The following is a 54,198-nucleotide window of genomic DNA, read 5'->3' as shown; positions in this document are numbered from 1 at the left end:
TGTGTTTCGTCACCACCCGCGGTGCATTCCACACAGCACTCCACCAAGGTCCGCACGACGGTGTTCCGGCCGTCGGCCGGGTGCCGGGCCACTCCGACCGCAGGGTTTCCGCGGAAGGAAGGGCATCCGCCCGCGTTCCAGCCGACGGATCTGTTGGGTCAGCGCGGGCTGTGACACGAACAGGACCTCTGCGGCACGGGTGAGCGTTTCCGCCTCCGCCACGGCGGCGAAGTACCGCGGCAGCGTGGTGTCGACGTCCGTCTCCGCGCCCGGGTCCCGCGGACCGTCGTGTTCCCTGGCGCTTTCCTCGGCGCGGCCGTCGCATCGCCGGCTCTCGGTATCGCTGAGGGCACGTGAGGGGGAGTGGCGTCAGAGTCGGCCGGTGGCCTTCAGCGTCAGGTAGGCGTCCGCCAGGGCCGGTGCCAGGTCGGCGGGTGGAGCGTCCACGACGGTGGCGCCGTGGCGTCGTAGCCGGTCGGCGCTCCGGCGGCGTTCGGCCCGGGCCCGCGCTGCGGCGGCCGCCTGGTAGACGCCGTCCACCGTGCCGCGAGCCCCGGCCATCTCCTCGATTCGAGGGTCGGTCACCGAGGCCACCAGGACGGTGTGGCGCTGCGTCAGTGCGGGGAGGGCGGGCAGGAGGCCCTCCTCGACGGGGGCGGGGTCGAGGCCGGTGAGCAGGACGACGAGGGAACGGTGCCGGGCTTCGTGCAGGACGGTGGAGACCATACGCCGGGCGTCGGACTCCACGAGCGTCGCCTCCAGCGGTGCCATGGCGTCCACCAGGGCCGGGAGCGTGTCCCTGGGCCCGCGCCCCCGGACGCGTGCGCGCACACGGCGGTCGTGGGCCAGGAACGCGATGCGGTCGCCGGCGCGGGAGGCGAGGGTGGCGAGGAGCAACGCCGCGTCCATGGCGGCGTCGAGTCGGGGGACGTCGCCGACACGGCCCGCGGACGTGCGGCCCGTGTCCAACACGATGAGGATGTGCCGGTCCCGCTCGGGCCGCCACGTGCGCACGGCGACGGAGGACTGCCTTGCGGTCGCGCGCCAGTCGATGGACCGGGTGTCGTCTCCGGGGACGTACTCCCGGAGGCTGTCGAACTCGGTTCCCTCGCCGCGCGTCAGGACGCTGGTACGACCGTCCAGCTCCCGCAGCCGGGCCAGCTTGGCCGGCAGGTGCTTGCGGCTGTCGAAGGCGGGCAGGACCCGGACCGTCCACGGCACGAGGTGACTTCCCTGCCGGGCTGCCAGGCCCAGGGGCCCGTGGGAGCGGACGGTGACGCGGTCCGCGTCCCGGTCGCCCCGGCGGGTGGGTGTGAGAACGCTGAGGACGTGCCTGCCCTCGCCGGGCGGAACGGTCAAGGAGTGGCGTGAGGCGTTGACGTCTGTGCCCGGGGGCCGGCTGCTGGGGGGCCAGGCGTCCCGGAGCCGTGCGCGCAGCGGGCGACGTGAGGTGTTGACGACGGTGAGTCGGACCGTCGCGGTCCCACCGAGTCGAACTGATGTGTCACCGGAACGTGTGAACTGGAGCGTGCGCACTGGCGCGGCCCGGATGAGGTCGTAGACGATGGCGAGTACGAGCAGGAGCTGGACGGTGAGCACGCCGGTCCAGTTCGGCAGCAACAGGCCCACGACAAGCGTGCCGAGGGCGGCGAGGAGGGCTGAGCGTCCGGTGAGCGCCATGGTCAGTGCACCGGGTCAGCGCGGTACGGGGACGTGGGCGAGGATCGAATGGATCACGCTGTCGGAGGTCACGCCCTCCATCTCGGCCTCCGGCCGGAGCTGGAGGCGGTGACGCAGCGTCGGTAGTGCGAGAGCCTTGACATCGTCGGGGATGACGTAGTCCCGGCCGGTGAGCCAGGCCCACGCGCGTGCCGTGGACAACAGGGCGGTGGCTCCCCGGGGGGAGGCGCCGAGGCCGAGGGAAGGGGAATCACGCGTGGCGCGGCAGATATCGACGATGTAGCCCGCGATCTCGGGGGAGATCGACGTCCGGGCCACGGCGTCGCGTGCGGCCCGGAGTTCGTCCGGCCCGGCGACGGGCCGGACGCCTGCGGCATCGAGGTCCTGCGGGCTGAAGCCGTCCGCGTGGCGGGTGAGCACGCTGACCTCGTCCTCGCGGGAGGGCAGGGGCACGGTGAGCTTGAGGAGGAAGCGGTCCAACTGGGCTTCGGGAAGGGGGTAGGTGCCTTCGTACTCGACCGGGTTCTGCGTGGCGGCCACCAGGAACGGCTCGGGGAGCGTGCGGGGGACGCCGTCGACGGAGACCTGTCGCTCCTCCATCGCCTCCAGGAGGGACGCCTGGGTCTTGGGCGGTGTGCGGTTGATCTCGTCGGCCAGCAGCAGGTTCGTGAACACCGGGCCCGGCTGGAAGGAGAACTCAGCCGTGCGGGCGTCGTACACGAGCGAGCCCGTGACGTCGCTCGGCATGAGGTCGGGGGTGAACTGCACACGTTTGGTGTCCAGTTCCAGCGTCGCGGCCAGCGTGCGCACGAGGAGCGTCTTGGCCACGCCGGGGACCCCTTCCAGCAGTACGTGACCACGGCAGAGGAGGGCCAAGACGAGCCCGGTCACGGCGGCGTCCTGGCCGACGACGGCCTTGGCGATCTCTCCGCGGACGGCTTCGAGGGCCGCGCGGGCGTTGGCAGCGGAGGGGGCGCTCACGAGGTGCGGTCCTTGTCTGTCGGGGCGGGGGTCGGAGAGGGGGTGATGCGGCGTTCCAGTTCGTCGAGGTCGTCGGCCAGCCGCACGAGTGCGGCGTCGTCCGGCGGAACCGGTCCGAAGAAGAGGGAGTGCGTGGTCGAGAGGTCCCCGGTGTGCCGGGCGACTGCGGGTACCAGCGCTTCCGGTGCGTGGGCGTCGGCTGCGGGGACACCGAGCAACGGAGCGACGCGCTCCCGGGCGGCGGCCCGCAGGGCCGCGGCGGCGCTGTCCCGCGCGTCGGCCAGCCGGTAGAGCCGGGCCCGGCCCTCCGTCGTCTCGGCGGCCGGTACGGAGACCGGAAGGCGTTCCGGGACGAGCGGCCCCAGCCGGCGGGCTCGCCACAGGGCCGCGAACACGGCGGCCAGGAAGAGCTGGACCGCTCCCCACAGCCAGCCGGGCGGGAGCAGGTCGGCCATGCTCTCGTCGCCGGACGCCTCGGCGGCGGGATCGGTCGGAGAAGGGAGGTACCAGACGAGATGCTCGCGTGTCCCCAGGAGTTGGAGGGCCAACGACGCGTTGCCCTGTTCGTCGAGGGTCGCGTTGTGCAGGAAGTCGGCGCTGCCGGTGATGACGGTGTCGCCGTCGCCGTTTGGCAGGCGCAGCAGGGTGGGCGCTCCGTCCACCGGGTAGCAGGAGTCGATGCCTGCCGCCCCCTCCGTCGGGCGGTAGCGCAGGCCGCCCAGGTCGGCCTCGCCCGCGCGTCGCGCGTAGGCCGCCGAGCACTGCGGGGCGATCGTGCGGGGGGCGGTGCGGGCCTGCGTCTCCACCGACGGCGCGAGCGCGCTGACGGAGGTCGCGCCCGGGGCCAGCAGGACGGTCCGGCCTCCGCCCGAGGCCGTGGCCGCGCGCAGCACCTCCAGCTGACGACCGTTCAGCAGGTCGGGTCGGGCGACGAGCAGCGTGGTGTCGGGTGCGGTGGACCGCGCCGCCTCGGCCGTCGTGGTGACGACGGTGGTGTCCACACCGCGCTGGGCCAGAAGTTCCGCCACGGCCCGGGTGCCCTGCCGGTCGGCCGAGCGTGGGTCGAGAGCGCCGTGCTGCTCCCCGGAGCGGAGCACGGCGATGGCGAGGGCGCCCACGAGGAGGATCACGGTGGCGATCAGCAGGCCGCGCGACCGGTTCCAGACCTGGCGTGCGGTGGGGGAGAGCGACGTCGTCGCCGTTCGCGGTGCCGTGGTGGTGGACGTCATCGCGACCCGCCGTCCTGCCCGGCCGCGGCCGGGCGGGGGCGTGCCGTCGCGAGGGCCAGGTCGAGGGCGCGCAGTTCCTCGTACGCGGTCCGCGTCCCGGGCCGGTGGGCGTAGGTGACCTCGTCGAAGGCCCGGGCGGCGTCGAGCAGGGGCCCGGCGTGGCCCGGCAGGGCCCGGTCGGCCTCGGCGGCGGCCTCGTCCGCCGTGCGACCCGGCCGGGGGTCGAGGAGGGCGCGCTCCTCCAAGGCACGGACGACGGCACGCATACGTTCCTGAATGGCCGGGCCCCAGGCCCCGGTGGCCGCGTGGCGCTCGGCCGCTTCGCGGTGGTCGGCGGCGCTGCGCGGCGCCGCGTCGAAGAGCGAGCCGGGGCGGCCCTGCTCCGGGCGCCGCAGGGCTCCCAGCCGCAGCCGCAGGGCGATGAGCAGGGCCACCACCACGAGCGCGATGACCAGCAGGCCGGCCCAGCCACCGGGGGTGAGCGCGAGGGCGGAGCCCAGGATGTCGTCCAGTCGTTCGAGGACCCACTCCAGGGCGCGTTGCGCGGGCCCCGGTTCGTCGGCGCGGTACCCGGGCTCGGACAGTTCCCGTTCGGCGGCCTCCCGGGCGGCCTCGCGTCCGATGGTGACCGGAACGTCGTCGTCCCCCCGAGGGACGGGGGCGGCGGACGCCACCGCGGGCCCGCCCGCCGACACCGCCGTCACCGCGTCAGCCCGCGACGGTGCCGGGGCCGGGCTGCTGCGGCCCGTGGCCGGGTACGCCGGCGGCGCGGGCCAGCTCCAGGTCGAGAGCCTCCCGCCGGATGCGGGCGTCGATGTAGAGGAGGGCGGTGACCCCGGCGCTGAAGGGAAGCGTCAGCGTGGACGTCACGACCGCACCGATGGCCGTGACGATCAGGTACGGCCAGGTGAGCGTGGCCGGGACGTCGCCGAGCAGGCTGCCGCCGGGCGAGCCGTCCACGAGGGAGGCGAGCCCGCCGACCGGGACGGAGACGATCAGGCTCAGCACGAACACGAGCAGTGCCGCCAGGAGCTGGATGCCGAAGATCCGCCACCAGGAGCCGCGCACCAGCTTGCCCGAACGCCGCAGCGCGGCGATGACCGTACCGCGCTCCAGCATCAGCGCCGGTGCGGAGAGGCTGAACCGGACCCACAGCCACACCATGAGGACGAGGCCGCCCAGCGAACCGATCAGGAGGAAGAAGCTGCCGGCCAGGGTCGAACCGGCGGCCGCCAGCACCGCGCCGGGCAGGAGGCACAGGGCCAGCACGCCGAGGACGATCAGGGTCACGAGCAGGGTGAGCCCGAGCAGCTTCCCCAGCAGCGGACGGGCGTCGCGCCAGGCCTCTCCGATGGAGACCGGACGTCCCAGGACCGCCCGGCTGACGATCATGGTCAGCATGGCCGTGGCGATGACGGTGCCCACGACGGTCATCAGCCCGTGGACGGCCTCGCTGCCCAGCAGCGGGCCGAGGGCGTCGGACAACTCCTCCGCCGTCGGACTCGTGTCGTCCTCCAGCGCCAGGAACGCGCCCATGTCGCTGAACCAGAGCCCGGTCGCCACCGTCGTGACCAGTTGGACGAGGACGGCGATCCCCAGGGCGATGCCGAGCACCGGGCGCCAGTGGGCGCGCATGGTGGACACGGCGCCGTCGAGGACCTCCCCGACGCCGAGCGGACGCAGGGGGATGACGCCGGGCTTGGCGACGTGGGCGTACGGGGCGCCGTACTGCTGCGGGCCGCCCCAGCCGGGCCCCTGACCCCAGCCGGCCGGCGCGTCCGGCCGTCCGGGCGGGCTGCCGGGGGCGTCCCAGCCGGTGGGGCCGGCGGAGGGCGGCTGCTGCGCCGACCAGCCGGTGGGCGCGGGGCGGTCGGCCTGCGCGGGCCGCTCGCCGTGTTGCGGGCCGTCTCCCGCAGCGGGGGTGCCCTGGGCCTTGTCGCCGTGCGGCTCTGGCTCGGAAGACCCGGGCGAGGCCCAGCCCGGAGCGTCGTTCACTGGGGATCACCTCGGTCGCGGGGGCACTGGTAGGGGCCATCGTGCCATGGGCCCCCTGAGGTCGTGCCAGGCCCTGCCCCTGTGCGGGGTGAGCGGGCAGACTGTGCCAATGGCTGATCACGAAGTGAACGCAGTGCCCGTGCTGCGCTGGGAGGAGCCGCCCGAAGGCCCGGTGCTGGTCCTGCTGGACCAGACACGGCTGCCGGGGGAGGAGGTCGAGTGCTTCTGCACCGACGTCCCCGCCCTCGTCGCGGCGATACGCGCGCTCGTGGTGCGGGGGGCTCCGCTGCTGGGCGTCGTCGGCGGCTACGGGGTGGCCCTGGCGGCCGCCCGGGGCTTCGACGTCGAGGAGGCGTCGGAACAGTTGGCACAGGCCCGGCCGACGGCCGTGAACCTCGGCTACGGCGTGCGCCGGGTGCGCGGCGTCCATGAGCGGGCGCTGGCCGCCGGAGCGGGGCCGGAGGAGGCCGCCGCCGCCGCGCTCGCGGAGGCGCGGGCCGTGCACCGGGAGGAGGTCGAGGCCGGGGCGGCGATGGGGCGGCACGGCTGGGCGCTGCTGCGCGAGCTGCTGCCGGGCGGGGGTCTGCGCGTCCTCACCCACTGCAACACGGGCACCCTGGTCAGCGGGGGCGAGGGCACGGCCCTGGCCGTCGTCCGGGCCGCGCACCGGGCGGGTGCGCTGCGTCGGCTGTGGGTGGACGAGACGCGTCCGCTGTTCCAGGGGTCCCGGCTGACGGGCTGGGAGGCGGCCCGGTCCGGTATGGCGTACAGCGTGCTTCCGGACAACGCCGCCGGTTCCCTGTTCGCGGCCGGGGAGGTGGACGCGGTGGTCGTGGGAGCCGACCGGGTCGCGGCCGACGGTTCGGTCGCCAACAAGGTCGGCAGTTACCCGCTGGCGGTGCTGGCTCGTTACCATCACGTACCGTTCGTCGTGGTCGCTCCCCTCAGCACGGTGGACCCGGGGACCGAGGACGGCGCCGGGATCGAGGTCGAGCAGCGGGCGGGTCACGAGGTGACGGAGCTCGCGCCCGGCGTCTCGGTGGCCCCGCCGGGGGCGCGGGTCTACAACCCGGCCTTCGACGTCACCCCCGCTGAGCTGGTCACGGCACTCGTCACGGAGTCCGGAGTGGTGTCCCCGGTCACGCCCGAGGGGCTGGCGGAGTTGTGTTCCCGATCACGCACCCGAGCATCACAAACAGGTAATGGGATGATGAACGCATGAAAGGACGCGTCCTCGTCGTTGACGACGACACCGCGCTGGCGGAGATGCTCGGCATCGTGCTCCGTGGTGAAGGCTTCGAACCGTCGTTCGTCTCGGACGGCGACAAGGCACTCGCGGCGTTCCGGGAGACCAAGCCGGACCTCGTACTGCTGGACCTGATGCTGCCCGGCCGGGACGGCATCGAGGTGTGCCGACTGATCCGGGCCGAGTCCGGCGTCCCGGTGGTGATGCTGACGGCCAAGAGCGACACGGTGGACGTCGTCGTCGGGCTGGAGTCCGGCGCCGACGACTACATCGTCAAGCCCTTCAAGCCCAAGGAACTGGTGGCCCGTATCCGGGCGCGGCTGCGCCGTTCGGAGGAGCCGACGCCCGAGCAGCTCACCATCGGTGACCTGGTGATCGATGTCGCCGGGCACTCGGTGAAGCGCGACGGGCAGTCGATCGCCCTGACGCCGCTGGAGTTCGACCTCTTGGTCGCCCTGGCCCGCAAGCCCTGGCAGGTCTTCACCCGCGAGGTGCTGCTGGAGCAGGTCTGGGGCTACCGGCACGCGGCCGACACGCGGCTGGTGAACGTGCACGTCCAGCGGCTGCGCTCGAAGGTCGAGAAGGACCCGGAGCGGCCGGACATCGTGGTGACCGTCCGTGGTGTGGGGTACAAGGCGGGACCGGGCTGACATGGCCGGGGACGGTACCGCTCCGCCCGGTCCGAAGGCGGAGCGGACCGGCGGCACGACCGGCGGCGGGGTGTTCGCGCCGGTGCGCCGGGCCGGCCAGCTCCTCCCCGAGGGGCTGCTGGCCGAAGGCAGCACCGGAAGCCGTGCGCATCCCCTCTTCCGGATGTTCGTGCGCTGGGTGCGCCGCCCGCTGCTGCCCGCGCTGCGGCTGTGGCGGCGCAACCTCCAGTTGCGGGTGGTCGCGGCGACCCTGCTGCTGTCCCTGACGGTGGTGCTCGTGCTGGGCGTCGTGGTGTTCGGCCAGGTGCGCAACGGTCTGCTGGAGGCCAAGCAGCAAGCGGCCCAGAGCCAGGCCGCCGGGGGTTTCGCGGTGGCCCGGGAGCTGGCCGACAACGCGGCGGCCGCCGGCGGGACCGACGCCGAGAGTGGCCGCAACGTGCTGAACGCCGGCGCCTGGCTGACGCAGCTGGTCCAGCAGCTCGCCAGCGGCGGCCAGGGGGTCTACTCGGTCGTGGCACTCAGCTCCGACGACCAGACGCTGCCCTTCAGCGCCGACGAGAACTCCAACACCCGCGGGCCCCGGGCCTCGGGCGACGTGAAGCCCGAGGAATCCGTCACGCCCGAGCTGCGCCGCGAACTCGACGCCAGTCCGGACACCCACCAGCAGTACGGCGAGATCGTGCGTGCGCAGGGTGACCGGGAACCCGCGCTGATCATCGGCAAGCGGCTCAACGACGTCAACGGGAACCCGTACCAGCTGTACTACCTCTTCCCGTTCACGCCGGAGGAGAAGTCCCTGACCCTGGTCAAGGGCACGCTGGCGACGGCGGGGATCTTCCTCGTGGCCCTTCTGGGCGCCATCGCGTGGCTGGTCGTGCGGCAGGTGGTGACACCCGTCCGGATGGCCGCGGGCATCTCCGAGCGGCTCGCCGCGGGACGGCTCCAGGAACGGATGAAGGTCACGGGTGAGGACGACATCGCCCGGCTCGGCGAGTCCTTCAACAAGATGGCGCAGAGCCTGCAACTGAAGATCCAGCAGTTGGAGGAGCTGTCGCGGATGCAGCGGCGGTTCGTCTCGGACGTCTCGCACGAGCTGCGTACGCCCCTCACCACGGTCCGGATGGCCGCGGACGTCATCCATGAGGCGCGTGACTCCTTCGACCCGGTGACGGCGCGCTCCGCGGAACTGCTGCTCGGGCAGCTCGACCGGTTCGAGTCCCTCCTGGCGGAGCTTCTGGAGATCAGCCGTTTCGACGCCGGGGCCGCGGCCCTGGAAGCGGTGCCGACCGACCTGCGGGAGGTCGTGCACCGGGTGGTCGAGGGCGCCGAGCCGCTGGCCGACGCCAAGGGCACCCGCGTGACGGTGCTCGGCGCCGAGGAGCCGGTCGTCGCCGAGGCGGACGCCCGGCGGGTGGAGCGGGTGCTGCGGAACCTCGTGGTCAACGCGATAGAGCACGGTGAGGGCCGCGACGTGGTCGTCCGCCTCGCGGAGGGGGACCACGCGGTGGCCATCGCCGTGCGCGACTACGGGGTGGGGCTCAAACCTGGGGAGGCACAGCGGGTGTTCAACCGATTCTGGCGGGCCGACCCGGCCCGGGCCCGCACGACGGGCGGTACCGGGCTCGGCCTGTCCATAGCCGTCGAGGACGCGCGGCTGCACGGCGGCTGGCTGCAGGCGTGGGGGGAGCCGGGCGGCGGCTCGCAGTTCCGGCTCACGCTGCCGCGTGCGGCCGGAGAGGTGCTGCGCGGTTCGCCCATCCCGCTCGAACCGGCCGACTCGCGGCGCCGTTCGGCGGGAACGCGGGCCCCGGGCAGCGGCGGTCCGCCGTCGGCCCGGCCCGCGCTGCCTGCGGGCGCCCGGCCCCAGGGCACGGGGGGACGTCGCGATGAGGGCTGAACGCAGAGCGGCCGGCGCGGCGCTCACGGCCGGGCTCATGCTGCTCACCGGCTGTGCGTCCATGCCGTCCAGCGGGGAGGTGAAGCCCATCGAGGGAAACCAGCGCTCGGACGGTGACGCGACGGTCCGCGTCTTCGGCGTGCCTCCGCAGTCGGGGGAACGGCCTGCCCAGATCGTCCGCGGCTTCCTGGAGGCCACCACCAGCGACGAGGCCGAGTACGAGACCGCCCGCCAGTATCTGACCGAGGAGACGGCCGGGGAGTGGGACCCGTTCGCGGGGACGACCGTCGTCTCCGGAGGGCCCGACGTCCCGCCCGCAGGGGTGCTGCCGGACGCCGAGGAGAGCGGTTACACCGTCGAAGTCACCGGCACCCGTCTCGCCGAGGTGGACGGCAAGCACGCCTACGCCCCGGCGTCCGGGCCCTACCTGGGCGCCTTCCACCTCGTGGAGGAGGAGGGGGAGTGGCGCATCGACCAGCTGCCGGACGGCCTGGTCCTCGGCGAGGCGGACTTCGAGCGCATCTACCGCTCGGTGAACACCTACTACTACGCGGGGCTCGGCCCGCAGGCCGGAGACGTCCCGCGAGGGAAGAACCTGCTGGTCGCCGACCCCGTCTACGTGCGTCGCCGCATCGACCCGGTCACCGAGACCGTGCGGGCGCTGCTCGGCGGGCCGACGGACTGGATGCGCCCCATCGTCACCTCCGCGTACCCGACCGGTGTGCGGCTCGCCTCGGAGCAGACCCTCGCGCTGGACGACGCGGGAGCACTCCAGGTGAAGCTCACCAGCGGCGTCCAGGACCGGCCGCTGAGGGTGCAGCGCACGCAGTGCGAACGGATGGCGGCCCAACTGCTGCACACCGTGGATCACCAGTCCTCGGCGCGGGTCCACCGCGTGACCCTGCAGAACGAGCGTGGGGCGCGTCTGTGCGGCCTCGGGAACGAGGAGGCGCACCGGTACGCTCCCGGCGCGCTGAACGGGCGCGCGGCGATGCAGTACTACCTGGACGGTGACCGGCGCCTGGTCGCGCTCGGCGAGGCCCAGGAGAGCGGCATCCCGGTCGACGGTCCCTTCGGCACCGGCAGCCTGCCCATGCGGCACGTCGCGGTGAGCCGGAGCGAGACGCTGGCCGCCGGCGTCTCGCTCGACGGCGCCCGCCTGCACGTCGCACCGCTGCACTCGGACGTGCCGTTCCAGGCTCCGGTCCTGGTCAGCCGGGGGGAGAGCGAGTCGGCGCGGCTCACCGCGCCCAGCTGGGACGGGCTGGGCGACCTGTGGGTCGCCGACCAGGACCCGGAGGACCCCCGGCTGCTGCGGTTGCGGGACGGCGAGGGCACGCCGCAGCGGGTGGACGTCGACGGGCTCGGTGCGGGCCGCGTCGAGGCGCTGCGCGTGGCGGCGGACGGAGTCCGCATCGCCCTGCTGGTCCGCGAGGGCGACGCCGTCACGCTGATGCTGGGGCGGGTCGAGCGCGAGTACGACGACGACGGCCGGCCCCGGGTGAAGGTCACGGGGCTGCGCGACGTGGCGCCGCAGCTGGAGAACGTGGTCGCGGTCTCCTGGGCGGGAGGCAGCCGCATGGTGGTGGTCGGCAAGGAGGCCGGAGGCGTGCAGCAGGTGCGGGTCATGTCGACCGACGGTTCCCCGGGTACCCCGGCGAAGCTGCCGAACGTCAACAAGATCGAGAGCATCGCCGCTTCGGAGGACGAGGACAAGCCGCTGCTGGCCTTCTCCGCCGAGGGCATCGTGCGCCTTCCCCGCGACGGGGACTGGCAGGAGGTCACCGATGAGGGCTCCGCGCCGGTCTACCCGGGCTGACGTCCCTTGCCGCAGGGGGCTTGCCGGGACGCGCTCACCTGACTACTCTGCGTAGTCAGGTGAGGTCGGCGCGCGGTCGGCCGGAGGGGGCGTCATGCGTGATGCGGGGAATGTGGTGGCAGGAGCTCGTGGATCTGGTGCTGTCGGCCGAGTGCGCCGGGTGCGGCACGGCGCGCACGGGCCTGTGTGCGCCGTGCCGCGCGGTGGTGGAGGCCGGGCCGGTCCGGCGGGTGCGGCCGGGCGGTGCGGCCCGGGCGCGGTCGGGACTGCCGCCGGTGTACGCGGCCGGGCTGTACGTCGACGAGGTCAGGGCCGTGCTGCTGGCCCACAAGGAGCGCGGTGCTCTCCGGCTGGCGGCGCCGCTGGGGCGGGCCCTCGCCCGGGCCGCGCGGGTCCCGGTCGCCGCTCACGCGGGCCGGGCCGGGGCCGGGCCGCCCTCCGGCGGTGGCCCGTGGCTGCTCGTCCCGGTGCCGTCCGCGCGGCGTGCCGTGGCGGCCCGGGGCCACGACCCCGTGCGCCGACTCGCCGGGTCGGCCGTGGCGGAGCTGCGGCGGAGCGGAACACCGGCGCGGCTGCTGCCGGTGCTGCGTCGGCGGCGTGACGTCGCCGACCAGGCGGGTCTGGGGCCGCGGCAGCGGCGGAGCAACCTCGACGGGGCGCTGACCGTGCCGCCGACGGCCGCCCGGCTGCTCGGGCGGGGCCCGGTGGTGGTCGTGGACGACCTGATGACGACGGGGGCCACCCTCTCCGAGGCGGCCCGTGCGCTGTCGGCGGCCGGGGCCACCGTGACCGGGGCCGCGGTGGTCGCCGTGGCACCCACGCCGGGGTCGCGCCACAGCCGGATGCATGACCGGGGCGCGGCTGGGCATGGAATCGCATACCGGCGGTGAGCGTCCGTCGGGTGACGTGACAGCGAGAGGCAAGAGGACAGCTCATGAGGGGTACGCACCGGTAGGGGGTGCCGACCGTCCCCCAGTCGGGGTACGTTCGGTAATGAGAGAGCTGCGGGCCTCCTGGTAGGAGCCACCCCGGACTCTTCTCACAGCGGAGTCTGTGCGGCGGTGCCGTACACCACCGGATCCTCACCGGTCCCCCCTCTTCCGAGTGGGTGGCGATCTTCCCGACGGGGGAGAAGGAGGTGGAAGTCGCAACCCGACGTAGTGCCGGAGGGCGACCGGTCGGTACCGGAGCCATCCGGCTCAGTGCACCAAGGACGTGCTTCGTCCTCAGGGGCGGGCAGTCCGGGAACGGAGTTCTGCGTGGACATCGTCGTCAAGGGCCGTAAGACACAGGTACCCGAGCGGTTCCGTAAGCACGTGGCGGAGAAGCTGAAGCTGGACAAGGTCCAGAAGCTGGACGCCAAGGTGACCCGCTTGGACGTTGAGGTGTCCAAGGAGCACAACCCCCGCCAGGCCGACCGTTCCGACCGTGTGGAGATCACCCTCCGCCACCGCGGCCCGGTCATCCGGGCCGAGGCGGCGGCCAAGGACCCCTACGCGGCACTCGACCTTGCGGCGGAGAAGCTCGAGGAGCGACTGCGCAGGCGGCACGACAGGCGGACCTCGCGCCGTGGTTCCGCCCGCATTCCGGCCGCCGACGTCGCCGCCACCGTGCCCGGTGCCGCGACGCTCAACGGCAACGGCGAACTGGGCGCCTTCGAGGCCGACGTCAGCCAGGAGCCCTCCGTCAGGAAGGTCGGCCCCCTCGAAGTGGAGGGCGAAGGGCCGCTGATCTGCCGGGAGAAGACCCACAACGCCGCGCCGATGACGCTCGACCAGGCGCTCTACGAGATGGAGTTGGTGGGGCACGACTTCTACCTCTTCATCGACTCCGACACCAAGCTGCCGAGCGTGGTCTACCGCCGGCACGCCTACGACTACGGCGTCATCCACCTCAACCCCGACCCCTTCGCGGAGGAGATCCCGCCCGGCGCGGGGGGCTCTCTCGGCGGCTGAGCCCCGCCGCACCGGCACGACGCGGGCCGCGTCACCGCGAGGCCGTCAGGGCTTTCTCGGTGACGCGGCCCGCCGTCCGGACACGGCGGGCCGGTTCGGCCGCTCCGCAGGAGGCCGAGCCCCCGATAGCATGAGCGTCACGACCAACCGGCCTTCTGCCCAACCCGGTTGGCGCCGACCGGGCATGGCCAGCTGGGGGAGGAACGATGGCGGACGGCTTCGGGCCCACGATGCCCGCCGGTAGCCGGGGCGGCACCACTGCCGCTGTGCGGGGAACCGGGCGGTTCGAACGGCCTGAGCCGGTCCGCGTCCTGGTCGTCGACGACCACGAACTGTTCCGTCGCGGCCTGGAGATCGTGCTGCAGACGGAGGAGGACATCGAGGTCGTCGGTGAGGCGGGTGACGGCGCCGAGGCGGTCGAGAAGGCCGCCGACCTGCTGCCGGACATCGTCCTGATGGACGTGCGCATGCCCCGGCGCGGCGGCATCGAGGCCTGCACCGCGATCAAGGAGGTCGCCCCGAGCGCGAAGATCGTCATGCTGACGATCAGCGACGAGGAGGCCGACCTCTACGACGCGATCAAGGCGGGCGCGACCGGGTACCTGCTGAAGGAGATCTCCACGGACGAGGTGTGCGCCGCCATCCGTGCCGTCGCGGACGGTCAGTCGCAGATCAGCCCTTCCATGGCGGCCAAGCTGCTGACCGAGTTCAAGTCGATGATCCAGCGCACCGACGAGAGCAAGCTCGTCCCGGCGCCGCGGCTGACGGACCGCGAGCTGGAGGTGCTGAAGCTCGTGGCGACCGGCATGAACAACCGGGACATCGCCAAGGAGCTGTTCATCAGTGAGAACACCGTGAAGAACCACGTGCGCAACATCCTGGAGAAGCTGCAGCTGCACTCCCGGATGGAAGCCGTCGTCTACGCGATGCGGGAGAAGATCCTCGAGATCCGGTGACGGCCCGTCCCTGCCGAGCCCGGTTCAGTCGGCGGGGGCCGGGAGTGTGGTGGCGAGTTCGGCGCGCAGTGCTCCGGCCAGGGTCACGTCGTCGCAGCGTTCCACCCGGACGTCGTCGCAGCCCACCCACGTGGCCGCCTCGACCAGGGCGGCGGCCATGGGGGCGACGGCGCGGCGCCCGGCCATGGAGACCTGGCGGGCCACGAGTGTCCTGCCCTCCCGGGCCGGATCCACCCGGCCCACCAGCCTGCCGCCCGCCAGGAGGGGCATGGCGAAGTAGCCGTGCACGCGCCGGGGCCTCGGGACGTACGCCTCCAGCCGGTGGGTGAAGCCGAAGACCCGCTCCGTGCGCGGCCGGTCCCAGACCAGTGAGTCGAACGGGGAGAGCAGGGTCGTGCGGTGCCTGCCGCGCGGCGGGGACGCGAGTGCCGCCGGGTCGGCCCAGGCCGGTTTGCCCCACCCCTCGACCTCGACCGGCACGAGCGGTGTGTCGGGGAGCACCGCGTCGACCTGGGCGCCCCTGAGCCGGTGGTAGTCCGCGAGGTCGGCCCGGGTCGCCACCCCGAGGGCGGCACCGGCCTGGCCGACCAGCCGGCGCAGGCACTCCGCGTCGTCGAGGTCGTCGTGGAACAGCGTGCCGGGAACGGCCCGCTCGGCCAGGTCGTACACCCGCTTCCAGCCGCGCCGCTCGGCGCAGACGACCTCGCCGGTGTCCAGCAGCCACTCGACGGCGATCTTCACCTCGGACCAGTCCCACCACACGCCGCCGTTCTTCGCACCGCCGAGCTCCGACGCGGTGAGGGGGCCGTCGGCCCTCAGCCGGTCGCGCACCCGGGCGCAGACCGCGTCCCGCTCCGCGAGGTCGTGCCAGCGGCGGCCCCGTGCGCGCAGCGCGCGCCTGCGGAACGAGAAGAAGGGCCACTCCTCGACGGGCAGCACACACGCGGCGTGCGACCAGTACTCGAAAGCGTGACGCTCCGACCAGTACGCCGCCTCCACCGCCTCCCGGCCGACGGCACCCAGCCGGGCGTAGGGGACCAGCTCGTGCGAGCGGGCCAGCACCGAGATGGTGTCCAGTTGCACCGCACCGAGCCGCCGCAGTACGCCCCGCACCCCCGCCCGGCGGTCGGGGGCGCCCAGGAACCCCTGGGCGCGCAGGGCGAGACGACGGGCGTCGTCGGCGGACAGGGACAGTGCGGGCGCGGACGTCATGGGCCCCACGGTAGGAGGGACGACTGACAACGCGTCCGTCCCCCGGGCGCCTGACGGAGCCCCGGGTGGCTCAGGGGGGTGACGGGTTCCCTGCCGGGACGGTGCCACCGTCGGCGTGGGTCCACCGGGTCGGAGCGGCACCTTCCGGGGGTCCGGCACGTTGGGGGTACAGGGGCGCGCGCCCCTCGCATACGATGGCCGGTGCGGCGTGCTTTCGGCAGGAGAGGCCCTCGGCAGGGAGAGGGAGGGATCAGCCGAGCATCGCACCACCGTGCCAGGCCCGACCGGCAAGGAGACCATCCCCAGTGTCCGTCTTCAACAAGCTCATGCGTGCAGGCGAAGGCAAGATCCTGCGCAAGCTGCACCGCATCGCGGACCAGGTGAATTCCATCGAAGAGGACTTCCTGGACCTCTCCGACGCCGAGCTCCGGGCCCTGACCGACGAGTACAAGGAGCGGTTCGCCGACGGCGAGTCGCTGGACGACCTGCTGCCCGAGGCCTTCGCGACCGTACGGGAGGCCGCCAAGCGGGTCCTGGGCCAGCGCCACTACGACGTGCAGCTCATGGGCGGCGCGGCGCTGCACCTCGGCTACGTCGCGGAGATGAAGACCGGTGAGGGCAAGACCCTCGTCGGTACCCTGCCCGCCTACCTCAACGCCCTGTCCGGCGCGGGCGTGCACCTGATCACGGTCAACGACTACCTGGCCCAGCGCGACTCCGAGACCATGGGCCGGGTCCACAAGTTCCTCGGCCTGGACGTCGGGTGCATCGTCGCGAACATGACGCCGGCGCAGCGCCGCGCGCAGTACGCGTGCGACATCACCTACGGCACGAACAACGAGTTCGGCTTCGACTACCTGCGCGACAACATGGCCTGGTCGAAGGAGGAGCTGGTCCAGCGCGGCCACAACTTCGCCATCGTCGACGAGGTGGACTCGATCCTCGTCGACGAGGCCCGCACGCCGCTGATCATCTCCGGCCCGGCCGACTCCGCGACGAAGTGGTACGGCGACTTCGCGAAGCTGGTCAAGCGCCTGGAGCGCGGCGAGCCCGCCGACGTCCGGCTCCAGAAGCCGGAGACGGGCGACTACGACGTCGACGAGAAGAAGCGCACGGTCGGCATCCACGAGTCGGGCGTCGCCCGCGTGGAGGACTGGCTGGGCATCGACAACCTCTACGAGTCCGTCAACACGCCGCTGGTGGGCTACCTGAACAACGCCATCAAGGCCAAGGAGCTCTACAAGAAGGACAAGGACTACGTCGTCATCGACGGCGAGGTCATGATCGTCGACGAGCACACCGGTCGTATCCTCGCCGGCCGCCGCTACAACGAGGGCATGCACCAGGCGATCGAGGCGAAGGAGGGGGTGGACATCAAGGACGAGAACCAGACGCTCGCCACGATCACCCTGCAGAACTTCTTCCGCCTGTACGACAAGCTCGCCGGCATGACCGGTACGGCGATGACCGAGGCCGCCGAGTTCCACCAGATCTACAAGCTCGGCGTGGTCCCGATCCCGACGAACAAGCCGATGGTCCGGAAGGACCAGGCGGACCTCATCTACCGCACCGAGGTGGCGAAGTTCGACGCCGTGGTGGAGGACATCGCCGAGAAGCACGAGAAGGGGCAGCCGATCCTCGTCGGCACCACCTCGGTCGAGAAGTCCGAGTACCTCTCGCAGCAGCTCAAGAAGCGGGGCGTGAAGCACGAGGTGCTGAACGCGAAGAACCACGAGCGTGAGGCCCACATCGTCGCGGAGGCCGGCCGCAAGGGCTCCGTCACGGTGGCGACGAACATGGCCGGCCGCGGTACCGACATCCAGCTCGGCGGGAACGCCGACGCCATCGCCGAGGCCGCGCTGCGCGCGCAGGGCTACGACCCGCAGGAGCACATCGAGGAGTGGGCCGCCGCGCTGCCCGCCGCCCTGGAGCAGGCCGAGGAGGCCGTCAAGGCGGAGCACGACGAGGTCAAGAAGCTCGGCGGGCTCTACGTCCTGGGCACCGAGCGGCACGAGTCGCGCCGTATCGACAACCAGCTCCGCGGCCGTAGCGGTCGGCAGGGCGACCCGGGCGAGTCCCGCTTCTACCTGTCCCTCGGCGACGACCTGATGCGGCTGTTCAAGGCGCAGATGGTCGAGCGGGTGATGGCCATGGCGAACGTCCCCGACGACGTGCCGATCGAGAACAAGATGGTCACCCGCGCCATCGCCTCCGCTCAGTCGCAGGTCGAGCAGCAGAACTTCGAGATCCGCAAGAACGTCCTGAAGTACGACGAGGTGCTCAACCGGCAGCGCGAGGTCATCTACGGTGAGCGCCGCCGCGTCCTGGAGGGGGAGGACCTGCACGAGCAGGTGCGCCACTTCATGGACGACACGATCGAGGCGTACGTCCAGGCGGAGACGGTCGAGGGATTCGCCGAGGAGTGGGACCTCGACCGGCTGTGGGCCGCGTTCAAGCAGCTCTACCCGATCTCGGTGACGGTGGCCGACCTGGAGGGGGAGGTCGGCGAACGCGAGGGGCTGACCGCCGAGTTCCTCGTCGAGGCCGTCAAGGAGGACATCCACGGCCAGTACGACGCCCGGGAGAAGGAGCTGGGCGAGGAGATCATGCGCGAGCTGGAGCGCCGGGTCGTGCTGTCCGTCCTGGACCGCAAGTGGCGTGAGCACCTCTACGAGATGGACTACCTCCAGGAGGGCATCGGCCTGCGCGCGATGGCCCAGAAGGACCCGCTGGTCGAGTACCAGCGCGAGGGCTTCGACATGTTCCAGGCCATGATGGAGGGCATCAAGGAGGAGTCGGTCGGCTACCTGTTCAACCTGGAGGTGCAGGTCGAGCGGCAGGTGGAGCAGGTACCGGTGCAGGAGTCGCGGCAGGAGGAGGCCCCGAAGGACGCCGTTCCGGCGGGGGCCCGCCCGGCCATCAGGGCCAAGGGGCTGGACGCGCCGCAGCGTCCGGACCGCCTGCACTTCTCCGCCCCCACCGTGGACGGCGAGGGCGGTGTCGTCGAGGGCGACTTCGTGGCGGAGGACGCCGACGGTCCGACGGCGCGTTCCTCCGGCGACGGGATGACGCGTGCGGAGCGGCGCAAGGCGCAGAAGAGCGGTGGCCGTCGCCGCAAGAAGTGAGCCGAGCGTGACGGGAGGGGCCGGAGACCGCCGCAGTGGTCTCCGGCCCCTCCGGCGTCAGGTGCGGCAGCTCAGATCCGACTCGACGGCGGCGCACCGCCACCGGCGGTCCGGTGCCTGTTCGAGTCGGAAGGCCAGGGCGCGGGTGCGCTCCCCGACGCGCACCCGCGCGTAGGCCTCCAGCACCCCGGGGCCGGGGGTGGACGCGCCGACCTGGAGGAGTGCGGGTTCCCGCCCCGGCCGCGTCCCCGCGAGCGGCGCCAGCGGTGCGATGCGCAGGAGGTCGTCGTAGGCACGTCCCTCGACGTGACCGAGCAGACTGTGCACGGGCCGCTGTCCGCTGAGGACCTGGAGCAGCCGGTGTGCGAACCAGTAGTGCGGCAGCCGGTCCCGTGCGCTGCGGCGGGCTGCGGCCAGCGCCGACCGTGAGGGTCGTCGGCTGTCCTGGCGACCGGGCGGCCGGCTGGTGTGTGTGGTGATCATGGTGATTCCCCGTGAAGCGGCGTGAGATGAACGGAAGCTGCGCTACTGGCCAGTAGCTTTGGTCACTCTTTGTATCCGTGACGTCACGTTCGTGCAACGCCGCGCCTGTCGCGCGTCGGCCGTTGCCCACGTTCACCCGTTCCGGCGTCCGGCGCTCACCCCTTGACCGGTGACCCGACTGACCTGCGGTGCGGCCGGGCCCGCTCGGCGGGCGAGCGGGCCCGGGGGCCGTATCCTGGCGGGCAGTCCGGTGCCCGGCCTCACACGAAAGCGGCAGTCCATGCGCCTCTACGTCCCCCTGACCCTGCCCCGGCTGGCCGTGGCGCACCGGCGGGGCGAGCTCGGCCCCGCCCCGCTCGCCGCCTTCGCGGTCACGCCCGCGCTGCGCGCGTGGTGCGCGTCCGACGACGTCGAGGAGCTGGAGTACGCGGCCCTCGGTGCGGCGGCGCTGGGCTCCCTGCGGCTGCTCGCGGACGACCCGGCGGCACCCCGGCGCCGCGTCGTGGTGGCGGTCGACGTCGCCGACCGTGCCGTCTCCGTCGCCGACCGGGGGTCGGACGACGACGCCGTCGGCCGGGTCCGGGTGGACGGGACCGTGCCGCTGGCCGAGGCGGCCGCCGTGCACGTCGACGCCGGGGACGCCGTGGCCGACGTCACCGCCGCGGTCGGGGCGCTGCACGCGGCGGACGGGGGCGACGAGGTCGCGCGTCACGCGGTGGACGGGGCGGAGGGCCACGAGCTGCTCTGGTACGCCACGCAGGAGCTGGGCGACCTGCTCTGAGCGGCGGGCCCGCCGGGGGCGGGCCCGGCCGCGTGTCGGTGCCTGCGGGTACCGTCGAGTGCATGCATGGGGAGACCACTCACATCGTCTGGGACTGGAACGGCACGCTCCTGCACGACATCGACGCCGTCATCGAGGCGACGAACCTGGCCTTCGCCGAGGTCGGCATGGAGCCGGTGACGCTGGAGCGCTACCGCGAGCTGTACTGCGTGCCGGTGCCGCGCTTCTACGAGAAGCTGACCGGCCGGATTCCCACGGACGAGGAGTTCGCCGTGCTGAACGAGTGCTTCCACCGGCACTACTTCGACCGGGTCGACACGGTGACGCTCACGCTGGGCGCGGCCGAGCTGCTCGCGGCGCGGCAGGCCGCGGGCGGCACCCAGTCGCTGTGCTCCCTCGCGCCGCACGACCACCTCGTACCCCTGGTGCGCAGGCACGGCATCGAGGGCCGCTTCACGCGGGTCGACGGCCTCGCCACCCCGCTGTCGGGGCACGGGAAGGCCGCGCACATGGCCCGGCATCTGGCGTCGCTGACGGACGTCGACCCGCGGCGCACGGTGGTCATCGGCGACGCCGTGGACGACGCGCTGGCCGCCCGGCACGTCGGGGCGCGGGCCGTCCTGTACACGGGGGGCTCCCACAGTCGGGCCAGCCTGGCGGAGGCCGGCGTTCCGGTGGTCGACACGCTGGCGGAGGCCGTGGCGGAGGCGGAGCGCATGGCCCGGTAAGGCACGTGTCGCGTGACGGGGCTGTCCAGACCGTCAAACTTCCGGCCCCGCTTTTGTACACATACGGACCATGACGCGCCCCCGGCCCGGGGAGATAGCCTTACCCCGTGATCAGCGCCATAGCCGTGCCCGGGGACGTAGGCGACGTGGCCCTCCCCGTACTCCGCCCGCGACGTCGCGAGGCAGTGCCGGTTGCTGATCGAGTTTCCCGGCATACCGTCGAACTGGAACGGCCCGCGAGGGCGTCGACGTCTTGCCCTGTACGACCGGACACCCCATCTGACGTCACGCAACGGCGCGCGACAGGAGCCAGAGGACATGCAGACCAAGCTGGACGAAGCCAAGGCCGATCTGCTCGGGCGAGCCGCCCAGGCCGCTGAGGGCAGCCCCACCGGGAGTCTCCCGGTGCAGGGGCTGACGCCGGAGGCGCTGGGTGCGTATCTCCAGCGCTACTACCTGCACACGGCACCGGAGGACCTGGCCGACCGAGAGCCCGTGGACGTGCTGGGAGCCGCCCTCTCGCACCACCGGCTCGCCCAGCAGCGTCCCCAGGGCACGGCGAACGTCCGGGTCTACACCCCCTCCGTCGAGGAGAACGGCTGGACCTGCACCCACACGGTCGTGGAGGTCGTCACCGACGACATGCCCTTCCTCGTCGACTCGGTCACCAACGAGCTGACCCGCGAGGACCGGGGCATCCACGTCGTCATCCACCCGCAGGTGATCGTCCGCCGCGACGTGACCGGCAAGCTGCTGGAGGTGCTGGACGCCGGGCGTGACCCGCTCTCCCCGGAGCCGAGCACCCACCGGCCCGAGCAGCTGCCGCCGGACGCCGTCACCGAGTCCTGGATCCACGTCGAGATCGACCGGGAGACGGACGCCACCGACCTCCAGCAGATCACCCTCGACCTCCGCCGCGTCCTGTCCGACGTCCGGGAGGCCGTCGAGGACTGGCGCAAGATGCGCGGGACGGCCCTGGCCATCGCCGACGAGCTCCCGAACGAGCCCACCGACGACCTGTCCGAGCAGGAGGTCACCGAGGCGCGCCAGCTGCTGCGCTGGCTCGCCGACGACCGCTTCACCTTCCTCGGGTACCGCGAGTACGAGCTGGCGCGGTCCACCGACGAAAGCGGGGAGCGGTCGGACGTGCTCAAGTCGGTGCCCGGCACCGGCCTGGGCATCCTGCGGGCGGACCCGACGCACACCGCCGACGCCGAGGGGCACCCCGTCTCGCCGTCGTTCAACCGGCTGAGTCCCGACGCCCGCGCCAAGGCGCACGAGCGCAGGCTGCTGGTGCTGACCAAGGCCAACAGCCGTGCGACCGTGCACCGCTCCTCGTACCTCGACTACGTCGGGGTGAAGAAGTTCGACGCCGACGGGAACGTCGTGGGCGAGCGCCGCTTCCTGGGCCTCTTCGCCGCGTCCGCCTTCGTCGAGAGCGTCCGGCAGATCCCCGTGATCCGCCGCAAGGTCGAGGCCGTGCTCTCGCACGCCGGCTTCACGCCCGACAGCCACGACGGCCGGGACCTGCTCCAGATCCTGGAGACCTACCCGCGCGACGAGCTGTTCCAGATCCCGGTGGACGAGCTGCGTTCCATCGCGATCTCCGTCCTGTACCTCCAGGAGCGCCGCCGCCTGCGGCTGTTCCTCCGTCAGGACGAGTACGGCCGGTACTACTCCGCGCTCGTCTACCTCCCGCGCGACCGCTACACGACGAACGTGCGGCTGCGGCTCATCGACATCCTGCGGGAGGAACTGGGCGGCACCAGCGTCGACTTCACCGCCTGGAACACCGAGTCGGTCCTCTCCCGGCTGCATTTCGTCGTCCGTGTCGAGCCGGGCTCGCGGCTGGGCCGCCTGACCGACGCCGACGCCGACCGCATCGAGCACCGCCTCGCCGAGGCGGCGCGCTCCTGGGCCGACGGCTTCGCGGAGGCCCTGGTCGCCGAGTGCGGCGAGGAGCGGGCCGCCGAGCTGGGCCGCCGCTTCGGCACCCTCGGCAACAACGGGTTCCCCGAGGGCTACAAGGAGGACTTCTCCCCCCGCGCGGCCGTCGCCGACCTCCAGCACCTGGCGCAGCTGGACGAGACCGGCGAGGACTTCGCGCTGAGCCTGTACGAACCGGTCGGCGCCGCTCCCGGCGAACGCCGCTTCAAGATCTACCGGACCGGTGAGCCCGTCTCGCTCTCCGCCGTCCTGCCCATCCTCCAGGCGATGGGCGTGGAGGTCGTGGACGAGCGGCCCTACGAGCTGCGTACGGCCGACGGCACCCGGGTGTGGATCTACGACTTCGGGCTGCGGCTGCCGGAGCCCAGCGCGGACGCCCTGGGCGAGGACGCCCGCCGGCGCTTCCAGGACACCTTCGCCGCCGTCTGGCGCGGACAGGCCGAGAACGACGGCGTCAACGCCCTCGTGCTGGCCGCCGGACTGACCTGGCGGCAGGCCATGGTGCTGCGTGCCTACGCCCGCTACCTGTGGCAGGCGGGCGCGAAGTTCGGCCAGGCCACCATGGAGGAGACGCTCCGGCGCAACGTCCACACGACCCGGCTGCTGGTGAGCCTGTTCGAGGCGCGCCTCGCCCCGGAGCGGCAGCACGCGGGGCGGGAACTGCTCGACGGGCTCCTGGAGGAGCTGGACGGCGCCCTGGACCAGGTGGCCAACCTGGACGAGGACCGCATGCTGCGCTCCTTCCTCACCGTCATCAAGGCCACCCTGCGCACCAACTACTTCCAGCGCACCGACGACGGCGAGCTGCACGACTACGTGTCGATGAAGCTCGACCCGCAGGCGATTCCCGACCTGCCCGCACCGCGTCCCTCCTACGAGATCTGGGTGTACTCGCCCCGGGTGGAGGGCGTGCACCTGCGCTTCGGCAAGGTCGCCCGGGGCGGTCTGCGCTGGTCGGACCGCAAGGAGGACTTCCGCACGGAGATCCTCGGCCTGGTGAAGGCCCAGGAGGTCAAGAACACGGTCATCGTGCCCGTCGGCGCGAAGGGCGGATTCGTCGGCAAGCGGCTGCCGGACCCGGCCGCGGACCGGGACGCGTGGCTGGCCGAGGGCATCGCCTGCTACCGCACCTTCATCTCCGGGATGCTGGACATCACCGACAACCTGCTGAACGGCGAGGTGCTGCCGCCCAAGGACGTCGTCCGGCACGACGAGGACGACACGTACCTCGTCGTCGCCGCCGACAAGGGGACGGCCACCTTCTCCGACATCGCCAACGAGGTCGCCGTCTCCTACGGCTTCTGGCTGGGCGACGCCTTCGCCTCCGGCGGCTCGGCCGGCTACGACCACAAGGGCATGGGCATCACCGCGCGCGGCGCCTGGGAGTCCGTCAAGCGGCACTTCCGCGAGCTGGACCACGACACCCAGACCCAGGACTTCACGGTCGTCGGCGTCGGCGACATGTCCGGTGACGTCTTCGGCAACGGCATGCTGCTGAGCGAGCACATCCGCCTGGTCGCCGCCTTCGACCACCGGCACATCTTCGTCGACCCCGATCCGGACGCCGCGACCTCGTACGCGGAGCGCCGCCGGCTGTTCGAGCTGCCCCGGTCCTCCTGGGCGGACTACGACACCGACAAGATCTCCGCGGGCGGCGGCGTCTTCCCGCGCAGCGCCAAGTCGGTGCCTGTCTCACCGCAGCTGCGCGAAGCCCTCGGCCTGGAGTCCTCCGCGACGAAGCTGACGCCGTCGGAGCTGATGCAGGCCATCCTCCAGGCGCCCGTCGACCTGCTGTGGAACGGCGGCATCGGCACGTACGTGAAGGCGTCGAGCGAGAGCCACCAGGACGTCGGCGACAAGGCCAACGACGCGATCCGTGTCGACGGCAGCGACGTGCGGGCCCGCGTCGTCGGCGAGGGCGGCAACCTCGGCCTCACCCAGCTCGGGCGGATCGAGTACGCCCTGTGCGGCGGCAGGGTCAACAACGACGCGATCGACAACTGCGCCGGGGTGGACACCTCCGACCACGAGGTCAACATCAAGATCCTCCTCAACGCCGTCGTCGGCAACGGGGACATGACCGTCAAGCACCGCAACGCCCTGCTGGCCGAGATGACGGACGAGGTCGGCGAGCTGGTCCTGCGCACCAACTACGCGCAGAACGTGGCGCTGGCCAACGCGCTGGAGACGGCCCCCGGCCTGCTCCAGGCCCACGCCCGCTTCATGCGCGCCCTCTCCCGCTCGGGTCGTCTGGACCGCTCCCTGGAGCACCTGCCCTCCGACCGGCAGATCCGGGAGCGGCAGACCAGCGGGCAGGGCCTCACCCAGCCCGAGCTGGCGGTGCTGCTGGCCTACGCCAAGATCACCGTCACCGAGGCGCTGATCGGCACCGACCTGCCCGACGACCCCTACCTGCGGAGGCTGGCCCACTCCTACTTCCCGGGTGCGCTGCGCGAGCGGTTCCCCGAGGAGATCGACCACCACGCGCTGCGCCGTCAGATCGTCACCACCGTGCTCGTCAACGACACGGTGAACACGGGCGGTTCGACGTTCCTGCACCGGCTTCGGGAGGAGTCGGGGGCCACGACCGAGGAGATCGTGCGCGCGCACACCGCCGCACGGGCCATCTTCGACATGTCCCGGGTGTGGGACGAGGTCGAGACGCTCGACAACCGGGTGGCCGCCGAGACGCAGACCCGCATCCGGCTGCACAGCCGCCGCCTCGTGGAGCGCGCCACCCGCTGGCTGCTGGGCAACCGCCCGCAGCCGCTCCTGCTCGCCGAGACCGTGGAGGTCTTCAGCGAGCGGGTGGAGACGGTCTGGTCGCAGCTCCCCGCCCTGCTCAAGGGCGAGGACCTGGCCTGGTTCGAGGCGATCCACGAGGAGCTGGAGAACGCGGGCGTGCCCTCGGAGCTGGCCCGCCGCGTCGCCGGATTCTCCTCGGTCTTCCCGGCCCTGGACATCGTGGCCGTCGCCGACCGCACCGGACGCGAGCTCCTGGACGTCGCCGAGGTGTACTACGACCTCGCCGACCGGCTGAACATCACCCAGCTCCAGGACCGCGTCAGCGAGCTGCCGCGCGCCGACCGGTGGCAGTCCATGGCCCGGGCCGCGATCCGCGAGGACCTGTACGCCGCGCACCAGCTGCTCACGGCGGACGTGCTGTCGGGCGGCGACGCCACGGCCACCGCCGAGCAGCGGTTCAAGGCGTGGGAGGAGAAGAACGCCGCGATCCTCGGGCGGGCCCGGGCGACGCTGGAGGAGATCCACAGCTCCGAGACGTTCGACCTGGCGAACCTGTCGGTCGCCATGCGCACCATGCGCACCCTGCTGCGCAGCAACCGCTGACGGGACGGCACACGAGCGCGGGCCGGACGGGGAGCAGCCCGTCCGGCCCGCGCTCGTGTGGCCGCGTCCTACACGCCGGAGCGCGTGGAACGCAGGGTCTCCGCAGGACGCACGACGCGCGGCGCGGACGGGGGCAGCGGGGCCGGCCTGCGCTCGTGCGGCGGGACGACGGGCGCGAGCCCGGCGCCGTCCAGGAAGACGGCCCGCACGACGCGCTCGGCCGCGTGCCCGTCGTCGTACGGGCAGAACCGCTCCCGGAACGCCGCCCGCAGCTCCGCGCCCTGCGGCGCCCGCCAGGCGCCGCTGTGGAAGAGCCGCACCAGCGTCGGAAGGTCGCGGACGACCGGGCCGGGCGGCGCGGTGGTGAGGTCGAAGTAGGTGCCCCGGGTGGCCCGGTAGGTCTCCCAGTCGTCGGCGTGGATGACGATGGGTCGGTCCAGGTTGGCGAAGTCGAACATCAGCGGCGCGTAGTCGGTGACCAGGACGTCGGCCGCCAGGCACAGCCGGGTCGCCGAACGGTGGGGGCCGCGCGGCGCGCCGCCGTCCAGCACGGTGAAGCCGGGGCCGAGCGTGTGGGCGAGCCGGGCCGGGTCCAGCCGGGGCCGCCCGTGCGGGTAGTCCCGTTCGGCGGGTGCGTACAGGACGGCCACGGTGCCGGGCGGCACGCCGAGCTCGGTCCGGATGCGGGCGACGTCGTCGGCCGTGGCCCGGTACATGACGTCGTTGCGCGGCGCGCCGTACTCCAGCGTCGTGTACGCGCCGGGGTAGGCCCGTTCGCGGGCGAGGGTGGAGTGCCGGTTGGCCGAGACGCTGTAGTCCCACGCGTCGATGCGGGACAGGAGCGTCGCGAAGTCGGTACCGAGCCCGGCCACCGGGTGGTGGCCGAGGTCCAGGCCCTCCCGGGCGAGCGGCGTGCCCACGTGGGTGCGCACGAGGATCTGGCCCTGCCGCTTGCGCAGCCCCGGCTCGACGTCGCCGCTGGTCACCAGGTACTTCGCCCGTGCCAGGGCGCGCCGGTGCGCCGCCGAGCCCGGCTGGAGGCGCCGCACCCTGCGGTGCAGGTCCGGTGCCTCCTCGGCGGTGCCCACCCAGGCGGTGCGCAGCCCGGGGACGAGCCGGCGGGCGGTGGCCTCCAGCGCGGCCGGGTCACCCGCGTAGCCGCCCTCGGCCGGGGCGGCGAAGACGGCGAGCGCCGGGTCGACGCGCCGGCGCAGGTGGATCCGGTAGTACGTCCGCAGCAGCGGGCCCCGCACGGCGCGAACGGCGGCGCGCAGTCGGCGCCGCAGGCTTCCCGCCGCCCACAGCAGGCGGAACGTGCGCCGGGCGCCGAGTCGGAGCAGCAGGTGCCGCAGGTCGGTGCGGCCGGCGGCGTCCCGGTAGCGCGCGCACTGCTTGCCACTGCGCCGGAAGAACTCCGCGCGGGCGGAACGCGGCAGCCGTCCGGGGGCCAGGATGACGGAGACCAGGTGGTCGCTCATACGGCGGTAGAGGATCGGCCGCCACCGGGCGAACCGCTGCTGTTCGCCGACGAGCGCGAAGACGCGGTCGTACTGGCCGAAGACGTCGAAGTGCCGCCGGGGCGCCTGCGCCAGCAGCCCGCCGGACCTGCGGCGCCGGTGCTGGACGCACACGCGGTCCAGCACGGTGACGGCCTCGGCCGTCAGCAGCGTCCACCAGGTGAAGGGCACGCCCTCGTAGGCGCCGGGTGGGAACCGCAGGCCGCCCCGGAGCAGGAACTCCCGCCGGTAGGCCTTGTTCCAGGCGACGGCGGGGAGGCGGAGCAGCCCCGGCCGGTCCTGTGCGCGGAAGACCTGCGGCTCGCGGTGGTCCAGCATGCCGGCGGGGACGCTGCGTTCGATGCGGCCGTGCCAGAAGGCGCGCTCGTGGTCGAAGACGAGGACGTCGGGCCCCGCGGTGTCCTCCAGCCGGTCGGCGACGGCCTGGAGCGCGCCGGGGGCCAGCGCGTCGTCGCTGTCGAGGAAGAGGACGTAGTCGCCGCGCGCGTGCGCCATCCCGGCGTTCCGGGCCGGTCCCGGCCCGCCCGGTTCCGCCAGCCGCAGCACCGTCACCCGCCGGTCGGTCCCGGCCGCCTCGGCCAGGAGGCCGCCGCATCCGTCGGGGGAGCCGTCGTCCACCGCGAGGAGCTCGAAGTCGGTGAAGGACTGGGAGAGGACGGACTCCAGGCACTCGGGCAGGTAGGCGTGGACCTGATGGGCGGGAACGATGATGCTGAAGCGGGGCACGGCACACATCCCAGGGGTGGGCGCGGTCACGGGGCCGGTCTGTTAAGCCGATAATGCGTGGCGCGCACGCGGTGCCACGCCATCCGGACCACCGCACCGCGTTTCCCACCCGACCGGCCGACCCCGGAGTACCCCATCCGTGGGAGGCCGCCCCCACCCCCCCCGCTACACCAGCGGCGGCACCGGCACCGCCCCCGACTCGGCCGTCGCCCGCTCCATCGCGCTGGCCAGCAGCGCCAGGTCGGTCGGACCGTTGCCCAGCTCACGGACGGGCCGCCGGGTCGGCGGGTCACCGGCCCGCCCCCAGTCCAGCGGCAGCACCGTGGGGCGCTGCGTCGCCGTGCGGGGGATACGGGCGGTCACGCGCCCCGCCTGGAACGGTGTCGAGGAGCCGTCCGGGCGGTGCAGCACCCCGCGACCGGCCGGGCCGCCCCCGTCCGGGGAGCCGCCGAGGGCGACGCGCAGCGCCGACCCCTGGTCCGCCGCGGTGTGGGCGGTCCGGTCCGGCCGGCCCGTGGCCGAGACGAGGTGCACGCCGAGCCGCACGCCCTCCCGGGCGACCGTCTCCAGCGCGCGCACCACGGATCCGGCCGCCGGACGGCCCGGGTTGCCCAGGGCGGGGGCGACCAGGGCGTCGAGGTCGTCGACCAGCACGACCAGCCGGGGCAGCACCTGGTCGGGCGCACCACCGGCGGTGCGCGGCCGGAGCCGGAGCGTGCCCCGGTCGGCGTCCACGCCGCCTCCCGCGAGGTCGGGTACCGCCGCGCCCTCGGGGCCGCCGGTGTCCGCCGCCGCGTTGCCGCTCCGACCGGGCACGGCGCGCGACGCGTAGGACTCGCCCTCCAACAGCTCGGCGCGCCGCTTCAGCTCGCCGCTCAGGGCCTGGGCGAAGGCCCGCATCCGCACCGGATCACCGGCGTCCAGGTACGTCGACACGTGCGGCAGCTCCGTGGCCGCCCGCAGCGTCCGGCCGGTGCCGCCGTCGACCAGCAGGAGCGCCAGCCGGTCGGGGCGGTCGCCCGCCGCGAGGGCCGCCGCGACCGAACAGATCAGCTCCGACTTGCCGCTCCCCGCAGCGCCGCTGATCAGCAGGTGGCTGTGGGCCGCCGCCAGGTCCACGTCGACGGGCCCGCGCGGACCGGCGCCGAGGACGAGGCCGGCTCCGGGCGGTGCCGCCGCCTCCGGCCACCGGGCCAGCACCGCCGCCGGAGTGGCCCGGGCCAGGCCGAGCTCCTCCAGCAACCGGGAACCGTCCGGCAGGGGAGCGGCGTGCCGGGGCGCCGGAACGCCCGCCTCCACGGCCTCCGCCTCCCGCAGCGGGGCGAGCGCCCGGGCGACCCGCTCGGCCCAGGCGGGGGACACGCCGTCCAGCGTGGCGGGCTCGCCCGCGCGGTCCCCGCCCCGGCGCACGACACGGACGGCCGTGGCGACGGCCCCGCTCAGCAGCCCGACGGCACCGCACTCACGGAACGCGGGCAGCACGGCGTTCGCGGCGGCCAGCGTCTCGGACTGCGGCGACGACGGCGTCGCGGGGGCCGTCTCGGCCAGGCACAGCACGTGCACCCCCGCCGCCGCGCCGCCGGAGGTGAGCCGCGCCACCGACTCGCGCAGCGCCGCCGAGCCGGGGTCGCCGTCCACGACGAGCACGGTGGCCGGGCCGGTGTGGTGGGCGGCGGCGGCCATGACGTCCGCCGGCTCGGCGCTCGTCCAGTCGGGGCCGAGCGGGCTCTCCTCCAGACGGCGTGCGAGTTCCGCCGTGCGCGCGGTGGCCTGCTCCCGGTCGAACGCGAACAGCAGGCGGCAGTCCTGGCCGTGGGCCGGGCGCAGGTGCGGCAGCCAGCCGAGCCAGGACCACTCCCGGGTGCGGGACGCGCCCCGGCCGGAGGCCAGCAGCACGACCTCCAGCCCGCCGGGAGGGTGCAGGGTGACGAGCTGGGCCAGCACCCAACGGGCCAGCGACAGCATGCGGGACCGGGGGCCGGCCAGCCCGAGGGAACCCGCCTCCCGCAGCGACACCGTCACCGGACTGCCCGCGCGGGCCCCGTGATGGGCGGTGCCCAGGCGGACCGTCAGGGCGTCCCGGTGGGCGGGGTGCCGCTCCCACAGGCGGGGGCCGGGTCCGAGGGCGGTCAGCAGGATCTCGGCGGCGTCCGGCCAGCGGCCCGGGTCGGGTGCGGGCACCGGGCCACCGGGCACGGCCGCTGCCGGCGGTCCGGGGAGGCCGTCGCCGGGCTCGGGGAGGTTCCGCCGGCCCGACAGACGGCGGGCCCAGGCGCTCATCCCGCGCACCGCCCGCCGTTCGACGGCGGCGCGGTCCGCCGCGGCGGGCCCGCCGGGCAGGGTGGGCGCGGGCGGACCGGGGGTGGGCGGCCCGGGCGGCAGGAACGGCGCGGGCGGGCCCGCCAGTCCGGATCCGTGCGTGACGCCGCCCGTCGGTCCGGCCGCCCCCGGGGGACCGCCCCGGCCCCGGGCCCCGTCGGGCCCGGCCTGTTCCGGGACGAAGGCCAGCGCCGCGCCCTGTCGGCCGGTGGTCTCCGGGCTCCGCCGGGGCGCGGGCGCGCCCGGCTCGGGTGCCACGGCCACCGGGTCCGTCCGCAGCCGCAGGACGGACTCGCCCACCCGCAGGGACGTGCCCGGCCGCAGCGCGACCGGGCGCTCCGCGACGGGGACGCCGTCCGCCGTGGTGCCGTTGGTGGACCCGAGGTCGGCCACGGTGACGGAACCGGTCTCCGCGACCGTCACGACGCAGTGCAGCCGCGACACGTCCGGATCGTCCAGGACGACGTCCGCGTCGGCCGAGCGCCCGATGCGGACGTGACCGCCGTGCAGGAGGTGGACGCCGCCCGCGTCCGGCCCGGCGACCACGTGCAGCCGGGGGCCGCTCGGCGTCGGGGCGGCGGGGGGTTCGAAGGGCTGGTGCAGGGAGACGACGGCGCCGTCGACCAGCGGCGGCTCGCCGAGGGTGTGCCGCTGGGCGTCGAGCCGCCTGCCCCCCACGAAGACGGCGGCCGACTCGCCCTCCCGCGACGGCGCGGCCGGCGCGGCGGCGCCCGCGCCGGCCGCGGCCCACGCGGCGGACAGGCCGCCGGTGACGGCGGCGAGCACGGTGCCGGGCGGCGCGGTGACGAGCACGTCACACGCGTCCGCGCCCTGCCCCGCGCCGGCGCGTGGCCCACGGACGGTGAGCCGGATCTGATTCGGCATCGGCCCCTCCCGGTTCAGCCCCGTCGGTGCATCCTGCCACCCGCGACCGACAAGGCATGCCGCGAGCACGGTCCAATGATCTTGATTGAGCCGGGTCACGCGTAAGAGGGACCGCTTGTGACCGAGTTCACATCTGACGGGGTAACACTTTCGACCAAGCACGTACGTATCACGACCGCCCCCGTCCCCGCCCGGCGAGGTGGCCTCCGACCCCGCCGCCCCGTGACCGGCGGGGGAACGCGCTCCGCCCGATCCCCCGCCGGTCCGTCCGGGCCCCGACTACAGTGGAGCGGGCGGCCGCCCGCGCGAGCCGTGCCCGACTGCTGGACCGATCGGCCCGGCAGCGTCCAAGATCATTCAAGCCCGGACCATCCGGACGGGCGCCCAGCCCGGCAGGAACGACCAGGGAGCCGATGACGTGCGGCCCGTAGGCAGCAAGTACCTCCTCGAGGAGCCGCTCGGACGCGGCGCCACCGGCACCGTGTGGCGCGGGCGCCAGCGCGAGGCGGCAGGCGCGGAGGCGGCGGTCACCGGCAGCCCCGGTGAACGCGTGGCCATCAAGGTCCTCAAGGAGGAGCTGGCCGGCGACCCGGACGTCGTCATGCGCTTCCTGCGCGAACGCTCGGCGTTGCTGCGCCTGACCCACGAGAACATCGTGCGCACCCGCGACCTGGTGGTGGAGGGCGATCTGCTCGCCCTCGTCATGGACCTGGTCGAGGGCCCGGACCTGCACCGCTACCTGCGCGAGCACGGGCCGCTCACGCCGGTCGCCGCCGCCCTGCTGACCGCGCAGATCGCCGACGCCCTCGCCTCCAGCCACGACGACGGCGTCGTTCACCGCGACCTGAAGCCCGCCAACGTCCTCCTCGCCGAGGACGCCGACGGCATGCGGCCGATGCTCACCGACTTCGGCATCGCCCGGCTCGCGGACTCCCCGGGCCTCACCCGCACGCACGAGTTCGTCGGGACCCCCGCCTACGTCGCACCGGAGTCGGCCGAGGGCCGGCCGCAGACCTCCGCCGTCGACGTCTACGGCGCCGGCATCCTGCTCTACGAGGCGCTCACCGGACGGCCGCCCTTCAGCGGGGGCAGCGCGCTGGAAGTGCTGCACCGGCACCTGAACGAGCAGCCGCGCCGCCCCGCCGGCGTCCCCGAGCCACTGTGGACCGTCATCGAGCACTGCCTGCGCAAGGCGCCGGAGGAGCGGCCGGGCGCCGTCACACTGGCCCGGGCCCTGCGGACGGTGGCGGTCGGCCTGGCGCCCACCGCGAGCCCGGCCGCCTACGAGGCGGCCCTCGGCGTGGCCGCCCTGCTCGCCCCCGACCCCAGCCCCGCCCCGGTCCCCGGGACGACTCCGGCAGCGGGAGCGGGCGACGCCGACCCGACGCAGGTCCTGCCGTCCGGCGGCCCCGGCGCCGGGTACGACCCGAACGCGGCGACGACGGTCATGCCGCACGGGGCGCCCGGCGACGGGCCGGGCGGCGGCGCCGACCGCACCACCGTGATGCCGCAGCAGCCACCGCCGCAGCAGCCGTCCGGGGACGACCCCCACCCGTGGCAGAACCAGATGCGCGCCGCGCGGGAGCGCAACGACCAGACGCAGTTCCAGCCGCTCGACCCGGACCAGGACCCGCTGCGGCGGCGGCCCGCCCGCCGCCCGGCCGCGCAGCGCCCCACCGACGCACGGCCTCCGCAGCACGCGCAGCCCCCGCAGCGGTACGCCGAGCCCCCGCAGCGGTACGCGCAGCCCGCGCCACAGCAGCCCGCACCCGCGCCCCAGCACTACGAGCCGCAGCCTCGGTCGTACGAGCCGCAGCCGCAGCGGTACGAGCAGCGCCGCCCGGAGCGGGCCCCGCGCGAGCCCCGGCCGCCGAGGCGGCGCAGCGCCAACCCCATGCGCATCCCGGGCCTCGGCTGCCTCAAGGGCTGCCTGTTCATGATCCTCATGCTCGTCGCGATCGTCGCGCTGGTCTGGAACTTCACCCCCGTTCCCGAGTGGGTGGCCGAAGGCCGCAGCTTCTGGGAGACGATGGTCGACTGGTTCAACAACGTCCGCGACAGCGTGGGCGCCACCACCGACGGGGGCACGGCGGGCTGAGCGGAGAACGGTCGACCACCGGCACGGGACGCTGACTCCGGCGCTTTGTCGACTTTCGGGGCGCGAGTTGGGCCGTTACCCGCGTTCGCAGGTCACGGGCGCCCCCGCGCCGCGTACTTTGGACGCCATGGCACGGAAGATCGGCAGTCGTTACACCGCTCACCGGATCCTGGGCCGGGGCAGCGCCGGCACGGTGTGGCTGGGCTCGGGACCGGAGGGTCGCGTCGCCATCAAGCTGCTGCGCGAGGACCTGGCGGCCGACCAGGAGCTCGTCGGCAGGTTCGTGCACGAACGCACGGCGCTGATGAGCCTGAACCACCCGCGGGTCGTCGGCGTGCGCGACCTCGTGGTGGACGGCCACGACCTGGCGCTCGTCATGGACCTGGTGCAGGGTTCCGACCTGCGCACCCAGCTCGACCGGCACCGCCGTCTGACGCCCGCCGACGCCGTCCGCGTCACCGCGGACATCGCCGACGCGCTGGCGGCGGCGCACGCGGCCGGGTACGTCCACCGCGACGTCAAGCCCGAGAACATCCTGCTGGACGAGGCGAGCGGGCACGCCCTCCTCACCGACTTCGGCGTGGCCCGGCTCATCGACGCCCCCCGTCGCGGCGGCACGGGGCGGGTCGTGGGCACACCGGACTACGTCGCGCCCGAGATCGTCGAGGGGCTCCCGCCGCGCGCGGCCGTCGACATCTACGCGCTGGCGACCGTGCTGTACGAGGCGCTCGCCGGGTTCACCCCCTTCGGCGGCGGACACCCCGGTGCCGTCCTGCGCCGCCACGTCACGGAGGCCGTCGCCCCCCTGCCGGGCGTCCCGGCCGAGCTGTGGCGCCTCGTCCACCAGTGCCTGGCCAAGGCGCCGGCCTCCCGGCTGCGGGCCGCCGAACTGGCCGCGCGGCTGCACGAACTGCACCCCCGGCTGCTCGGCGTCCCGGCCCTGGACATCGACGAGCCGGAGCCCGAGCCCGTGCCCCAGGAGGAACCGCCGGCCTACGAGCCGCCGCCCGTACGAGGGGCCGTCCCCCTCGTACGCGGTACCGCCGCACCGGACTCCGCCAATCGCGAGACGCACACGAGCATGCGTGTGCCGGGGGCCGAGGAACTGGCCGGCGGCGCGCACGGTACGGCGCGCACGCCCCGCGCGCCGGGGCAGCCGCGTGCCGGGTCCGCTCGTCACCGCGCGGCCGAGCGCCGTCGCCGCGTGCGTCTCACCGCCGCCGCGACGCTCACGGCGGCGGCCCTCGGTGTGGGCGGCTGGCTGGCCTTCGGCGGTGACGGCGACGACAACGGAGCCCCGCCCCCGGCCGTCGAGCCGGACGCCGGTCCCGGGGCGCCCGCCGAGTGACCCCTCCCCGCGCCCCTTCCGGCGGGACCGCAGGGCCACCGTCCGGTCAGCCGGTAGGCTGGTGGGCGTGGCAGTCGTCGATGTATCCGAAGAGCTGAAGTCCCTCGCCTCGACCATGGAGTCGATCGAGGCCGTGATCGACCTCGACAAGATGAGGGCCGACATCGCCGTGCTCGAAGAGCAGGCGGCGGCGCCCTCGCTGTGGGACGACCCCGACAACGCGCAGAAGGTCACCAGCAAGCTGGCCTATCTCCAGGGCCAGCTGCGCAAGGTCGAGGAGCTGCACAGCCGGATCGAGGACACCGGTGTGCTCTTCGAACTGGCCGACGGTGAGGACGACGCCGACGCCCGGGCCGAGGCCGAGAGCGAGCTGGCGTCGGTGCGCAAGTCCGTCGAGGAGCTGGAGATCCGCACGCTGCTCTCCGGCGAGTACGACGAGCGTGAGGCCATGGTCAGCATCCGGGCGGAGGCCGGCGGCGTGGACGCCGCGGACTTCGCGGAACAGCTCCAGCGCATGTACCTGCGCTGGGCGGAGCGCCGTGGCTACCCCACGGAGGTCCTGGACACCTCCTACGCGGAGGAGGCGGGCATCAAGTCCACCACCTTCTCCGTGAAGGCCCCCTACGCGTACGGCACGCTCTCCGTCGAGCAGGGCACGCACCGCATGGTGCGCATCTCGCCGTTCGACAACCAGGGCCGCCGCCAGACGTCCTTCGCGGGCGTCGAGGTGATGCCCGTCGTGGAGCAGACCGACCACATCGACATCCCGGAGAACGAGATCCGCGTCGACGTGTTCCGCTCCTCGGGCCCCGGCGGGCAGTCCGTCAACACCACGGACTCGGCGGTCCGGATGACGCACATCCCGACCGGGATCGTCGTCTCCTGCCAGAACGAGAAGTCGCAGATCCAGAACCGCGCCGCGGCGCTGCGCGTGCTCCAGTCCCGGCTGCTGGCCCACCGGCGGGCCGAGGAGCAGGCGAAGATGGACGCCCTCAAGGGCGATGGCGGCAACTCCTGGGGCAACCAGATGCGTTCGTACGTCCTCCAGCCGTACCAGATGGTCAAGGACCTGCGGACCGACCACGAGGTGGGCAATCCCCAGGGTGTACTGGACGGGGACATCGACGGGTTCCTGGAGGCCGGCATTCGCTGGCGCAAGCAGCAGGAGTCCCCGGCGAGCTGACGACTCGGCGCGGCGGGCCGGTGTCGTATGGCTCACACCGGCCCGTCATTGTCGACAAGTAGTCGTTGCAGTCGGACATTTCGTCCGGCCGTCGCTTGACGCTGCTGTGAAAACTGGGAAAGCTGTCCGCTCAGCAGGCGTGTGTCAGGGACGTGTGCAGATGTGGGGGCGCGTGGGAAGCCCGGTCCGCCGAAGTGGCCGTGGGCTCCCTCGCTGAAGGTCCCCGGCACCATGAGCGCCCGGTACCGCTGCTCCATGACGAAGAGCTACTGGGGGTAGTTGGTAGTGACCAATTCCAAGACGCGAGTGCGTATGGCACGGGTCATCGCGGGAACGGTGTTCGCCGCCGGTGCCTCGCTGACCGTCGCCGGCGTCGCGCAGGCCGCCGGGGGCAACGGCGGCACGGGGGAGAGCGTCGCCACGCTGGACGGCGACGACGGTCTCGTGACCGGCACCGTCACCACCGGTGGGTCCGGTGGGGACGACCCGGGCGACCCGACTCCTGACACCAACGGCGGCACGTCCGACGGTGGTGCGGCCGATGGCGGTGCCGACGGTGGTGCGCCCGATGGCGGTGCCGACGGTGGTGCGGCCGACGGTGGTGCCGATGGCGGTGCGGCCGATGGCGGTGCCGATGGCGGTGCGGCCGACGGTGGTGCCGATGGCGGTGCGGCCGACGGTGGTGCCGATGGCGGCGCTGACGGCGGTGCGGCCGACGGCGGTGCTGACGGTGGCGCGGCCGACGGCGGTGCTGACGGTGGCGCCGATGGCGGTGCGGCCGACGGCGGTGCCGACGGTGGCGCGGCCGACGGCGCGGCCGACGGTGGGGCTTCCGGCGACAACGGTGGCTCCGGTGACACGGGTGACACCGATGGTGATGAGCCGCAGGGTGCGGGTGGCAGCAGCGGCGAGCAGCCGCAGGGCGCCGGTGGCGCCCAGGAGGACATCACCACCCCCGAGCAGAAGCCTCAGCCGCAGCAGCCGGCCACCCCGCAGGGCGGCGGCGAGGAGCTCGCCGAGACCGGTGCGGCGGAGACGGCGTTCCTGCTGGTCGGCGCCGCGACGATGATCGCCGGCGGGGTGGGCTTCCGTATGCTGCCCCGTCTGATGAACCGCAACGGCGCGGCCGCCTGATCCACGGGCGGAGTCACACCGTGCACGGGGCCCGGGCACCCAGGGTGTCCGGGCCCTCGTGGTGTTCCGGTCACTGTGCGGGAGGTGCGACGTCAGCGGCGTCGCACCGTGCGGGCCGCGCCGGCAGGCGTCAGAGGGCCATCTCCCGGGCCGCGAGGGCCACCGAGAGCAGGGCCACGAGGAGGGCGAGCAGCATGGCGGGCGTCACCGCCGCCGACAGGCCGTCCCGGTGCCGGCGTGCCCGCTGGGCGCGGCAGACGGAACAGCGGGCCTCGTTCACCGGACCCGCGCAGTTGGCGCACACCAGTCGGTCGCATGTCATGCGATCTCCTCCTCCTTCGCGCCAACGCCCTCGCGGAGTGATTCGTTCCCCAAGGGTTGCTCCGCTCTCCACTCTGCCAGGATTCGTCCGCCGACGCATACGTGCGCAAAACCGGAGCCGGGCTGCCGCGTGACGACCGCTTCGCGTAGGGTCAGCCCACTGACACAGGAGCCGCACCGCGGCCCCCGATGCCCCTCTACCCAGGCCGACGTGGTGTAAATCAGTGATCCGATTCGACAGTGTCTCGAAGACCTACCCGAGGCAGGCCCGCCCCGCCCTCCGCGACGTGTCGCTGGAGATCGAGCGTGGTGAGTTCGTCTTCCTCGTGGGCTCCTCCGGTTCCGGCAAGTCGACCTTCCTGCGGCTCGTGCTGCGGGAGGAGCGGGCGAGCCACGGCCAGGTGCACGTCCTCGGCAAGGACCTGGGCCGGCTGTCCAACTGGAAGGTGCCGCAGATGCGGCGCCAGTTGGGCACGGTGTTCCAGGACTTCCGGCTCCTGCCCAACAAGACGGTGGGGGAGAACGTCGCCTTCGCCCTGGAGGTGATCGGCAGGTCGCGCGGCCAGATCCGCAAGACGGTTCCGGAGGTGCTGGAACTCGTCGGCCTGGGCGGCAAGGAGGACCGGATGCCGGGCGAGCTGTCCGGTGGTGAGCAGCAGCGCGTCGCCATCGCCCGGGCGTTCGTCAACCGGCCGATGCTGCTGATCGCGGACGAGCCCACGGGCAACCTGGACCCGCAGACCTCGGTCGGCATCATGAAGCTGCTCGACCGCATCAACCGCACCGGTACGACGGTCATCATGGCGACCCACGACCAGCAGATCGTCGACCAGATGCGCAAGCGCGTGATCGAACTCGAACAGGGCCGTCTCGTGCGCGACCAGTCGCGTGGCGTCTACGGCTATCAGCACTGAAAGGACGCCATGCGCGGCCAGTTCGTTCTGTCGGAGATCTTCACCGGCCTTCGCCGCAACCTCACGATGACCTTCGCGGTGATCGTCTCCGTCGGTATCTCACTCGCCCTGCTGGGTTCGTCGCTGCTCGCCAACCAGCAGGTCAGCGCGATGAAGGGCTATTGGTACGACAAGGTCCAGGTCGCGATCTACCTCTGCAACAAGAACGACGCGGAGAACGATCCCCAGCACTGCGACCGGGGCGCCGTCACCGGCCAGCAGAAGCGGGAGATCGAGGCGGACCTCAAGAAGCTGGACGTCGTCGAGAAGGTCTACTACGAGCCGAAGGACGAGGCGTTCAAGCACTACCAGGAGCAGTTCAAGGACTCTCCGCTCGCCTCGTCCCTCACCCCGGACCAGATGCAGGAGAGCTTCCGGGTCAAGCTTGAGGACCCCACCAAGTACGACGTCATCGCCAGCGCCTTCGGGGGCCGGGCCGGCGTGCAGGAGGTGCAGGACCAGCGGGCCCTGCTGGAGCCGCTGTTCGGCCTGCTCGACGGGATGAACAAGGCCGCCCTCTTCGTCATGGCGCTGATGCTCGTGGTGGCGATGCTGCTGATCGTCAACACGGTGCGGGTCTCCGCGTTCAGCCGCCGGCGTGAGACGGGGATCATGCGGCTGGTGGGCGCGTCGAGCTTCTACATCCAGATGCCGTTCATCCTGGAGGCGGCCATCGCCGGGCTGATCGGGGCGGCCCTGGCCTGCGGAATGCTGCTGCTCGGGAAGTACGCGCTGATCGACCAGTTCCTGGCGGAGCAGATCCAGGTGGTGAACTTCGTGGGCTACGACGCCGTCCTGCAGCAGTTGCCGTGGGTGGTGGGTGTCGGTCTGCTCATGCCCTCGTTGGCCGCCTTCCTCACGTTGCGCAAGTACCTCAACGTGTGAACCGGGTGTGAGATAGAACGCGGGCGCCGTGCGGCCAAGCCGCCGTGCTTCGGCCCGTGCTGTCCTAGACTCCGCCTCATGTCGGGCTCGTGGATGTTCGTCCAGCCCCGCCGCATCGGCCGCGGGGCGGCACTGCCGCTGGTCTTCGCGGGAGTGCTGCTGACAGGCTTCGCCACCGGTTCCTGGACCACGGACCGGGCGCCGGGGGACGACGGCGGCGGGGGCCCCGGTGCCCCGGTCGGCGCCGTCGCCGAGCCACGCGGAGCGAACGACGCGCAGGAGGCCGTCAGCCGCAGCGGTGACCGTTGGTCGGCCGCCTACACCGCGCGGGAGTACGAGGGGCTGCAGCAGGCGCTGGACGGTCGCTACGTGGGGGTCGGCATCGCGGTGCGCGGCTCCGGTGACGGCGTCGTGGTCGCCCGGGTGACGCCGGGCAGCCCCGCCGAGGACGCCGGTGTCCGCCCCGGGGACCGGCTGCGCACGGTCGACGGCCGTGACGTCACCGGGCGGCCCGTCACCGAGGTGGTGGCCCGGTTGCGCGGGGACGCGGAGGCGGCCCCGGTCGGGAGCGCCGTCGAGGTGGGGCTGGCGCGCGGGCAGCGCGCGTGGACCGAGCGGCTGGAGCGGGCCCGCCTGGCGACGGACCCGGTGACCGTCGTGCACCTGGCCGAGGGGATCACCCGGCTGAAGGTCAGCGCCTTCACCAGCGGCGCCGGCGAGGCGCTGCGCGAGGCCGTCCAGGCCCTTCCGCCCGGCCGGGGCGTCCTGCTGGACCTGCGCGGCAATCCGGGCGGGCTGCTGCTGGAGGCCACGGAGGCCGCCTCCGTCTTCCTCGACGGCGGCCTGGTCGCCACCTACGGCGAGGGCGAGGGCCAGCGGGCCCTGCACGCCGAGCGCGGCGGCGACACGGAGCGGCCGCTGGTCGTCCTGGTCGACGAGGGCTCGATGAGCGCGGCCGAGCTGCTCGCCGGAGCTCTCCAGGACCGGGGCCGGGCCCTGGTCGTCGGCAGCCCCACGTTCGGCAAGGGCTCGGTGCAGGTGCCGCAGGAGCAGCCCGACGGGTCGGTGGCCGAGCTGACCGTCGGCCAGTACGCGACCCCGGGCGGCCGCACCCTGGAGGGCGCCGGGCTCGTGCCCGACGTCGCCGTGGGCGAGGGGGAGGACGCGCTGGACAAGGGCCTGACGGTATTGAGTGGCCTCGCCGCCCGGGCGTGAGGAACAATGGTCCGGCTATGGCTAAAGAGACCGGTCGCAAACTCATCGCTCAGCACAAGAAGGCCCGGCACGACTACCTGATCCTGGACACGTACGAGTGCGGACTCGTGCTGACGGGCACCGAGGTGAAGTCGCTGCGCCAGGGCCGCGCGTCCCTGGTCGACGGATTCGCCCAGCTGGACGGAGGGGAGATGTGGCTGCACAACGTCCACATCCCCGAGTACAGCCAGGGCACGTGGACGAACCACAGCGCCCGCCGCAAGCGGAAGCTGCTGATGCACCGGGCCGAGATCGACAAGCTCACGGGCAAGCTCCAGGAGAGCGGCCTCACGCTGGTGCCCCTGGCGCTGTACTTCAAGGACGGCCGGGCCAAGATCGAGCTGGCACTCGCCCGGGGCAAGCGCGAGTACGACAAGCGGCAGACGCTGCGGGAGAAGCAGGACCGCCGGGAGGCGGAACGGGCGATCTCCGCCGCGCGCCGCCGCGCCCGCCGCTGAGCCCGCGCGGTCGGCCCGTGCGGGGCCCAGCGGTGGGAGCGCGCGGGAATACGGTGGCTGTCGTGCGGGTTGATCCCGTACGATGGGCGACAGCAGTGCCGCACGGGGTCCGCCTCTCGCGGGGTTGTCAACTGAACATGGGGATGATCGGTTTCGACAGCGGATGTCGAGATAGGGGAAGCGAGCCGAGGAACGCGGCAATGATCTCGCTAACCATGTGCCGCAAAAAAATAATCGCCAACTCCAAGCGCGATTCCTTCGCCCTCGCTGCCTGATCAGCGACTTGCGAAGTGTCAGCCCGGGTGCGTTCCCGACCCGGTTCCTGGCATCAGCTAGGGAACTCACCGCGTAGACCCGGTCACGGGGTCTGCCGGGACATCTCACAGTGACTGAGCCCGTCGGCAGCTTGTCTGTGTGACTGCCGGGGCTGAGAAAAGCACAGCAGACTGCGCTCGGAGAAGCCCTGTCTCCGCACCGTTGGACGCGGGTTCGATTCCCGCCATCTCCACTGCTCACGAAGGCCCTCGCCGTCCGGCGGGGGCCTTCGCGCGTTCACCGCCCGGTCGGCGCGGTCCCCGGTGCCCGAGGGGCCCGAGGTGCCCGCCCGCCGGGCACGCGGCGCAGGGCCCGCAGGGCGGCGCTGACGGCGGCCACCACGGCGGCCGTGAGCGCGGCGGCGGCCGGCACGGTGAAGGCCGTGCTCCCGCCGGTGTGCTCCGCGGCCCCGCCTCCGAGCGCGGCGCCGAGGGCCACGCCGCCCAGGAGGGCGGTGACGGCGAGCGTCATGCCCTCGTTGAGGCGGCTCGGCGGGACGGTGGCCTGGACGATCCCCATGCCGGTGACCATGGTCGGGGCTGTGGCCATGCCCGCCAGCAGCAGCGCCGGGGCCAGGACGGCGAGGCTGCCGGTGCCGGCGGCGGCAGCAAGGGGGAGGGCCATGAGGCAGGCCATCGCCGTCACGCACACCACGAAGCGGCGACCGGGGGCGGCGGCGGCCGGGGCGAGACCGTACAGCAGTCCGGCGGCGCAGGAACCCGCCGCCTGGAGGCCGAGGACGAGTCCGGCCGCCCCGCGCCGCCCCTGGGCGTCGGCGAACGCGATGGTGGCCACCTCCAGGGAGCCGAACACCGCTCCCGTGGCGAGGAACGTCACCAGGAGCGCGGGCAGGCCCGGCCGCCGCAGGAGGCCGCGTCCGGCGGCGGGCTCCCGGGCGGCGACGGGCGGTTCGGTGCGGCGCTGCGCGGCGAAGAGCAGCGTGCCGACCAGGAGCAGGGCCGCACCCGACAGGGTTCCGGCGTACGGGCCGACCGTGACGCACAGGAAGGTGGCGAGGACCGGGCCCGCCATGAAGCAGAGCTCGTCGGCGGCCTGCTCGAAGGAGTTGGCGGTGTGCCGGGCGGCGGCGTCGCCCGCGCAGAGGTGCGCCCAGCGGGCGCGGGCCATGCCGCCCAGGTTCGGCATGGTGGCGCAGGCGGCGTACGCGGCGAAGAGCGTCCAGTCCGGGGCGTCGGCGCGGACGCACAGGACGAGCGCCAGCTGGGCGGCGACGGCCACCGCGACGGCGGGCACGGCGACGCGGGCCTGGCCGAAGCGGTCCACCAGCCGGGCGGTGAGCGGGCCGACGACGGCCGTCGCACCGAGCCCCACGGCCGTGACGGCCCCGGCCAGCGCGTACGAGTCCCGGGTCATGGCGATCATCAGGACGGCCGAGACGGTGAACATTCCCATCGGCATCCGTGCGATGAGGTTCCCCGCGGTGAAGCCCTTCGCTCCCGGCCGGGCGAACAGGCGCGCGTAGGGCGCGAGACGGGAGGGCCGGGGCGGGCGGCGCGGCGGCCGGGGTCCGAGGTCGACGGCGACGAGGGTGGACCCGGAGACGGCCAGCAGGGTGGTGGACGGCATGCGTTCACCCTGGCCGGGCCCGCTCGACGGCGTCCAACACCTGATGACTGGCCATTCACCCGCTCGCGTTGTCACTATGGGCCGATGCCCCGCACTCCCGACCCGCGACTGCTGCGCGCGTTCGTCGCCGTCGCCGAGGAGCTGCACTTCACCCGCGCCGCCGCCCGGCTGTTCGTGGCGCAGCAGGCGCTGAGCCGCGACGTGCGGCGGCTGGAGCGGGAGCTGGCCGTGCCGCTGTTCCTCCGCACGACGCGGCAGGTGACGCTCACGGCCGACGGGGAACGGCTGCTGCCGCACGCCCGGCGGGTCCTGACGGCCTACGACGAACTGGCCGCCGCCGTCCTCGACGGGGACCGCCCGCTGGTGGTGGACGTCGCGGCGCCGGTCAGCACGGGGCAGCGGGTGCTGGACGCGGTCCGGGAGGCGGCGCCCGAGCTGGAGTTCGTGGCCCGGTTCCACAGCGGGCTCGCGGGAGCGGCGGCCGGGATCGTCGCCGGGGCCGTCGACGTGTCGTTCGGGAGGGTCGCCGGGCTCGACCCCGCGCTGCGGACACACCTCGACCATCGACTCCTCCGCCACGAGCGGGTCGCCGTGCTGCTCCCGGAGGGCCACCGGCTCGCCGCCCGCACGGTCGTGCCCGTCGCCGAACTGGCCGGGGAGACGCTCTACGCGGGAGCGGGCAACGCGGACACGGCCGAGTGGACGGACTACGCCCGGCTGCTCCTCGCCGGGCGCGGCGCCGGGCTCGCGCCGCCGTTCCCGAAGATCGAGGGGGACGCCGAGTTCGTCCGCGTCGTCCGCCGCCGGGGCTGGTCCGTGCTGGCGAGCGAGGTGTTCGTCGACGTTCCCGGCATGGTGCTGCGCCCGCTGACGGACCCGGTGCCGCTCTCGCCGGTGTCGGTGGTGTGGCGGCGGGGGCTGCGGCACCCCGGGCTGACGGCCCTGCTGACGGCCGGGGCTCGGCTGGCCGCACGGGAGGGGTGGCTCGTCCGTCCGCCCGGCTCCTGGCTGCCCGCCGCGGACGAGGCGCTCGGAACCTGAGAGTCCGCAGGGCCCCGTGGTGTCATCGGATCGTCATGTGATGTGCGCGTCCGATGGGTGATACGTCGGACTTGTGTGCGGCGATGTGCGGTAGATTCAGCGCGACGCGGTGTTTGAGGGCGGGCAGGCGCCGGGCGAAGGTTCCGGCGCGGCAGCGGTTCGGAACGTACCCAGCGGGTGAACGGCACCTTCGTGGCGACCCTCGACAGAGCGCTCGGTCGTCGAGGGGTGCACACAGATCATGAGCTTGAACTCTCCTGTCTTCGTGGACAGCAGCGGGCGGAGACGGCGCACGCTGCGCCGGGTCGGCTGGCTCCTCGGGGTCGCCTGCGCCTGCTACGCCGTGGTGCTGGGCGTCAGCCTCGCGGGCGGGAACGCGAGCGCTCCCTGGCTGCCCATCTCCGGACAGGACGACGCCGGTTCGGACAAGATCGTCATACCGGACGACGCCGAGCCCGAGGAGAGCCCCACCTCCACCGCCTCCGAGCGGGTCGCCGCCGAGCCCCGGGAACCCGCCGCCGACCCCGTGGTCCCCGCCGAACCCGCGCCCCCGGCCGCCCCCGAACCCGTCCGGCCGTCCGACCGGACGTCCGCGCCCCCCGAGACGGCGGAGGACGCCGAGCCGGAGCCCGCCGAGAGCCCCGAGCCGGAGACCGAGCCCGAGACCCCCGCCGACGAGGACCCGCCGCCGGACGACGACACCCCGCAGGAGGAACCGTCGCCGACCGCCGAGGAGTCCGGCGATCCGGACGGCGCCGGCGAACCCGACGGTCAGCAGTCCGGCGACGGCGTCCAGGCGGACCGATGAGCAAGGCCGCCCACAGGCGGCAGCGCGGTCCCCGCCGCCTGCCGCTGCGCTACCTGCTGCCCTCGCTCGTCCTCGTCGCCGTCGTGGCGATGATGCTGCTGCGCGGCTACGTCCACAGCGAGTTCCTCGCCGACCACCGGGTCGGTGCGCCCACCGCGCAGGACGAGGTCCCGCGGGAGGTGCTGGAGGGCGGGCCCGTCATCGACGCCCGCGGGCCCGAACCGACGACGCACCGCGTCCCGGACCGCACCATCGTGCTGACCTTCGACGACGGCCCCGACCCCACCTGGACGCCGAAGGTCCTCGACGAACTGGCCCGCTACGACGCCCGGGGCGTCTTCTTCATCACCGGCGCCATGGCGGCCCGCCATCCCGAACTCGTCCGGCGCATGGTCGACGAGGGGCACGAGATCGGCCTGCACACCTTCAACCACCCGGACCTGGGCCTGCAGACCCGGGACCGCATCGACTGGGAACTGGCGCAGAACCAGCTCTCCCTCGCCGGGGCGGCCGGCATCCGCACCTCCCTCTTCCGCCCGCCCTACTCCTCCCACTCCCACGCGCTGGACAACAACGGGTGGGAGGTCACGCGCTACATCGGCGGGCGGGGCTACATCACGGCCCTCAACGACACCGACAGCAAGGACTGGGCGCGTCCCGGCGTGGACGCGATCATCGAGAACGCCATGCCGAAGGAGGAGGACGCGGGGGCGATCGTCCTCCTGCACGACGCAGGCGGCGACCGCTCCCAGACGGTGGCGGCCCTCGGCCGGATGCTCCCCGAGCTCAGGGACCGCGGCTACCGCTTCACCAACCTCACCGAGGCACTGGGCACGCGCAGCGCCCACACACAGGTGAGCGGCTTCGAGCTGTGGAAGGGCAAGGCGTTCGTCGGCGCCGTCACCGTCTCCAAGAACGCGATGGGCGTCCTCACCGTGCTCCTCGCGGTCATCGGCACCCTGGTCTTCGCCCGCTTCGGCATGATGCTCCTGCTGTCGTTCCTGCACGCCCGCCGCGTCCGACGGCCCGACTTCTCCTGGGGCCCGCCGGTCACCGAGCCGGTCACCGTGCTCGTCCCCGCCTACAACGAGCGCAAGTGCATCGCCAACACCGTGCGCTCCCTCGCCCGGAGCGACCACCCGATCGAGGTCATCGTCATCGACGACGGCTCCAGCGACGGCACGGCCGACGTGGTGGAGGCCATGGCCGTACCCGGCGTGCGCGTCGTGCGGCAGCCCAACGGCGGCAAGCCCGCCGCCCTCAACAACGGCATCGCCCACGCCGGCCACGACATCGTCGTCATGATGGACGGCGACACCGTCTTCGAGCCCTCCACCGTGCGCGAGCTGGTGCAGCCCTTCGGCGACCCGGAGGTCGGAGCCGTCGCGGGCAACGCCAAGGTCGGCAACCGCGACACGCTCATCGGCGCCTGGCAGCACATCGAGTACGTCATGGGCTTCAACCTCGACCGCCGCCTGTACGACGTGCTGCGCTGCATGCCCACCATCCCCGGCGCCGTCGGAGCCTTCCGCCGCACGGCGCTGGAGCGCGTCGGCGGCATGAGCGACGACACGCTGGCCGAGGACACCGACATCACCATGGCGCTCCACCGCGACGGGTGGCGCGTGGTCTACGCCGAGAAGGCCCGCGCCTGGACGGAGGCGCCCGAGTCCGTGCAGCAGCTGTGGTCCCAGCGCTACCGCTGGAGCTACGGCACGATGCAGGCCATCTGGAAGCACCGCCGCGCCCTCGTCGAACGTGGTGCCTCGGGTCGGTTCGGCCGGGTCGGGCTGCCGCTGGTGTCGGCGTTCATGGTCGTCGCACCGCTGCTCGCTCCGCTCATCGACGTCTTCCTCCTCTACGGCATCATCTTCGGCCCGACCGGCAAGACGGTCCTGGCCTGGCTCGGCGTCCTCGGCGTCCAGGCCCTCTGCGCGGCCTACGCCTTCCGGCTGGACCGCGAGAAGATGACGCACCTGCTCTCCCTGCCGCTCCAGCAGATCCTCTACCGCCAGCTCATGTACGTCGTCCTCCTCCAGTCCTGGATCACCGCACTGACCGGTGGCCGACTGCGCTGGCAGAAGCTCCGCCGCACCGGCGCGGTCGACGCGGCGCCCGCGGCGGGGGACCGCACCGAACCGCGAGAGACGAGCCCCGTCGCATGACCGCCACCGTGCCCCCGCCCGGCCACCGGGCGGGGGGGACGCGGGACGTGCCCGCGTCCCCCGCCGAGACGTCTCCCGCCGCGTCGCGCGACCGCTATCTGGACCTCCTGCGGGCGCTCGCGCTGCTGCGGGTCGTCGTCTACCACACCTTCGGGTGGGCGTGGCTGACGTTCCTCTTCCCGTCGATGGGCGTGATGTTCGCGCTCGCCGGTTCGCTGATGGCCCGCTCGCTGCGGCGCCCGGCGCCCGGCGTCATCAAGCGGCGCGTCCGGCGGCTGCTGCTGCCCCTGTGGCTGTACGGCGTCCTCGTCCTGAGCGTGCTCTTCTACCAGGGCTGGGGCCCGGCCAAGGGGGAGGAGGTCTGGTTTTGGGTGCGGCTGCTGTGCTGGGTCGTGCCGGTCGGCTCCCCACCCTTCCCCTGGCACATCGGCGACGAGGGCGGGCTGCTCTCCGACACCTGGGCCGTGCAGGCGGCGGCGCCGCTGTGGTACCTGCGGGCCTACTTCTGGTTCGTGCTGCTCTCCCCGCTGCTGCTGTGGTGCTTCCGCAGGCTGCCCTGGGTGACGCTGCTCGCCCCCCTCGGCCTCACCGCGCTGCTCGGTACCGGGTTGGTGGAGATCCCCGGCCAGACCGGCCACGCGGTCGTCGACTTCGTGACCTTCGGCTCCTGCTGGGTCCTGGGCTTCGCCCACCACGACGGGCTGCTCCGACGCATCCCCGCCTACGTCGCACCCTCCCTCGCGCCGGTGTTCATGGCCGTCGGCCTGTGGTGGGCCACCGGGCACCCGGGCGCCGACGGCATGGACCTGAACGACATCCCGCTCGCCCAGGCCCTGTGGTCCTTCGGCTTCTGCGTCCTGCTGCTGCGGATCAGTCCGTCCTGGGAGCGGCTGCCGGAGCGGCTGGCCCGCTGGGACAAACCGATCACGCTCGCCAACAGCCGCGCCGTCACGCTGTACCTCTGGCACGAGATCGCGCTCATCGCGTCGATTCCCCTGCTGGACCCGCTGTGGGACATCCCCGGTGTCTGGCCCACCCACGCCGAACTGCTGACCAGCCTCTACCCGCCGCTGATGTTCGTACTGGTCTGGCCGCTCGTCGCGCTGTTCATCGTGGCCGTCGGCTGGGCGGAGGACATCGCCGCCGGCCGCCGTCCACGGCTGTGGCCGGTACGGCGCTGAGCCGCACCCGGACGCCGAACGGGACGGTCGGGGCCACCCGTTCGGGCCGGCCCGGGAGCGCCGGCCGACGCCGGCGCCTAGCGTTGCGGACGTGGCCCCCGAGCTGATCCGCATCGCCACCCGCTCCTCCCCGATGGCCCTGGCCCAGGTGGAGCGGGTCCGGCGCGAGCTGGCGAAGCTGTTCCCCCGGACGGCGACGAAGGTCGTGCCCGTCACCGCCTACGGCGACCGATGGACGGGCAACCTCGCCGTCCTCGGCGGCAAGGCCGCCTTCACCCGCGAGGTGGACGCCACCCTGCTGGAGGGCGACGCCGACGTCGCCGTCCACTGCGTGAAGGACGTCCCCGGCGACCTGCCGCTCCCCGAGGGCACCGTCTTCGCCGCGTGGATGCGGCGTGAGGACCCCCGCGACGCCCTCGTCCACCCCGGCGGGCTGACCCTGGACGAGCTGCCCTCGTGCACCCGGATCGGCACCTCCTCCGTGCGCCGGGCGGCCCAGCTCGCCGCTTCCCACCCGCACCTGTGCCGCGTGCCGATCCGCGGGAACGTGGGCAGGCGGCTGGAGAAGCTGGACGAGGAGCGGGTGGACGCCCTCGTCCTCGCCGTCTGCGGCCTCGACCGCGTCGGCTCCGCGGACCGCATCGCCCAGGTCCTCCCCGTCGAGACGATGTGCCCGCCGCTCGGCGCCGGCGTCCTCGGCCTCCAGTGCCGCGAGGGTGACGAGCCGGTGCTCAGCGCCCTGAGGGCGCTCGGCGATCCGGCCACCGCCCGGGAGATGGCCGCCGAACGCGCGCTGCTCGCCGCGCTGCGGGGCCACTGCAACACGCCCGTCGCCGGTTACGCCCGGGCGGGCGCGGAGGGCGCGGTGTACCTGCACGCCCGCGTCTTCACCCCGGACGGCACGACCGTCCTGCGTGCGGAGGAGACCTCCACCGCGGACCCGGCCGACCTCGGCCTCAGCGTGGCCGACGCCCTCCTCGCCCGGGGCGCCCGCGCGCTCATCGACGCGATCGCGCACTGACGTCCGGCCCCGAGCGGGCGAGACGGAAGCCCACGTCGTCGAGGCGGAGGTCGGGGTGGCTGCGCCGCCGCACGGAGGCCCGGCAGCTCCAGTGCTCGTCGAACCAGCCGCCGCCCCGGAGCACCCGGTACTCCCCGTAGACCTCGGCGTCGTAGACGTCCCAGCACCATTCCCAGACGGTGCCGAGCATGTCGTACAGCCCCCAGGCGTTGGGCCGCTTCCCGCCGACCTCGGGCAGCCGCTCGCCCGCGTTGCGCCGGTACCAGGCGACGTCGTCCAGCGGGCCGTACCGGGGACCCCCGGTGCCCGCGCGGCAGGCGTGTTCCCACTCCGCCTCGGTGGGCAGCCGGTAGCCGTCGGCGCCGGGGTTCCGGACCACGCCCTCCCCGCCGGGAAGCCGCCGGTAGGCGGGCGCGAGCCCCTCCCGCGCCGAGAGGGCGTCGCAGAAGGCGACGGCGTCCCGCCACGAGACGCTTTCCACCGGCAGCCGCTCGCCCCGCGCGGCGGCCGGCCGGGACCCGGCGACCCGGGCGTAGAGGTCCTGGGTGACGGGCACGGGCGCGAGGCGGAACGCCGGGACGTCCACCGTCCAACTCCGCTGCGTCCGGCGGTCCGAGAGCCTCACCCGCCCCGCGGGGACACTGATCACGGGGCCGTTCCCACGGTGGCGTCGGCGGACTGCGCGGCTGGTGGTTCCGGTGTCATGGTCCGCACGCTCGCACACCCCGAGCCCCCACCGCACGCCCTTATCCGTGCGGGCTCGCGCCCACCCGCGCCGACTCGGCACCGGGCGCGACCCGGGGTCTACCGGCCGCTCCCCTCCCGGGAGCGCTCGTGCTCCAGCGCCGCCGCGCGGGCGCGGGTGAAGTCGCCCCGCAGGACCCGGTCGGCGAGCCGCCCTTCGACCAGGGAGCCGAAGCCGGTCGCCGCCCACAGGCTCCGGTCGCCCGGGACCTGGAAGTACGGCACCAACCGGCCGTCGCACTCGTCGGTCAGGACCTCCGGCGGGCGGTGGTACCGCACATCCCACGCGCACTGGAGGCAGGCGCGCACCTCCAGGGTTCGGGCGCTGCCGACGGCCCGCCACTCCACGTGCCGCAGAGCCTGGCCGTGCAACGGGTGGAAGAAGCAGACCGGAACGCGGGGGCGGGTGGAGGCGCGCCGTCCCTCGGCGGCGTTCCGGGCGGCGGTCAGTCCGTCCTGGCCCTCGGCGATCAGCACGAGGACACCGGCGACGTCCACCCGCCCGCGCGCCGCGTCGAGCACGGCGGCCGCCGCCGCGTAGGCGTCCAGCGCGCGTTGGAGACCCTCGTGCGGGCAGTCGGCCCCGCCCGGTCCGTCCGGCTGGTCCGCCGCGGCGCCGTCCGTGTCGCGGGCGTCCAGTGGCGAGGGCGGCAGAGACAGCCCGAACTCCTTGATCACCCGGGAGAGCGCGAGGATCTCGTCGTGTGCCTGCCGCCGCAACCGCTCCAGCGCCTCCCGCTCCACGCTCGGCACCACCGCCAGCGGAACGCGGAACTCCGCCCGCTCGCCCGGCGCCGTCCGCCCGACCCGTCTGCGGTGCCACCCGTACGCGGCGGCGACCCCGCCGGCGCCGGTGAGACTCAGCAGCAGCGTGGGGATCTCAGCGAACACCGGCGAACTCCCTGGCGGCGTTGACGACGGACTGGACATCGGGTCCACGGCTCAGCACACCTGTCGTGTCGCGGTAGTGCCGCCGCTTGAGACGTCCCGGGGCGGGCAGGGTCAGCGGCGCGCCCCCGTCGCGGTGGCACGAGGGGCACAGCCATGTCGAGGAGGCCGAGGCGCCCGGTCCCCCCAGCATGCGGATCGCCCGCGTGGCGCTCTCGTAGATGCCCGGACCGTGCAGCGGGTTGACCTGGCAGAAGGAGTGGAAGTACGGCGACCCGCCTCCCCAGCGGTGCCTGCGCCTGGGGACGATCAGGGTGCGACGGGTCAGCCCGGCCCACCCGCACCGGGCGAGGGCGATCGCGGCGACGAGCGTCTCGGCGTCCGCGTCGCCGTCCACCCGGTGGTCGCCGTCCCGGTCCACGAGCAGGACGGCCGCGTCGAGCCGGTCCCAGGCGGTCATGCGGAAACCGTCGTCCGGCGCGGCGACGGCGTCGAACTGCTCGCTCAGGGTGGAGATGTCGGCGGCCGCTGTACGCCTGAGCCAGCCGAGGGAGGGGGCGTGCGGTGCGGTCAGATCCAACGGGCGGCGGACCGAGGCCGGGTCGCGCGCCGCGTCGTACGGCCCGCCGCCACCCTCCTTCGGGCGGGACTCCGGGCGGGGGAGAGCCCAGTCGGTCAGCCCGGTCGGTTCGATGACCGGGCGCAGGACCCGGTCCACCGCTCCCCGCTCCCCCATGCCGGGCAGTCTATCGAGGCGGAGGTTCCATCCGACCCCGCGGGCGCGCCACGCGATGGTCCTGGCCTCCTCGGCCGCTCCGGGAACAGGCCCTTCGGCGTGCCTCGCCGTGGGGGGGCGTGCGGGCGTAGCCTGGAAGGGCAAGCCTCCCCGAGGATGTGAGGAGGTGGCGTGAAGCAGATGTGGCAGAGCGCTGCTGGGCCGCGTCGGCGGGGGACGTGAGGACCGGCCTCCAGCAGGGCACGGAGAACCCCGACACCGCGACCCCGCGCGCGCGGGGTCGCGGTCTGCGCGGGTGCACGCACGCAAGGAGGCCGACGTGGACGTCGATGTCGTCAACGCCACCGGTCCGCACCGGTTCGAAGCCCGTCTCGGCGAACGGATCACGGGGGTCGTCGCCTACCGGGACCGGGGCAGGGTGCGGGAGCTGATCCACACCGAGGTGGACGCCGAGTTCGAGGGGCAGGGCGTCGCGAGCGACCTGACGCGCGGAGCGCTCGACTCCATCCGCGCCGAGGGCCGGCTGGTGCGGCCCACCTGCCCGTACGTGACCGGGTGGCTCTCCCGCCACCAGGACTACCAGGACCTGGTCGCCTCCGGACCGGGGGCGTAGGGGCCCGCACCCCCACCGCTCCGATGCGGGCCTCGCGGTGGTTCGTCCCGGTATCGGGACCGGGTCGGCCACCGAGGGCGTGCAGACCCTTGCCGTCGGCGACGAACTGATGATTTCCTGTCACTCGTGTGGCGCCCCTGTGATGATCAGCGGGCGACAACGGGCCGGACCTGACCAGTCGTCGGCCTGTCGACCCAACAGCGGAGACGTCATGACCACGCTTGTGGCGGTCGGGGGAGCGAACACCGACCACGCCCGACTTCGGCGCGCACGCGCCCCTCTGACGGACACTCGGGGGCCCGTCAGATGAAATCGCCACCCCCCACGCCCACGGCCTTGCTCCTCAACCCCCGCGGTGAGGCCGTACGGGCGGCCCGCGCGGTCGGGGCCCGGACCCTCGTGGTCGGCCCCGACCTCGCGGCTCCGGGGATGCGGCGCACCCTCGCCGAGGCCGACGAGGCCGTGGAGTGCGACTGGAGCGACACCCGGCGGCTGCTCAACGTGCTGCGGCCGTTCAGCGGGATGCCCCAGACGTCCGTCTTCGGCTTCGACGCGGCGTCCGCGCTGCACGCGTCCTACGCCAACGCGATCCTGCGCCTTCCGGGTAACCCGCCCGGTGTGCTACGCGCGTTGACCGAGCCGGCCGCCCTGCGGGAGCTCGCCAACCGCTACACCCCCTACCCGGTGCGGGCCGAGCGGTGCGACGCGCCCGGGCTGGCCGACGCCGCCCGGCGCACCGGCTTCCCCTGCCTCGTCCGCCCCGCGACGGGACGGGCCCGCCTGCTCCACACCCCTGCGGACGCCGAGGCCCTCGCCGTCTCCTGCGCCGAGGCCCCGGAGACGGGCCCCCTGCTGGTGGAGGAGTGCCTCGACGGCCCGGCGTACGACGTCTGCGCGCACTCCTACGGCGGCGCCCACACGGTGCACAGCGTGGCGCCCGCGGGCACGACCGCCGCCTGCGGGGACTTCGGCCAGGCCGCCCACGGAGACGTCTTCGGGACGGACGCCGTCCCCGACGGGCCCGCACCGGCCGGCCTGCGCCCGGAGGACCTGCGCGCCGTCCGGCGCCTGGTCACGGTGACCCTGGAGGCCGTCGACCACCAGGTGGGCCTCACGCACGCCACCGTCGTCCGGACCGCCCAGGGGCCCAGGCTGCTCGCGGCGGGTCCGGGCCCCGTGCCCGGAGCGGAGTGCTCCCTGTACGAGTTGGCCGTCACCGCGGTGCTCGGGCTGCCCCGGCCCGCTCACCAGGCGGCCGTCGGGTAGGTGAGCGGGAGGTTTCGCCCGTGTCACGTTCCGCCACAGGCCCGAAACCCTGGCGCTCTACTCTCGGTCCCGATGACGACGTGTGACGAGGAGGCGACGTGAGGACAGGTTCCGACAGCCCGCGCAGAGGCCGCTGGATCGACCACTGGGAGCCCGAGGACGAGACGTTCTGGCGGGAGAAGGGCGCCCGGATCGCAGGCCGCAACCTGCTCTTCTCCGTGATCTCGGAGCACATCGGCTTCTCCATATGGACCCTGTGGTCGGTGCTCGTCCTCTTCATGGGGCCCGAGTACGGGATCGACGCGGCGGGCAAGTTCTTCCTCGTCGGCATGGCCACGCTCGTCGGCGCGTTCGCCCGCGTGCCCTACACCTTCGCCGTCGCCCGCTTCGGCGGCCGGAACTGGACGGTGATCGCCGCGTCGCTCCTGCTGGTGCCGGGCATCGCGGCCTACGTCGTCATGGAGCCCGGCACGTCGTACACGACCTTCATGCTGGTGGCGCTGCTGACGGGGGTCGGCGGCGGCAACTTCGCCTCCTCCATGACCAACATCAACGCGTTCTACCCGCTGCGCAGGAAGGGCTGGGCGCTCGGCCTCAACGCGGGCGGCGGGAACGTGGGCGTGCCGGTGATCCAGCTCGTCGCCCTCGCGGTCATCGCCACGGCGGGCGCCGGGCAGCCGCGCGTGCTGCTGGCGATCTACCTGCCGCTCGTCGTCGTCG

At 73.6% G+C, this 54,198-nt stretch carries 41 protein-coding genes, 1 other RNA gene and 1 pseudogene (1 of these 43 cut by a window edge); 28 read left to right on the top strand and 15 right to left on the bottom strand.

The window, feature by feature from the left end; all coding sequences use genetic code 11:
- Positions 1-131: 131 nt before the first annotated feature.
- From IF129_RS26145 to IF129_RS05275, 6 genes and pseudogenes are all read right to left on the bottom strand, one after another.
- A pseudogene (locus tag IF129_RS26145) lies at positions 132-243 on the bottom strand (LysR family transcriptional regulator); the annotation flags it as partial.
- Positions 244-369: 126 nt separating this feature from the next.
- Positions 370-1,680: a DUF58 domain-containing protein gene (locus tag IF129_RS05295; protein ID WP_191208189.1), complete on the bottom strand. Its 1,311-nt coding sequence runs from the start codon at positions 1,678-1,680 to the stop codon at positions 370-372.
- A 15-nt stretch (positions 1,681-1,695) separates the two neighbouring features.
- Positions 1,696-2,661 carry an AAA family ATPase gene (locus tag IF129_RS05290; RefSeq protein WP_191208188.1) on the bottom strand — a complete coding sequence of 322 codons (966 nt, stop codon included), beginning with the start codon at positions 2,659-2,661 and terminating at the stop codon, positions 1,696-1,698.
- Positions 2,658-3,890, bottom strand: a complete 1,233-nt coding sequence (locus tag IF129_RS05285; RefSeq protein ID WP_191208187.1) for a DUF4350 domain-containing protein — start codon at positions 3,888-3,890, stop codon at positions 2,658-2,660. Before IF129_RS05285 ends, IF129_RS05290 begins: the two co-directional genes overlap by 4 nt.
- Entirely contained in the window at positions 3,887-4,594 is a 708-nt protein-coding gene (locus IF129_RS05280; RefSeq protein ID WP_318153549.1) for a DUF4129 domain-containing protein, read from the bottom strand. The genes IF129_RS05285 and IF129_RS05280 overlap by 4 nt, the downstream gene beginning before the upstream one ends.
- Before the next feature lie 4 nt (positions 4,595-4,598).
- On the bottom strand, positions 4,599-5,885 hold the full coding sequence (locus IF129_RS05275) for a glycerophosphoryl diester phosphodiesterase membrane domain-containing protein (RefSeq protein ID WP_191208186.1): 1,287 nt from the start codon (positions 5,883-5,885) through the stop codon (positions 4,599-4,601).
- 109 nt (positions 5,886-5,994) lie between these two features.
- Between IF129_RS05275 and mtnA the strand changes: the two genes are divergently transcribed.
- From mtnA to IF129_RS05240, 7 genes are all read left to right on the top strand, one after another.
- Positions 5,995-7,107, top strand: a complete 1,113-nt coding sequence (gene mtnA / locus IF129_RS05270; RefSeq protein ID WP_191208185.1) for an S-methyl-5-thioribose-1-phosphate isomerase — start codon at positions 5,995-5,997, stop codon at positions 7,105-7,107.
- Entirely contained in the window at positions 7,104-7,781 is a 678-nt protein-coding gene (mtrA, locus tag IF129_RS05265) for a two-component system response regulator MtrA (protein WP_191208184.1), read from the top strand. Before mtnA ends, mtrA begins: the two co-directional genes overlap by 4 nt.
- Position 7,782: 1 nt before the next feature.
- On the top strand, positions 7,783-9,678 hold the full coding sequence (gene mtrB, locus IF129_RS05260; protein WP_191208183.1) for an MtrAB system histidine kinase MtrB: 1,896 nt from the start codon (positions 7,783-7,785) through the stop codon (positions 9,676-9,678).
- Complete coding sequence (locus IF129_RS05255) at positions 9,668-11,497, top strand: LpqB family beta-propeller domain-containing protein (RefSeq protein ID WP_191208182.1); 1,830 nt, start codon at positions 9,668-9,670, stop codon at positions 11,495-11,497. The genes mtrB and IF129_RS05255 overlap by 11 nt, the downstream gene beginning before the upstream one ends.
- A gap of 101 nt (positions 11,498-11,598) precedes the next feature.
- Positions 11,599-12,387, top strand: a complete 789-nt coding sequence (locus tag IF129_RS05250; RefSeq protein WP_191208297.1) for a ComF family protein — start codon at positions 11,599-11,601, stop codon at positions 12,385-12,387.
- Between the two features lie 369 nt (positions 12,388-12,756).
- Positions 12,757-13,452 carry a ribosome hibernation-promoting factor, HPF/YfiA family gene (hpf, locus tag IF129_RS05245; protein ID WP_191208181.1) on the top strand — a complete coding sequence of 232 codons (696 nt, stop codon included), beginning with the start codon at positions 12,757-12,759 and terminating at the stop codon, positions 13,450-13,452.
- Between the two features lie 206 nt (positions 13,453-13,658).
- Positions 13,659-14,408 carry a response regulator gene (locus IF129_RS05240; protein WP_191208180.1) on the top strand — a complete coding sequence of 250 codons (750 nt, stop codon included), beginning with the start codon at positions 13,659-13,661 and terminating at the stop codon, positions 14,406-14,408.
- A 24-nt stretch (positions 14,409-14,432) separates the two neighbouring features.
- Here the strand turns inward: IF129_RS05240 and IF129_RS05235 are convergent, their stop codons facing one another.
- Positions 14,433-15,620 (bottom strand): winged helix-turn-helix domain-containing protein, encoded by a 1,188-nt coding sequence (locus IF129_RS05235; RefSeq protein ID WP_191208179.1) that lies wholly within the window; start codon positions 15,618-15,620, stop codon positions 14,433-14,435.
- Between the two features lie 305 nt (positions 15,621-15,925).
- Here IF129_RS05235 and secA point away from each other — a divergent pair, with 305 nt between their 5' ends.
- Positions 15,926-18,745 (top strand): preprotein translocase subunit SecA, encoded by a 2,820-nt coding sequence (gene secA / locus IF129_RS05230; protein ID WP_191208178.1) that lies wholly within the window; start codon positions 15,926-15,928, stop codon positions 18,743-18,745.
- A gap of 57 nt (positions 18,746-18,802) precedes the next feature.
- On the opposite strand, the gene IF129_RS05225 is transcribed toward secA, so the two are convergent.
- Positions 18,803-19,228, bottom strand: a complete 426-nt coding sequence (locus IF129_RS05225) for an Rv3235 family protein (protein ID WP_224754245.1) — start codon at positions 19,226-19,228, stop codon at positions 18,803-18,805.
- 280 nt (positions 19,229-19,508) lie between these two features.
- Here IF129_RS05225 and IF129_RS05220 point away from each other — a divergent pair, with 280 nt between their 5' ends.
- The 3 genes from IF129_RS05220 (at position 19,509) to IF129_RS05210 (ending at position 26,032) form a co-directional block, all read left to right on the top strand.
- Positions 19,509-20,009 carry a DUF6912 family protein gene (locus tag IF129_RS05220; protein ID WP_191208177.1) on the top strand — a complete coding sequence of 167 codons (501 nt, stop codon included), beginning with the start codon at positions 19,509-19,511 and terminating at the stop codon, positions 20,007-20,009.
- A 62-nt stretch (positions 20,010-20,071) separates the two neighbouring features.
- Positions 20,072-20,737, top strand: a complete 666-nt coding sequence (locus IF129_RS05215; protein WP_191208176.1) for an HAD family hydrolase — start codon at positions 20,072-20,074, stop codon at positions 20,735-20,737.
- 318 nt (positions 20,738-21,055) lie between these two features.
- On the top strand, positions 21,056-26,032 hold the full coding sequence (locus IF129_RS05210) for an NAD-glutamate dehydrogenase (protein ID WP_191208175.1): 4,977 nt from the start codon (positions 21,056-21,058) through the stop codon (positions 26,030-26,032).
- Positions 26,033-26,100: 68 nt separating this feature from the next.
- On the opposite strand, the gene IF129_RS05205 is transcribed toward IF129_RS05210, so the two are convergent.
- Entirely contained in the window at positions 26,101-28,284 is a 2,184-nt protein-coding gene (locus tag IF129_RS05205; protein ID WP_263576201.1) for a bifunctional glycosyltransferase/CDP-glycerol:glycerophosphate glycerophosphotransferase, read from the bottom strand.
- Positions 28,285-28,440: 156 nt separating this feature from the next.
- Positions 28,441-31,479: an FtsK/SpoIIIE domain-containing protein gene (locus IF129_RS05200; protein WP_191208173.1), complete on the bottom strand. Its 3,039-nt coding sequence runs from the start codon at positions 31,477-31,479 to the stop codon at positions 28,441-28,443.
- A gap of 418 nt (positions 31,480-31,897) precedes the next feature.
- On the opposite strand from IF129_RS05200, the gene IF129_RS05195 reads away from it, so the two are divergent.
- The 4 genes from IF129_RS05195 (at position 31,898) to IF129_RS05180 (ending at position 37,242) form a co-directional block, all read left to right on the top strand.
- A complete protein-coding gene (locus IF129_RS05195; protein ID WP_191208172.1) occupies positions 31,898-33,577 on the top strand; it encodes a serine/threonine-protein kinase in 1,680 nt (559 codons plus the stop codon).
- A 127-nt stretch (positions 33,578-33,704) separates the two neighbouring features.
- Complete coding sequence (locus IF129_RS05190) at positions 33,705-34,925, top strand: serine/threonine-protein kinase (RefSeq protein WP_191208171.1); 1,221 nt, start codon at positions 33,705-33,707, stop codon at positions 34,923-34,925.
- 67 nt (positions 34,926-34,992) lie between these two features.
- Entirely contained in the window at positions 34,993-36,108 is a 1,116-nt protein-coding gene (gene prfB / locus IF129_RS05185; RefSeq protein WP_191208170.1) for a peptide chain release factor 2, read from the top strand.
- Between the two features lie 336 nt (positions 36,109-36,444).
- Positions 36,445-37,242 carry a hypothetical protein gene (locus IF129_RS05180; RefSeq protein ID WP_318153547.1) on the top strand — a complete coding sequence of 266 codons (798 nt, stop codon included), beginning with the start codon at positions 36,445-36,447 and terminating at the stop codon, positions 37,240-37,242.
- 130 nt (positions 37,243-37,372) lie between these two features.
- Here IF129_RS05180 and IF129_RS05175 read toward each other — a convergent pair whose 3' ends face one another.
- Positions 37,373-37,564, bottom strand: coding sequence for a hypothetical protein (locus tag IF129_RS05175; protein ID WP_191208168.1), 192 nt, complete (start codon positions 37,562-37,564; stop codon positions 37,373-37,375).
- Positions 37,565-37,787: 223 nt separating this feature from the next.
- Here IF129_RS05175 and ftsE point away from each other — a divergent pair, with 223 nt between their 5' ends.
- The 5 genes from ftsE to ssrA all read left to right on the top strand — a co-directional run bounded on the left by ftsE (position 37,788) and on the right by ssrA (position 41,624).
- Entirely contained in the window at positions 37,788-38,477 is a 690-nt protein-coding gene (gene ftsE / locus IF129_RS05170; protein ID WP_191208167.1) for a cell division ATP-binding protein FtsE, read from the top strand.
- A gap of 9 nt (positions 38,478-38,486) precedes the next feature.
- The gene (gene ftsX, locus IF129_RS05165) at positions 38,487-39,401 is read left to right on the top strand and encodes a permease-like cell division protein FtsX (protein ID WP_191208166.1); all 915 of its coding nucleotides are present in this window, start codon (positions 38,487-38,489) and stop codon (positions 39,399-39,401) included.
- Between the two features lie 78 nt (positions 39,402-39,479).
- A complete protein-coding gene (locus IF129_RS05160; RefSeq protein ID WP_191208165.1) occupies positions 39,480-40,616 on the top strand; it encodes a S41 family peptidase in 1,137 nt (378 codons plus the stop codon).
- A gap of 17 nt (positions 40,617-40,633) precedes the next feature.
- Positions 40,634-41,113, top strand: a complete 480-nt coding sequence (smpB, locus tag IF129_RS05155) for an SsrA-binding protein SmpB (RefSeq protein WP_191208164.1) — start codon at positions 40,634-40,636, stop codon at positions 41,111-41,113.
- Positions 41,114-41,252: 139 nt separating this feature from the next.
- Positions 41,253-41,624, top strand: a transfer-messenger RNA (tmRNA) gene (gene ssrA / locus IF129_RS05150).
- 41 nt (positions 41,625-41,665) lie between these two features.
- Here ssrA and IF129_RS05145 read toward each other — a convergent pair.
- Positions 41,666-43,015 carry an MFS transporter gene (locus tag IF129_RS05145; RefSeq protein ID WP_224754244.1) on the bottom strand — a complete coding sequence of 450 codons (1,350 nt, stop codon included), beginning with the start codon at positions 43,013-43,015 and terminating at the stop codon, positions 41,666-41,668.
- A gap of 84 nt (positions 43,016-43,099) precedes the next feature.
- Here IF129_RS05145 and IF129_RS05140 point away from each other — a divergent pair, with 84 nt between their 5' ends.
- From IF129_RS05140 to hemC, 5 genes are all read left to right on the top strand, one after another.
- Complete coding sequence (locus tag IF129_RS05140; RefSeq protein ID WP_191208163.1) at positions 43,100-44,056, top strand: LysR family transcriptional regulator; 957 nt, start codon at positions 43,100-43,102, stop codon at positions 44,054-44,056.
- 241 nt (positions 44,057-44,297) lie between these two features.
- Positions 44,298-44,864, top strand: coding sequence for a hypothetical protein (locus tag IF129_RS05135; protein WP_191208162.1), 567 nt, complete (start codon positions 44,298-44,300; stop codon positions 44,862-44,864).
- Complete coding sequence (locus IF129_RS05130; protein WP_191208161.1) at positions 44,861-47,029, top strand: bifunctional polysaccharide deacetylase/glycosyltransferase family 2 protein; 2,169 nt, start codon at positions 44,861-44,863, stop codon at positions 47,027-47,029. The genes IF129_RS05135 and IF129_RS05130 overlap by 4 nt, the downstream gene beginning before the upstream one ends.
- Complete coding sequence (locus tag IF129_RS05125; RefSeq protein WP_191208160.1) at positions 47,026-48,210, top strand: acyltransferase family protein; 1,185 nt, start codon at positions 47,026-47,028, stop codon at positions 48,208-48,210. The genes IF129_RS05130 and IF129_RS05125 overlap by 4 nt, the downstream gene beginning before the upstream one ends.
- Before the next feature lie 91 nt (positions 48,211-48,301).
- Positions 48,302-49,231: a hydroxymethylbilane synthase gene (hemC, locus tag IF129_RS05120; protein ID WP_191208159.1), complete on the top strand. Its 930-nt coding sequence runs from the start codon at positions 48,302-48,304 to the stop codon at positions 49,229-49,231.
- Here hemC and IF129_RS05115 read toward each other — a convergent pair.
- The 3 genes from IF129_RS05115 to IF129_RS05105 all read right to left on the bottom strand — a co-directional run bounded on the left by IF129_RS05115 (position 49,209) and on the right by IF129_RS05105 (position 51,599).
- A complete protein-coding gene (locus IF129_RS05115; RefSeq protein WP_191208158.1) occupies positions 49,209-49,880 on the bottom strand; it encodes a formylglycine-generating enzyme family protein in 672 nt (223 codons plus the stop codon). The two genes, hemC and IF129_RS05115, sit on opposite strands and share 23 nt — an antisense overlap.
- Positions 49,881-50,035: 155 nt before the next feature.
- On the bottom strand, positions 50,036-50,866 hold the full coding sequence (locus tag IF129_RS05110) for a hypothetical protein (protein ID WP_191208157.1): 831 nt from the start codon (positions 50,864-50,866) through the stop codon (positions 50,036-50,038).
- Positions 50,856-51,599: a hypothetical protein gene (locus IF129_RS05105; protein ID WP_191208156.1), complete on the bottom strand. Its 744-nt coding sequence runs from the start codon at positions 51,597-51,599 to the stop codon at positions 50,856-50,858. The genes IF129_RS05110 and IF129_RS05105 overlap by 11 nt, the downstream gene beginning before the upstream one ends.
- 319 nt (positions 51,600-51,918) lie before the next feature.
- Here IF129_RS05105 and IF129_RS05100 point away from each other — a divergent pair, with 319 nt between their 5' ends.
- From IF129_RS05100 to IF129_RS05090, 3 genes are all read left to right on the top strand, one after another.
- Positions 51,919-52,212, top strand: coding sequence for a GNAT family N-acetyltransferase (locus tag IF129_RS05100; protein WP_191208155.1), 294 nt, complete (start codon positions 51,919-51,921; stop codon positions 52,210-52,212).
- A gap of 336 nt (positions 52,213-52,548) precedes the next feature.
- Positions 52,549-53,478, top strand: coding sequence for a hypothetical protein (locus tag IF129_RS05095; RefSeq protein ID WP_191208154.1), 930 nt, complete (start codon positions 52,549-52,551; stop codon positions 53,476-53,478).
- A gap of 98 nt (positions 53,479-53,576) precedes the next feature.
- On the top strand, positions 53,577-54,198 hold the 5' end (the start) of the coding sequence (locus tag IF129_RS05090; RefSeq protein WP_191208153.1) for a nitrate/nitrite transporter. It continues 782 nt past the right edge of the window; 622 of the gene's 1,404 nt are visible here — the first part of the coding sequence; the start codon lies at positions 53,577-53,579; the stop codon falls past the right edge of the window.

The sequence above is a fragment of the Streptomyces chumphonensis genome, assembly GCF_014779715.1.
Classification (GTDB): domain Bacteria; phylum Actinomycetota; class Actinomycetes; order Streptomycetales; family Streptomycetaceae; genus Streptomyces; species Streptomyces chumphonensis.
Note: the sequence above shows the minus strand (reverse complement) of the source record. Positions and strands in the feature narration are given on the sequence as shown.

Bases quoted from the DNA above. Each gene is read 5' to 3' on its own strand.
- IF129_RS05125 (WP_191208160.1), top strand. From the start codon at position 47,026: ATGACCGCCACCGTGCCCCCGCCCGGCCACCGGGCGGGGGGGACGCGG.
- IF129_RS05220 (WP_191208177.1), top strand. From the start codon at position 19,509: ATGCGCCTCTACGTCCCCCTGACCCTGCCCCGGCTGGCCGTGGCGCAC.
- ftsX (WP_191208166.1), top strand. From the start codon at position 38,487: ATGCGCGGCCAGTTCGTTCTGTCGGAGATCTTCACCGGCCTTCGCCGC.
- IF129_RS05295 (WP_191208189.1), bottom strand. From the start codon at position 1,680: ATGGCGCTCACCGGACGCTCAGCCCTCCTCGCCGCCCTCGGCACGCTT.
- IF129_RS05240 (WP_191208180.1), top strand. From the start codon at position 13,659: ATGGCGGACGGCTTCGGGCCCACGATGCCCGCCGGTAGCCGGGGCGGC.
- IF129_RS05105 (WP_191208156.1), bottom strand. From the start codon at position 51,599: ATGGGGGAGCGGGGAGCGGTGGACCGGGTCCTGCGCCCGGTCATCGAA.
- IF129_RS05210 (WP_191208175.1), top strand. From the start codon at position 21,056: ATGCAGACCAAGCTGGACGAAGCCAAGGCCGATCTGCTCGGGCGAGCC.
- mtnA (WP_191208185.1), top strand. From the start codon at position 5,995: ATGGCTGATCACGAAGTGAACGCAGTGCCCGTGCTGCGCTGGGAGGAG.
- IF129_RS05200 (WP_191208173.1), bottom strand. From the start codon at position 31,479: ATGCCGAATCAGATCCGGCTCACCGTCCGTGGGCCACGCGCCGGCGCG.
- IF129_RS05285 (WP_191208187.1), bottom strand. From the start codon at position 3,890: ATGACGTCCACCACCACGGCACCGCGAACGGCGACGACGTCGCTCTCC.
- IF129_RS05215 (WP_191208176.1), top strand. From the start codon at position 20,072: ATGCATGGGGAGACCACTCACATCGTCTGGGACTGGAACGGCACGCTC.
- IF129_RS05235 (WP_191208179.1), bottom strand. From the start codon at position 15,620: ATGACGTCCGCGCCCGCACTGTCCCTGTCCGCCGACGACGCCCGTCGT.
- IF129_RS05190 (WP_191208171.1), top strand. From the start codon at position 33,705: ATGGCACGGAAGATCGGCAGTCGTTACACCGCTCACCGGATCCTGGGC.
- IF129_RS05205 (WP_263576201.1), bottom strand. From the start codon at position 28,284: ATGTGTGCCGTGCCCCGCTTCAGCATCATCGTTCCCGCCCATCAGGTC.
- IF129_RS05225 (WP_224754245.1), bottom strand. From the start codon at position 19,228: ATGATCACCACACACACCAGCCGGCCGCCCGGTCGCCAGGACAGCCGA.
- IF129_RS05145 (WP_224754244.1), bottom strand. From the start codon at position 43,015: ATGCCGTCCACCACCCTGCTGGCCGTCTCCGGGTCCACCCTCGTCGCC.
- IF129_RS05255 (WP_191208182.1), top strand. From the start codon at position 9,668: ATGAGGGCTGAACGCAGAGCGGCCGGCGCGGCGCTCACGGCCGGGCTC.
- IF129_RS05135 (WP_191208162.1), top strand. From the start codon at position 44,298: ATGAGCTTGAACTCTCCTGTCTTCGTGGACAGCAGCGGGCGGAGACGG.
- mtrB (WP_191208183.1), top strand. From the start codon at position 7,783: ATGGCCGGGGACGGTACCGCTCCGCCCGGTCCGAAGGCGGAGCGGACC.
- IF129_RS05140 (WP_191208163.1), top strand. From the start codon at position 43,100: ATGCCCCGCACTCCCGACCCGCGACTGCTGCGCGCGTTCGTCGCCGTC.
- IF129_RS05130 (WP_191208161.1), top strand. From the start codon at position 44,861: ATGAGCAAGGCCGCCCACAGGCGGCAGCGCGGTCCCCGCCGCCTGCCG.
- IF129_RS05175 (WP_191208168.1), bottom strand. From the start codon at position 37,564: ATGACATGCGACCGACTGGTGTGCGCCAACTGCGCGGGTCCGGTGAAC.
- mtrA (WP_191208184.1), top strand. From the start codon at position 7,104: ATGAAAGGACGCGTCCTCGTCGTTGACGACGACACCGCGCTGGCGGAG.
- IF129_RS05250 (WP_191208297.1), top strand. From the start codon at position 11,599: ATGCGGGGAATGTGGTGGCAGGAGCTCGTGGATCTGGTGCTGTCGGCC.
- smpB (WP_191208164.1), top strand. From the start codon at position 40,634: ATGGCTAAAGAGACCGGTCGCAAACTCATCGCTCAGCACAAGAAGGCC.
- IF129_RS05160 (WP_191208165.1), top strand. From the start codon at position 39,480: ATGTCGGGCTCGTGGATGTTCGTCCAGCCCCGCCGCATCGGCCGCGGG.